Origin of the sequence: Sporocytophaga myxococcoides DSM 11118 (assembly GCF_000426725.1) — a bacterium.
In the GTDB taxonomy this organism is placed as follows: domain Bacteria; phylum Bacteroidota; class Bacteroidia; order Cytophagales; family Cytophagaceae; genus Sporocytophaga; species Sporocytophaga myxococcoides.
Genome location: NZ_KE384560.1, coordinates 1,091,344 through 1,149,014 on the forward strand (window position 1 = coordinate 1,091,344; position 57,671 = coordinate 1,149,014).

44 protein-coding genes and 1 other RNA gene (2 of these 45 only partly in view) are annotated in these 57,671 nt (G+C 35.9%); 27 read left to right on the forward strand and 18 right to left on the reverse strand.

All coding sequences use genetic code 11. The annotated features are described in order from the left end of the window. The 7 genes from K350_RS30040 to K350_RS0123000 form a co-directional block, all read right to left on the reverse strand. A protein-coding gene (locus K350_RS30040; protein WP_051313530.1) for a molybdopterin-dependent oxidoreductase crosses the window boundary here: on the reverse strand, window positions 1–896 show its beginning. Its footprint begins 2,476 nt before the window's first position; the window shows 896 of its 3,372 coding nt (coding positions 1–896); it begins with the start codon at window positions 894–896; its stop codon lies beyond the left edge, outside the window. An 87-nt stretch (window positions 897–983) separates the two neighbouring features. Continuing rightward, on the reverse strand, window positions 984–1,853 hold the full coding sequence (locus K350_RS0122975) for an ABC transporter ATP-binding protein (protein WP_037576667.1): 870 nt from the start codon (window positions 1,851–1,853) through the stop codon (window positions 984–986). Further along, window positions 1,843–2,658, reverse strand: a complete 816-nt coding sequence (gene ntrB, locus K350_RS0122980; protein WP_028981917.1) for a nitrate ABC transporter permease — start codon at window positions 2,656–2,658, stop codon at window positions 1,843–1,845. The genes K350_RS0122975 and ntrB overlap by 11 nt, the downstream gene beginning before the upstream one ends. A 35-nt stretch (window positions 2,659–2,693) precedes the next feature. Continuing rightward, window positions 2,694–3,923 carry a CmpA/NrtA family ABC transporter substrate-binding protein gene (locus K350_RS0122985; protein WP_156027160.1) on the reverse strand — a complete coding sequence of 410 codons (1,230 nt, stop codon included), beginning with the start codon at window positions 3,921–3,923 and terminating at the stop codon, window positions 2,694–2,696. A gap of 21 nt (window positions 3,924–3,944) precedes the next feature. Further along, the gene (locus tag K350_RS30045) at window positions 3,945–5,474 is read right to left on the reverse strand and encodes an alginate export family protein (RefSeq protein ID WP_051313532.1); all 1,530 of its coding nucleotides are present in this window, start codon (window positions 5,472–5,474) and stop codon (window positions 3,945–3,947) included. A 542-nt stretch (window positions 5,475–6,016) separates the two neighbouring features. Then, the gene (locus K350_RS0122995) at window positions 6,017–6,667 is read right to left on the reverse strand and encodes a response regulator (protein WP_028981919.1); all 651 of its coding nucleotides are present in this window, start codon (window positions 6,665–6,667) and stop codon (window positions 6,017–6,019) included. Between the two features lie 4 nt (window positions 6,668–6,671). Further along, the gene (locus K350_RS0123000) at window positions 6,672–8,456 is read right to left on the reverse strand and encodes a sensor histidine kinase (protein WP_051313534.1); all 1,785 of its coding nucleotides are present in this window, start codon (window positions 8,454–8,456) and stop codon (window positions 6,672–6,674) included. Window positions 8,457–8,816: 360 nt separating this feature from the next. Between K350_RS0123000 and nirB the strand changes: the two genes are divergently transcribed. The 5 genes from nirB (at window position 8,817) to K350_RS0123025 (ending at window position 15,083) form a co-directional block, all read left to right on the forward strand. After that, window positions 8,817–11,321: a nitrite reductase large subunit NirB gene (gene nirB / locus K350_RS0123005; protein ID WP_028981921.1), complete on the forward strand. Its 2,505-nt coding sequence runs from the start codon at window positions 8,817–8,819 to the stop codon at window positions 11,319–11,321. A 155-nt stretch (window positions 11,322–11,476) separates the two neighbouring features. Further along, window positions 11,477–11,830, forward strand: a complete 354-nt coding sequence (gene nirD / locus K350_RS0123010; RefSeq protein ID WP_037576669.1) for a nitrite reductase small subunit NirD — start codon at window positions 11,477–11,479, stop codon at window positions 11,828–11,830. A gap of 21 nt (window positions 11,831–11,851) precedes the next feature. Further along, complete coding sequence (gene moaCB, locus K350_RS0123015; RefSeq protein WP_028981923.1) at window positions 11,852–12,805, forward strand: bifunctional molybdenum cofactor biosynthesis protein MoaC/MoaB; 954 nt, start codon at window positions 11,852–11,854, stop codon at window positions 12,803–12,805. Beyond that, window positions 12,771–14,006 carry a molybdopterin molybdotransferase MoeA gene (locus K350_RS0123020; protein WP_081671113.1) on the forward strand — a complete coding sequence of 412 codons (1,236 nt, stop codon included), beginning with the start codon at window positions 12,771–12,773 and terminating at the stop codon, window positions 14,004–14,006. The genes moaCB and K350_RS0123020 overlap by 35 nt, the downstream gene beginning before the upstream one ends. 309 nt (window positions 14,007–14,315) lie before the next feature. Continuing rightward, entirely contained in the window at window positions 14,316–15,083 is a 768-nt protein-coding gene (locus K350_RS0123025) for a porin family protein (RefSeq protein ID WP_028981925.1), read from the forward strand. 100 nt (window positions 15,084–15,183) lie between these two features. Here the strand turns inward: K350_RS0123025 and K350_RS30050 are convergent, their stop codons facing one another. Then, window positions 15,184–16,092 carry a YihY/virulence factor BrkB family protein gene (locus K350_RS30050; protein ID WP_037576675.1) on the reverse strand — a complete coding sequence of 303 codons (909 nt, stop codon included), beginning with the start codon at window positions 16,090–16,092 and terminating at the stop codon, window positions 15,184–15,186. A gap of 171 nt (window positions 16,093–16,263) precedes the next feature. On the opposite strand from K350_RS30050, the gene K350_RS0123035 reads away from it, so the two are divergent. From K350_RS0123035 to K350_RS30055, 3 genes are read left to right on the forward strand one after another with little or no spacing between them, the layout of a single operon-like run. Continuing rightward, on the forward strand, window positions 16,264–18,378 hold the full coding sequence (locus K350_RS0123035) for a T9SS C-terminal target domain-containing protein (protein WP_028981926.1): 2,115 nt from the start codon (window positions 16,264–16,266) through the stop codon (window positions 18,376–18,378). 3 nt (window positions 18,379–18,381) lie between these two features. Then, the gene (locus tag K350_RS0123040) at window positions 18,382–19,326 is read left to right on the forward strand and encodes a PorP/SprF family type IX secretion system membrane protein (protein WP_028981927.1); all 945 of its coding nucleotides are present in this window, start codon (window positions 18,382–18,384) and stop codon (window positions 19,324–19,326) included. 11 nt (window positions 19,327–19,337) lie between these two features. Next, entirely contained in the window at window positions 19,338–21,530 is a 2,193-nt protein-coding gene (locus K350_RS30055) for an OmpA family protein (protein ID WP_162144204.1), read from the forward strand. A 44-nt stretch (window positions 21,531–21,574) separates the two neighbouring features. Here K350_RS30055 and K350_RS31615 read toward each other — a convergent pair whose 3' ends face one another. Together K350_RS31615 and K350_RS0123055 are read right to left on the reverse strand one after the other, a co-directional pair. Next, entirely contained in the window at window positions 21,575–24,376 is a 2,802-nt protein-coding gene (locus K350_RS31615) for a PAS domain-containing sensor histidine kinase (RefSeq protein WP_028981928.1), read from the reverse strand. Window positions 24,377–24,477: 101 nt separating this feature from the next. Continuing rightward, on the reverse strand, window positions 24,478–25,725 hold the full coding sequence (locus tag K350_RS0123055; protein WP_028981929.1) for a DEAD/DEAH box helicase: 1,248 nt from the start codon (window positions 25,723–25,725) through the stop codon (window positions 24,478–24,480). 249 nt (window positions 25,726–25,974) lie between these two features. Between K350_RS0123055 and K350_RS0123060 the strand changes: the two genes are divergently transcribed. The 10 genes from K350_RS0123060 (at window position 25,975) to K350_RS0123105 (ending at window position 38,929) form a co-directional block, all read left to right on the forward strand. After that, complete coding sequence (locus tag K350_RS0123060) at window positions 25,975–31,068, forward strand: AAA family ATPase (protein WP_028981930.1); 5,094 nt, start codon at window positions 25,975–25,977, stop codon at window positions 31,066–31,068. An 11-nt stretch (window positions 31,069–31,079) separates the two neighbouring features. Beyond that, window positions 31,080–31,730: a response regulator gene (locus K350_RS0123065; RefSeq protein WP_081671114.1), complete on the forward strand. Its 651-nt coding sequence runs from the start codon at window positions 31,080–31,082 to the stop codon at window positions 31,728–31,730. 555 nt (window positions 31,731–32,285) lie between these two features. Continuing rightward, on the forward strand, window positions 32,286–32,897 hold the full coding sequence (locus K350_RS0123070; protein ID WP_028981932.1) for a hypothetical protein: 612 nt from the start codon (window positions 32,286–32,288) through the stop codon (window positions 32,895–32,897). Beyond that, window positions 32,894–33,202, forward strand: coding sequence for a winged helix-turn-helix domain-containing protein (locus K350_RS0123075; RefSeq protein ID WP_028981933.1), 309 nt, complete (start codon window positions 32,894–32,896; stop codon window positions 33,200–33,202). Before K350_RS0123070 ends, K350_RS0123075 begins: the two co-directional genes overlap by 4 nt. Before the next feature lie 47 nt (window positions 33,203–33,249). After that, window positions 33,250–34,674 carry a B12-binding domain-containing radical SAM protein gene (locus K350_RS30065; protein WP_051313540.1) on the forward strand — a complete coding sequence of 475 codons (1,425 nt, stop codon included), beginning with the start codon at window positions 33,250–33,252 and terminating at the stop codon, window positions 34,672–34,674. A 14-nt stretch (window positions 34,675–34,688) separates the two neighbouring features. Further along, window positions 34,689–36,137, forward strand: a complete 1,449-nt coding sequence (locus tag K350_RS0123085) for a DUF4153 domain-containing protein (RefSeq protein WP_028981934.1) — start codon at window positions 34,689–34,691, stop codon at window positions 36,135–36,137. An 87-nt stretch (window positions 36,138–36,224) separates the two neighbouring features. Next, entirely contained in the window at window positions 36,225–36,740 is a 516-nt protein-coding gene (locus tag K350_RS0123090; RefSeq protein ID WP_028981935.1) for a hypothetical protein, read from the forward strand. 2 nt (window positions 36,741–36,742) lie between these two features. Then, window positions 36,743–37,390: a DUF1361 domain-containing protein gene (locus tag K350_RS30070; RefSeq protein WP_037576680.1), complete on the forward strand. Its 648-nt coding sequence runs from the start codon at window positions 36,743–36,745 to the stop codon at window positions 37,388–37,390. A 198-nt stretch (window positions 37,391–37,588) separates the two neighbouring features. Further along, the gene (locus tag K350_RS0123100; protein ID WP_037577071.1) at window positions 37,589–38,431 is read left to right on the forward strand and encodes a sigma-70 family RNA polymerase sigma factor; all 843 of its coding nucleotides are present in this window, start codon (window positions 37,589–37,591) and stop codon (window positions 38,429–38,431) included. Window positions 38,432–38,485: 54 nt separating this feature from the next. Then, window positions 38,486–38,929: a carboxymuconolactone decarboxylase family protein gene (locus K350_RS0123105; protein WP_028981937.1), complete on the forward strand. Its 444-nt coding sequence runs from the start codon at window positions 38,486–38,488 to the stop codon at window positions 38,927–38,929. Window positions 38,930–38,981: 52 nt separating this feature from the next. Here the strand turns inward: K350_RS0123105 and K350_RS0123110 are convergent, their stop codons facing one another. After that, window positions 38,982–39,335 (reverse strand): hypothetical protein, encoded by a 354-nt coding sequence (locus tag K350_RS0123110; RefSeq protein ID WP_245598689.1) that lies wholly within the window; start codon window positions 39,333–39,335, stop codon window positions 38,982–38,984. Between the two features lie 150 nt (window positions 39,336–39,485). On the opposite strand from K350_RS0123110, the gene K350_RS0123115 reads away from it, so the two are divergent. From K350_RS0123115 to K350_RS30075, 4 genes are all read left to right on the forward strand, one after another. Continuing rightward, a complete protein-coding gene (locus K350_RS0123115) occupies window positions 39,486–40,118 on the forward strand; it encodes a DUF4241 domain-containing protein (RefSeq protein WP_051313547.1) in 633 nt (210 codons plus the stop codon). A gap of 215 nt (window positions 40,119–40,333) precedes the next feature. Further along, window positions 40,334–43,810 carry a response regulator gene (locus K350_RS0123120; protein ID WP_037576684.1) on the forward strand — a complete coding sequence of 1,159 codons (3,477 nt, stop codon included), beginning with the start codon at window positions 40,334–40,336 and terminating at the stop codon, window positions 43,808–43,810. A 7-nt stretch (window positions 43,811–43,817) separates the two neighbouring features. Continuing rightward, complete coding sequence (locus tag K350_RS0123125; RefSeq protein ID WP_037577074.1) at window positions 43,818–44,642, forward strand: CheR family methyltransferase; 825 nt, start codon at window positions 43,818–43,820, stop codon at window positions 44,640–44,642. Window positions 44,643–44,783: 141 nt separating this feature from the next. After that, window positions 44,784–46,043: a hybrid sensor histidine kinase/response regulator gene (locus tag K350_RS30075; protein WP_037576685.1), complete on the forward strand. Its 1,260-nt coding sequence runs from the start codon at window positions 44,784–44,786 to the stop codon at window positions 46,041–46,043. An 81-nt stretch (window positions 46,044–46,124) separates the two neighbouring features. Here K350_RS30075 and K350_RS30080 read toward each other — a convergent pair whose 3' ends face one another. Both K350_RS30080 and K350_RS0123140 read right to left on the reverse strand, forming a co-directional pair. Then, a complete protein-coding gene (locus K350_RS30080; RefSeq protein WP_051313548.1) occupies window positions 46,125–47,228 on the reverse strand; it encodes a monodechloroaminopyrrolnitrin synthase PrnB family protein in 1,104 nt (367 codons plus the stop codon). A 7-nt stretch (window positions 47,229–47,235) separates the two neighbouring features. After that, window positions 47,236–47,631, reverse strand: coding sequence for a hypothetical protein (locus tag K350_RS0123140; protein ID WP_028981942.1), 396 nt, complete (start codon window positions 47,629–47,631; stop codon window positions 47,236–47,238). Between the two features lie 416 nt (window positions 47,632–48,047). Here K350_RS0123140 and efp point away from each other — a divergent pair, with 416 nt between their 5' ends. Continuing rightward, complete coding sequence (gene efp / locus K350_RS0123145) at window positions 48,048–48,611, forward strand: elongation factor P (protein ID WP_028981943.1); 564 nt, start codon at window positions 48,048–48,050, stop codon at window positions 48,609–48,611. Between the two features lie 70 nt (window positions 48,612–48,681). Here efp and K350_RS0123150 read toward each other — a convergent pair whose 3' ends face one another. The 4 genes from K350_RS0123150 to ssrA all read right to left on the reverse strand — a co-directional run bounded on the left by K350_RS0123150 (window position 48,682) and on the right by ssrA (window position 51,620). Beyond that, window positions 48,682–49,392, reverse strand: a complete 711-nt coding sequence (locus K350_RS0123150; protein ID WP_028981944.1) for a hypothetical protein — start codon at window positions 49,390–49,392, stop codon at window positions 48,682–48,684. Between the two features lie 148 nt (window positions 49,393–49,540). Next, window positions 49,541–49,891: a hypothetical protein gene (locus K350_RS0123155; RefSeq protein ID WP_028981945.1), complete on the reverse strand. Its 351-nt coding sequence runs from the start codon at window positions 49,889–49,891 to the stop codon at window positions 49,541–49,543. A 14-nt stretch (window positions 49,892–49,905) separates the two neighbouring features. After that, window positions 49,906–50,832: a putative phage abortive infection protein gene (locus tag K350_RS0123160; protein ID WP_028981946.1), complete on the reverse strand. Its 927-nt coding sequence runs from the start codon at window positions 50,830–50,832 to the stop codon at window positions 49,906–49,908. 391 nt (window positions 50,833–51,223) lie between these two features. Then, window positions 51,224–51,620: a transfer-messenger RNA gene (ssrA, locus tag K350_RS32135) on the reverse strand. 96 nt (window positions 51,621–51,716) lie between these two features. Between ssrA and K350_RS0123165 the strand changes: the two genes are divergently transcribed. The 3 genes from K350_RS0123165 to K350_RS32470 all read left to right on the forward strand — a co-directional run bounded on the left by K350_RS0123165 (window position 51,717) and on the right by K350_RS32470 (window position 53,270). Beyond that, window positions 51,717–52,520 (forward strand): DUF481 domain-containing protein, encoded by an 804-nt coding sequence (locus tag K350_RS0123165; RefSeq protein WP_028981947.1) that lies wholly within the window; start codon window positions 51,717–51,719, stop codon window positions 52,518–52,520. Between the two features lie 143 nt (window positions 52,521–52,663). Then, window positions 52,664–53,071, forward strand: a complete 408-nt coding sequence (locus K350_RS0123170; protein WP_028981948.1) for a response regulator — start codon at window positions 52,664–52,666, stop codon at window positions 53,069–53,071. A 40-nt stretch (window positions 53,072–53,111) separates the two neighbouring features. Beyond that, window positions 53,112–53,270 carry a hypothetical protein gene (locus tag K350_RS32470; protein ID WP_156027161.1) on the forward strand — a complete coding sequence of 53 codons (159 nt, stop codon included), beginning with the start codon at window positions 53,112–53,114 and terminating at the stop codon, window positions 53,268–53,270. A 75-nt stretch (window positions 53,271–53,345) separates the two neighbouring features. On the opposite strand, the gene K350_RS0123180 is transcribed toward K350_RS32470, so the two are convergent. Beyond that, complete coding sequence (locus K350_RS0123180) at window positions 53,346–56,498, reverse strand: T9SS type A sorting domain-containing protein (protein WP_028981949.1); 3,153 nt, start codon at window positions 56,496–56,498, stop codon at window positions 53,346–53,348. Window positions 56,499–56,802: 304 nt separating this feature from the next. Here K350_RS0123180 and K350_RS0123185 point away from each other — a divergent pair, with 304 nt between their 5' ends. Beyond that, window positions 56,803–57,671 carry the 5' portion of a C45 family peptidase gene (locus K350_RS0123185; protein WP_037577078.1) on the forward strand. The gene runs 796 nt beyond the window's last position, so 869 of the gene's 1,665 nt are visible here — the first part of the coding sequence; the start codon lies at window positions 56,803–56,805; its stop codon lies beyond the right edge, outside the window.

The following is a 57,671-nucleotide window of genomic DNA, read 5'->3' on the forward strand; positions in this document are numbered from 1 at the left end:
GACCACATAGGTATAAAGCCCTTAGCTTTGCCTATATATTCGGCTGCAAGTATTAGATCATGAACAGGAATGTCACATATGGAAGAAGCTTCTTCGAGTGACTTCTCCATCGCTTTGTTTTTATATTCATTAAACCCTTCAGTATGTTGTTCTATGAAATCTTTATCTGTCAGGTTATTTTCTATAAGAAACCTTCCTATGGCCCTGTAAAGAATAATTTCAGTGCCAGGTTTCAGCTGAAGGTGTATATCTGCTATATTACAGGACTCTGTTCTTCTTGAATCTGCAATAATTATTTTAACCTCAGGATTGTTGGCTTTATATGCCTCTAGTCGTTTGAAGACAATTGGATTGGAACGGAAAGGATTGGCATCGGTAATAAAAAAACAGTCTGCAAGTTCAAGATCTTCAATGGATCCGGGAATGGCATCCATTCCAAAAACAAGTTTGTTTGCAGTAAATTCGGATCCTGCACAAATGAGCGTATTGGTGTCGATATTGTTCGTTCCAATAAACCCTTTGACAAGTTTGTCAATTAAATAATATTCTTCAGTAAGGCATTGTCCTGAAATATAAAAGCCCACCGAGTCGGGACCGTATTTGGAAATGAAAGTTTTGAATACAGCAGAGGCTCTATCAAGAGCTGTATCCCAACTTACCCTCTGTCTGGGCATATTTCTGTTCCACCGCATTTCAGGGTATAATATCCTGTCGCTGTGGTCAGAAACTTTACTATGGAGGGTAACTCCTTTAGAACATAGTATTCCTTTATTTACCGGATGGTCCTGGTCACCTGACACTGTGATTCTTCCGGAGGTATCTTTTCCAATGATAACACCACACCCTAAGCCACAATAGTTACAGGTAGTTTTTGATATATTTTTTTTTGCGGGCATCCGGCATTTATATTAACAAATAAGGCTGCAGGCATAAATGCCCACAGCTTATTTGCACTAACCTTTACACTAACCTTGAACAAGGTTCTATTCTTCAAATTTAACTCCCTCGTCCTCAATCGAAAATTTCTCAACCAACAAGTTAAGGAGTCGTTCTCTTATGGATTTATACTCAGGTAAATTTACGATATCTTTTTTGTTTCTAGGTCTTGGCAAACCAACTATTTCAATTTCTTTTATAGTTGCTGCAGGACCATTATTTAAAACAACGATTCTATCTGATAAGAAGATAGCCTCTTCGATATCGTGAGTAACCATTATAATAGTTTTATTTCTGTTGTCCAGATTCCAGAGTTTCAAGAGCTCTACGTGCATACTTCCTTTGGTTAATGCATCCAGAGCGCCGAAAGGCTCATCCAGAAGCAAGACACTTGGATTGATGGCAAACGCTCTTGCTATAGCTACTCTTTGTTTCATTCCTCCTGAAAGTTGCTTGGGTAGTTTATCCTGGTGAGGAGTAAGGTTTACCATTGCAAGATTTTTTTCAACGATTGCGTGTTTTGCATCTGCTGAAATACCCTTCATACATGAATCAACGGCTTCATAGATATTTTCGTATACTGTAAGCCAGGGCAATAGAGAATAGTTTTGGAAAACAATTCCTCTGTCAGGGCCAGCACCTGCTACTTTTTTACCGTTAACGATAACTTCTCCTTTGCTAGGTTTTACCATACCACTTATAGTGCTCATGAGTGTAGATTTTCCACAACCAGAGTGTCCAATAAGTGAGATGATTTCACCTTTTCTTATTTCAAGGTCTATGTTCTTTACTGCAACATATTCGCCTTTAGGAGTTGGGAAACTTACAGTTACATCTTTTACTTCAATGCACACCGGACGAAGGAGGATGTTTTCTTTTACTTTATCTTCCGAAAGTATATTTGTATTAGCTATCATAGGAGTATCTGGTTTGGAGTGATTTAAAAGTTTTGTCAAGAACAAAGCCCACGAGGCCTATTATTAAAATTGCAGAAAATACTTTTTCAAGACTTAAAGCATTCCAGCTGTCCCAAACAAAGAATCCGATACCAACTCCACCGGAAAGCATTTCTGCAGCAACAATAACCATCCATGCGATACCTACACTTAGCCTTAATCCTGTTATGATGTGCGGCAAAGTAAAAGGAAGTAATACTTTGGTTATATACTTGAAAGTGGAAAATCCGAATGCTTTGGCTACATTTTTATGATCCTGTGGAATTGTAGAGACTCCAAATGCTGTATTAATCAAAGTTGGCCAAAGTGATGTAATGATGATTACAAACACTGTTGATGTCTGTGCAGACTGAAATGCGACAAGTCCAATCGGGAACCAGGCCAGAGGAGATACAGGTCTTAACACCTGTACCATTGGATTCAGAAGGTTCATCCCTAATGTACTTGAACCCATAATAAGTCCAAGAGGGATTGCTATAACAGAGCCTATTATGAATCCTTTAGTAACTCTCTCCAATGAACTCAGTAATTGATTGCCTATTCCTTTGTCATTCGGTCCGTTGTCGTAAAAAGGATGACTTACAAGGTCATAGAATACAGAAAACGTTTGTATAGGGCCAGGAAGCTCTCCGTCTGTAGAAAGGCTGGCGATATGCCATATGATCAACATGAATGACATTCCCAGAAGGAAATATAAAAACCTTCCTGTTCTGTAGGTGACGACTTTTAAAGCCGCTGTTCCTAATTGTTGATTGGACTTGTCCATTTTTATGCTATTTAGTAAAGGTTAATGTTGTTGTTTTATTTCTTACATACTTTCAAATACGCTTCCGGATTAGAAGGGTCAAACACAGTCTTATCAAAGGTTAAAGAAAATGGTTTCATGTCATCTGCAGGGATTGGGATCTTCATCTCTGCAGCTACTTCTTTATACAGGTCCTGAAGTATAAGTTTGTCTGCTATCGCTTTATAATCAGGTGCGGCATCAAGCAAGCCAAATCTTACATATTGTGCCATAAACCAGATGCCATGAGCTTTTCTTGGATAGTTTACAGACCCATTTTTGTGGAAAAACATATAGTCTTTATATACTTCCTGACCCTGATCGCAGCCAAGGTCGTATATACCGGCTAGTCTGTTATCAATTACATCAGATGGAGCATTCACATAACTAACCTTTCCTATAATAGAAGCAGATTGTTTTCTGTTTCCAGCTTTGTCAAGGAGTTTGCATGCTTCAATGATTGCCATCATTACTTTTTTCAGATCTTCACGACGTTCCTCAGAGAATTTTTTATTTACTACAAGTGCTTTTTCAGGATGGTCTTTCCACATATCCTGAGTTGCAATCTGTGTGAAACCGACACCTTGTTTTACAGCAACTCCGTTCCATGGCTCACCTACGCAGAAGGCATCCATATTACCAACTTTCATATTGGCAACCATCTGAGGGGGAGGGATAGTAATTTGTTTAACAGAATTTTGGTTAACTCCTGCCACTGCAAGCCAGTTTCTCATCCATATATCGTGTGTACCTCCAGGAAAAGTGGCTGCCACTATTACTTCTTTAGACTTGGTTTTTTCGGATATCGCAGGGCTTACTTTGTTAATTTGTTTAAAACCGACTTTGCCGCAGAAATCTTTTGATAAGGTGATAGCCTGTCCGTTAACGTTTAGGATCATAGCTATTTTCATTTCAGAACCTGCTTTGCCACCTATGCCGGTGTATACAGAGAAAGGCATTCCGAACAGACAATGTGCGCCATCAAGCTCTCCTGTTAATATTTTATCTCTCACATTGGCCCATGAAGCTTCTTTAGAAACTTCTACTTCTACACCGTATTTTTTAAATAGTCCATATTCTTTTGCCATCACAATAGGAGAGCAGTCTGTAAGGGGAATAAAGCCCAGTTTTATTACAGAATGTTTTTCTTTTGGCTCTGATGCCGGGGCGTTTGTTACTGAAGGAAGTGTGAACAGTACAATTGCAAGAAGAAATGTTACGCCAATTTTATTTAGTAAATTTTTCATAAAGGTCTTCATTTAGTGAGGTTATTTAGGTTGGTTCAACGTGTCTACATCTTTTCTAAGTCCATCTACTGATTTTACAAGTGATGCTAATTTGTCGTTGATCTGACCTAATAAGTCTGGTCTTATGGTGATCATCAGATAAGCCCAGTTGCCATTATTTCTTTTGTTGATATATGGTACGTTAGCTGTTGCTGCTATTGCCCCTTGATTTCCACCTCTCTTTAATCTATCCAGGGTATTGGTGCCTAGCATAAGACTATAGCCTGCTTCTATCCCGATTTGTTTTGTGAAATTGTAGTTCAGTACAAAGTCAAATTCAGTACCTAATCTGCTGTCAAGCGTTTTTCCCGGAGCAGTTTCGTCAGCTACTTTATTTCCAGCATAGAATTCGTGGACATCAAGACTTAGAAGCAGATTGTCTTTTAGTTTGTATCTGCTTTTAAGAAAAAGATCTATTAAGCCTGGATTTCTGCTTACATTGCCTTGCACTCCATATGCATCAGCCACGTAGAAGTAGTCCATGTATCCCCAGAATTTATGAGGTGTACCGTAGAGTGGATCAAATCTGTGATTAACTTCTCCGCTTTTGGTAGTATTATTACCTGAAAGGTAGTCACCTCCAAGTCCTAAACTTAATTTTCTGTCAATGGCAAACATGGTTGATAGTGATGCCATATAAGCATCCATTTTATTTCCCAGTTTGTCTTTATTTCCCTGATAAAAGAATGAGGCATCTATTTTGTGTTTTCTCATCAGAGTACCGAAGATGTTCCCTCCAACAGTGACACGGCTGTTAGTTCCTTTCGTAAATTTTCCGCCTGCAATAGGTTTTTGAAAGTCATCTTTAAATAGCAGGAATGTTGCTTTTGAAAAGCCTATTTCTTTCGAAATATATAAGAACTGCATGCTTTTGTACATGGTTCCTATGAAGTTGGTTCCTGCAGGTGCAGCTACGTTTGCGCTGTCAGTGGCAATCTGCGTTCCTGGAACGCCATAGTATAAGTTACCTGTATTTTTTAGTTCCCTTTGTTGATTGAATGCAGCTCCAAGATCTGCCGTCCATGTGCCTTTGGCAAACTTTAATACTGCAGCATCATGTCTTCTACCTTGCTGAAGCCAGTTTAAGCCTCCTAACAGACGTTCATCATCATATACAAGCTCTTGTCTACCCAGCTTAAGTGATACGTTTTTAAACGTTTTGAAATAAGTTGTATCATTAAATACGATTTCCCCCCAGGCTTCATGCAGGAAAAGTTTATTCCCATCAATATTTGATATTGTAGAAGCGTCCTGACCCCACACTCTTATGTCCTGAATGGATGTGAAGAGCCTTAACTTTTCCATTCCATAACCTATGTTCAGGCGAGTTCTCTGCGATGTGAAAACTGAGGGAGTTTGATGTGGAAGTGGTAAAGTGCCTTGTCCGTCGCGAAATTCTGTACGGGTTCTAAGTTGGGCATTTATAAGTAACTGAGAAAATCCTTCCTTCTCGAGTGCGAACAAGCATAAGGTGAGTATTATAAGCACTTTATGTAAAAATCTTTTTTTCATATTCCAGGGATTTAAAGGGATTTAAGATTGTTTAATTGCTTGTTAGGTTTTCTTTCTTCAGGTTAGTTTTCGGGGTTAAAGACTAATGTTTTTTGAGGGCCTCCTTCCAGTTTGTTGAAGTATGAATCAAATGTATGTAATAAAAACTAGACTGATAAGTAAAAATACGTAAATTTTACGTAAAACGTGAAAGTTCTTTTTTTAATAAAATGGCAAATAAAAAAAGTTATATTTAATTTCGTTATTTGTTAAAAATGAGTTTAAATTTTCATCATATTTTACTTAAAAAATGATAAATTTTTAAAAAGTGGTTAAGAAAATAACTTATAGTTTGTATAAATGTATTTAAAGTTAAAAAATAGGTTTAAAATTTATGTTTAGTTGATTTGCTAAAATAATTGTATTTAACCAAGGGATATGTAAGTAAGTTGGTGGAAAACGGAAGGATTAAAAAGCTGATCTGTTTTCTGTCTATTAAGGGGAATAAAATAAAAATGCCCCTTGATTTAAGGGGCATTTTTATTTTATGATAAGGATATTAATCAAACAATCTTATTTTCTAAAGCAAGTTTTACAAGTTCTGCAGCATTTTTTACTTTTAGTTTTTTCATGATATTGAACCTGTGAGTTTCAATTGTTCTAATGCTTATTGTAAAACTATCTGCAATTTCTCTGTTGCTGTTTCCGTTGATGATCATTTTTAAAATACCTTTTTCGCGTTTTGTAAGGCCAAAATCATCAGAGTCATCATCAGGAGTGGTTCCTTTTTTGATTTTTTGTAAGTAACCATCTGCTATAATACTTGAAACAGGAGTGCTAAAATATTTATCCCCTTTGGAAATAGTTGTTATAGCTTTTATAAATTCTTCTTTTCCAGTGTCTTTTAAGAGGTATCCTGCGGCTCCGGATTCTATGGATTTTAATATATAGTCCTCATTGTCGTGCATGGAAAGCACAAGAGTTCTGGTGTTGGGATAACGATCAGATATGATTGATGTAGCTTCAATGCCATTCATTTCCGGCATTGAAATATCCATTACGACAACATCGGGTGCTAGTTTTTTAACCTGTTCGATAGCTTCAATTCCATTTGAAGCTTCTCCGACTATTTTTATGTTTTTTTCACTGCTTAGAGTGGCTTTAATTCCATCTCTTACAATGCCATGATCGTCAACCAATAAAACTTTTATCATATTCCTAAGCGTTTACTATAGGTACTTTTATCATTATTTTAGTGCCTTTACCAATTCCTGTTTCAATTCTGAATTCTCCATTAATTAGGCTGGTCCTTTCCTGGATGTTTACTATTCCATTTCCTGAGCTTACAGATCTTATTTTAGAGTCAAGATAGGAGGTGTTAAAGCCTTTTCCGTTATCGGATATGCAAATGTTGAGGCATGTTTCAGAATTTGATACGAAAATTGTCACTTCATCGGCTTCTGCATATTTTATTGCATTGTTTAATGCTTCCTGTATAATTCTATAAATATTGATTTCTACTGTTTTATTTAACCTTTGGATATTAGATTCATTTTCAAAAACCACATCTATATTGGAGCTTTTAGAAACCTGATCGCTTAGGTTCTTGAGGGCAGGGATAATGCCAAAGTCACTCAAAACACTTGGCATTAGATTAAAAGATATTCTTCTGACTTCAACTATTGTTTCATAAAGCATATTCTTTATCTCGGTTAGTCTGGATTTTTCAGTTTTGGAAGCTGCACCTTTTAAACCTTCTATATTGAACTTTAATGCTGTTAATTTCTGACCCAGACCGTCGTGTAATTCTCGGGCTATTTTTTTTCGCTCTTTTTCTTGCCCTTCGATTATCGACGATGTTCTAATTTTCTGTTCATTAATGCTTTGTCTGAATTTTTGGGTAATGTCTGTATAAATTGCGATATAACTTCCCGGACTTCCATCGTTGCTTAAAACAGGTACAATTGTAGTATCCAGCCAGAAAAAGCTTCCGTCTTTAGCCTTGTTTTTGATTTCGTCATTCCAAAGTTTGCCGCTGGATATGGTTTCCCACATTCTGTCAAAAAACTGTTTTGAATGATAATGGCCACTGATCATATGAAATCGATTTCCTAAAAGTTCTTCTCTTTTGTATTTGGAAATTTCGCAAAATTTATCATTTACATAAGTAATGATACCGTATTTGTCTGTTTTTGCTACAATTGATGCGTGGTCCAGTGCAAAATGAATGTCTTTCAGATCTCTTATGGACCTTTCAAGTGATTTATTCGCTATTGTCAGTTTTTTTGCAAGGTCTGATGCTTTTTCTTCTGAGAGAATCAATTCTCTTATTGTTAACTTGATCTGTAAAACTGCAGGCCTGAATATGAACAAGCCTTCAAATATGAGTATAATTAGAGTTATAATAAGTAAGAAATGTTCAATTTTTCTCAATAGTGCCATTTTTTTCTGCGCTTCAACATCATATTGATGTACAATTTCGTCCATTCCATTTAAAAATGTTCTTTCATTGCTTAGGATCCTCCGAATGGCAGCGTCCATTTTAGTTTGAGTTGCTTCGGCTGGATTTTCTTTAAGACTAATAATGGTTAGGGCTCCATTTAATACGTTGTAAAAGTTTTGGTCTATAGCATCATACATTTCTTCAATTTTGGTGCTGTTTTTTCCTGGAAGATTGAGGTCCTTATTGCCATATCGCAGGCCTAAATGGTTTTTTTCCCAGTATTCTGTAAGGCTTTTCAGTTCCTTTGTCTTGTCTTTATATTCTATATGATCAAGGTTAGCATATAATATAAGGCATAGTTTGACAATTTCCTGACTTTTAAAACGCTGCTTTCCTGCAAGGTTTACAACATGGGAGTCTGAAATCTGACTACTTATTGATGATTGGATTAAAAACTGGCCTGTAAGGGTTAATAATGCAACCGCTGTAAGGGCGAAAATGTACATTCGGGTGAAATTATTCCCCGTTTTTTCATCCAGAACTTCTTTCTTAGGTTTCACGCGATTACTTAAAGTATAAATTTAATAAGACACTCAGTCAATTCAAAGTAAATAAGATATAGTACGTAGTTAGATACTTATTAATGTATAAGTAGTTTATTTTTTAAAAGTACTTTAATTTCAAACCTGTTTTTGTTAAAAATCTAGTTTTTGTTTATAAACATGCTTAAATTTTAAGTGTTCTTTGATAAAAATACTAAAAAATATTCACAAATAGTATTTAATTAAGTGTGTATGTTATTTAAAGAAGAACTTTACGTATGTGTTGATAAAATTATACGTAAAATTACTTAGTAGTATTTTTTTTCTATATATTTGATTTAAGTGAATTACTTCTGGCAACCTTATTAATTAAATTTTATGAAGAAGCTAAACAATCTTGTTATCGTCGGAAATGGAATGGTTGGATATAAAATGTGCGAAAAGCTCATTGAAAAGAAGGTGCAGGATGAATATAATATAATTGTATTCGGAGGAGAGGCAAGACCAGCTTATGACAGGGTACACCTGTCGGAATATTTTTCTGGCAAATCTGCTGAGGATCTTTTAATGGCGCCTGCAGACTGGTATAAAGAAAATGGTATTACTCTATACTTAAATGACCCTATTGTAAAAATTGACAGAGATAAAAAAGCTGTAATTTCTTCCCAAGGTCAGTCTGTTTCTTATTCCAAACTTGTACTTGCTACAGGTTCTAGTTGCTTTATCCCATCTATACCTGGTATTGAGAAAGAGGGGGTTATTGCTTACAGAACTATTGAAGATCTTGACGATATAAAATCTTATGCATCTAAGTCCAAAAAAGGAGTAGTCATAGGAGGGGGGCTTCTAGGGCTAGAGGCCGCAAAAGCATTGATGGATCTTGGTCTTGAAACACATGTAGTTGAGTTTGCTCCAAGACTTATGCCAAGGCAGTTAGATGAAAAAGGTGCTATAATGCTTAAAGAGAAAATCGAATCTCTTAACATATCTATACACCTTAATAAGAATACTAAATCTATCGATGGGGAGGGAAAAGTTGCAAAGATGGTTTTTGCAGACGGAAGTGAGTTGGAGACTGATATGATTGTAGTTTCTGCTGGCATTAAGCCACGTGATGAGCTAGCTAGAGAGGCAGGTCTGGAAGTAGGGCCACGTGGGGGTATCGTAGTAAATGATTTGCTCCAGACTTCAGATCCTGAGATATATTCAATCGGTGAATCTGCTCTATATAAAGGTATGATTTATGGCTTGGTTGCTCCGGGTTATGAAATGGCAGATGTAGTGGCGAATTCACTTGCTGGCGGATCAAAAACCTTTGCTCCGTATGATATGTCTACTAAGCTTAAGCTAATCGGTGTAGATGTAGCCAGCTTCGGAGATCCTTTCTGCACAGAGCAAGATCATCAGCACATTGTATTTGAAGATAAAACAAAGGGTGTATACAAAAGGGTGAACATTTCAGCTTGTGGTAATTATCTGCTTGGTGGTGTTCTTGTTGGGGATGCGAAGGATTACAACATGTTATTGCAGACTTATAAGAATGCAATCATTCTGCCTCCTACACCTGAGGATCTTATTCTGGGACCAAGAGGTGGAGCGGAGTCGGCAGGCAGCGGAGTTTTAAGTCTTCCTGATGCAGCTTTAATCTGTTCCTGTGAAAATGTTACTAAAGGAGATATCTGTTCCGCTGTAACCTATAACAATCTTGAAGATGTTGCAGGTATAAAAAAATGTACTAAAGCAGGAACTGGTTGTGGTGGTTGCGTTCCTATGCTGAATGACCTTCTGACTGCGACACTGAAGGCTTCAGGTAAAGAAGTGAATAAAGTTCTGTGTGAGCATTTCAGCTACTCAAGACAGGAGGTATTAGCAATTATCAAATCAACAGGGATTAAAACTTATGATGAGTTGCTTGCGAAATATGGAAGCGGTGATGGTTGCGAAATCTGTAAACCTGCTGTAGCCTCTATGCTGGCAAGTACCTGGAATGAGATGATTCTAAGCCAGGATACAATTCAGGATACTAATGATAGGTACCTTGCAAACATTCAGAAGGGTGGGACTTACTCTGTAGTACCAAGAATACCTGGTGGTGAGATCACTGCTGAAAAATTGATAGCGATTGGAGTAATTGCAAAGAAATATGATCTGTACTGTAAAATCACAGGTGGACAAAGAATTGACCTTTTTGGAGCTCGAGTAGATGAATTACCTCTTATTTGGGAAGAATTGATAGAAGCAGGTTTCGAGAGTGGTCATGCATATGGAAAATCTTTAAGAACCGTTAAAAGCTGTGTAGGCTCTACATGGTGTAGATTTGGTCTACATGACTCAGTAACGTTTGCTATAGAAATAGAAGAACGTTATAAAGGTCTCAGAGCTCCTCATAAACTTAAGAGTGCTGTATCTGGATGTGTTCGCGAGTGTGCAGAAGCTCAGGGTAAAGACTTTGGGATCATTGCTACAGATAAGGGATGGAATCTATACATATGCGGTAATGGTGGTGCAAAACCTCAACACGCTAAATTACTGGCTTCTGATATTGATAAAGAAACATGTATCAAATACATCGACAGATTCCTTATGTTCTACATACGCACTGCAGAGCCGCTTAATAGAACGTCAACTTGGCTTAATAAACTGGAAGGTGGTATTGAATATCTGAAAGACGTGATCGTGAATGATTCTCTTGGTATTGCGAATCAGTTGGAAATGGAAATGCAATACATGGTGGATACTTACAAGTGTGAATGGAAAGATGTTGTGGAAGATCCTTCAAAAAGAAAGAGGTTTACGCACTTTGTTAACTCTACAATAGCAGATCCTACTATCAAATTCCAGGCTATGAGAGATCAGAAGAAGCCAGTAGAATGGGGAGCGTAATGGAAGTTATAAGTTATAAGTCTTAAGTTTTAAAGAGGTATTGCTTACTACAAACAAAAAATATGCATTCAATAAGTCCTTCTCCTTCAGGAGAAGGATTTAGGATGAGGTTTTCTTTTAAATTCTAACAGCTCAAATATCTAAATACTATTATTATGCAAGTAACTTCAGTAGAAACAACAAAATGGGTCCTGGTGGCGAAAGAAGAGGATGTTCCGGCAAATGGTGGATCATGCGTGATGTATAAAAATGAGCAGATTGCGATATTCAACTTTAAAAAAAGAAATGAATGGTATGCGACGCAGAATATGTGTCCACATAAAAAACAAATGATTCTTTCAAGAGGAATGATCGGAGATAAGGAATGTGAGCCTAAAGTTGCATGTCCTTACCATAAGAAAAACTTCTCACTAAAGACAGGTGAAAACCTTAATGGAGAAGAATACAGCATTAAAACTTATCCTATTAAAGTTGAAGCAGGAAATGTGTATATTGGAGGTTTGGAATAACAAACCTCTGCTATAACATTTATGAGAGATATTACAGGAAAGCAAATTTCCCTTAGAACAGCTAAAGGTATGGGGGCTGTTCTTTGTGCCAAGGAGATTGTTGAACTGATTAAAAATGACAAACTTCCGAAAGGAAATCTTTTTGATGTCGCAAGAGCAGCCGCTTTTCTTGCTGCAAAAAATACCCAAAACCTAATCCCGCATTGTCACCCGGTTTCTATTGACGGGTTGAATATATCCTACAAATTTATTGATGAACTTACCGAAGAGGATGATCCTGAAGGAAAGCTTAAGGATCAGTCAGGAGTAGTAATTTTTGCCGAAGGTAAATCGATCGGAAGAACAGGAATTGAAATGGAGGTGCTTACTGCCATATCTGTTGCTGCACTTACAATTTATGATTTGTTAAAGCCTTTGGGAAATAAAGAGATAGAGATATCTTCGATCAGGCTCCTTGATAAAACCGGTGGGAAGTCAGACAGAGCTAAATTTTCAAAAAGACAACATCAGGCTGCAATACTGGTATGTTCAGATTCCACAGCTGCAGGTACGAGAAAGGACAATTCTGGGTTAAAGATTAAAGAAATGCTGGAACTTCATAATACAGAAGTGGTGGATTACCAGATTATTCCTGATGAAGAGGAGATGATTCAGAACCAGATTAAAGATTGGGTAAATCAGGATATCGCATTTATTTTTACAACTGGTGGGACTGGGCTTGGGCCAAGAGATCATACAGTGGATGCTGTGCAAAAAATCCTTGATAGAGATGCACCTGGTATAGCTGAAGCAATGCGGGTTTATGGAGGAATGAGAACTCCATTGGCTATGATGTCCAGATCCATTGCAGGTTCAATAGGCGGTACCTTGATTGTTACTTTGCCTGGAAGTACTAACGGAGTGAAGGAGTCTCTGGAAGCTATATTACCTGCAGTATTTCATGCCAAAAGTATGCTTAGAGGAGGCGCACACTAATCTGATGCTTACAGTTACCGAAGCTAGAAATCTGATATTGCAACAGGCAAGATCATTTGGCATTGAAACTATTTTGCTTTCTGAAGCATATGAAAGAGTTTTGGCTGAAGATATCTATACAGACCGTGACTATCCTCCTTTTAACCGTTCTGCAATGGATGGTTATGCGCTTAAATTTAAAGACTTAAGTAATCATAAAGAATTCAGACTTGTTGACGATATGCTTGCCGGAGAGCGGATCAAGTCGTTGACAGAGGAGGGGACTTGCATTAAGATAATGACAGGAGCCCCTGTTCCGGAAGGTGCAGATCTTGTCATTCGTGTGGAAGATTCTGAAATAAATGATGGTATGGTGAAATTTAAATCACTTCCCTTCAGGAACTGGCTGAACATAGCGATGCAGGGAGAGGATTCAAGGATCGGAGAAATGGTATTGAAAAAGTCAACCATTATTCATGCAAGCACTTCCGGTCTTCTGGCCTCACTGGGAAGAAGTAACGTTAAAGTTTATTCTTTGCCAAAGGTATCTATCATCTCTACAGGAAATGAAATAAAAGCGGTCGGAGATTTTGTATTGCCTCATCAGATAAGAGATAGTAATTCTTATACCATCGCTTCATTTTTTCAACATTATAATATTGAAATAGTATCAAGAAAACTGGTATCAGATCGTAAGGAAGAGATAAAGCACGCTATTGAAAGCTTAAAGGATATGGATATTCTGATTCTTTCAGGAGGTGTTTCAATGGGGGATGCTGATTTTGTTCCGGAAGTGCTGAATGCTTGCGGTGTTAAGACAATATTTCACAAAGTTCAGATCAAACCAGGAAAGCCTCTTTGGTTTGGCATCCTGGATAATAAAACAGTTGTATTTGCATTACCTGGCAATCCTGTATCTTGTCAGGTTGCATTTAAGGTATTCATAGAACCCTTTCTTAGGGCTTGTTTTGGACTTACTGCTTGTCAGACAATAAAGCTGCCTTTAACAAGTGCAAGGAAAAAAAAGAGTTCCTTTGAAGAATATTTCCCTTGCATTCTACTTCCATATGGACCTCACTCAGGTCTTCAACAAATTAGAAATAATGGTAGTGGTGATTTTACTTCTATTACACGTTCTGCTGGCCTGTCAGTGCATCCGGCAGAAATTGAGGAGCTTAAAGAGGGAGATGTAGTTGAATTTATTCCCTGGAGAGGGATATAAATAATAATGCTTACCCTATTTTGGGTGGTAACCGAAGTTGCAATTGCAGGTCAAAAAATTCTCTAATTAAAAATGAACTTGGAAGGTGAGGTGTTTATTTTCGAACACTATATCCAAATTTTTAACCTTCTCATAGATTGGAAAAGATTGTTACAGAAGGTGATATAGTCGCAAAGTCACTACTTTGTATCTTTTTGAAAAGACGTATTCGGTAAAGGCTCAAATGCCAGCTTGCCCCCTTAATTGCCTATAGATATTTTCATTTAAAGTCTATACTTTTGAATTGATTTATGTTTTACAATTAAGAGTATGAAAAAAGTTTATTTGATTGCCCTTTTATTTTTAATTCTTGGAGGTACTAGTGCTTTTTCACAATCCAAGGGTAATATACACTGGTCATTTAGATTTGCACCAGGACTGAATGTAGCAACAGTGAAAGATCCTGATCCTACTCCATCTGGATTTCATTATGTGGCAGATGGAGCGACTACAAAGGAGGGAAATGTCGGAGGTATTAGTCTGGGCGCCAATCTTGAATATTTTGTGAATGATAATTTTGCATTTACACCAGGCCTTTGGTTTACTACAAAAAATATACTTATCAGAAATACAGATGGTAATTATTCGGGAGTCTCCAAATACAACCTTTTTTATATACAAGTCCCATTGATTGGCAAATACTATACAAAAGAAATTATAGATAATTTAAAGCTTGTGTTTGCATTCGGACCTACATTAGATTTTAAACTTTCTGAAAATATAAATGGCGGAGATGGAGCACATTACTGGAACCTGGCTAAAAATGAGTTCTGGGATGATCCTTCTCGTGGAAGAAACGGGGATAACAGACCTCAAAGTTTGTTTAATCCTTTTGATATGGGACTTATCTTTAGTGCAGGAGCAGATTATGCTCTGAACGACAAGATCAGCCTATATGCAGGGTTGAGCTTAAACAAAGGACTTGTAAATATGATTCACCCGAATTTAAAATTTAATGATCCTTATAGAACAAAAGTCAATTCAAGTGTTAAGATAAAAAGCAATATAATTGCTTTAGACTTTGGTGTTAAATTCTAAAAAGATAATGATATGGTATTAAGTTAAAAGTCTAAAGTTAAAAGTTAAGTCCTTAAACAGCTTTCAATTTTAGACTTTCAACTTTCAACTCTAACTTTTATTACTCTTCCTGCATTTTGGGCAATGAATAAGCCATGCTGGAGGGGACGATTTTATGATGATATCTTTTTACATAAACCTGTGTAAACTCTGCACCAAAAAGGAGAAGCAAACAGGAATAATAGATCCACAAGAGAATAAGAATTATTGATCCAGCTGCACCAAATACCGACTCAGGTGATACTTTATTAAAGTACATGTTGAGACATATTTTTCCCAGGTAAAATAATATAGTAGTAAGAAATGCGCCAACCCACAATGCATTAAATTTAATCTTTATGTCCGGCAGATATTTAAATATAAGCGCAAAGAGGATTGTCTGTATTGAAAACGAAATAATAAAATCAAACAAATAAAATATATAAATCGAGAATCCCGGAATGATAAGAGTAAGAAAGGAGCTGATGGATGATATAACTGAAGACAAAATGATGGAGATAAAGAGAAGCAAACCAACTATAAGTATAAGGCTAAACGATTCAACTCTGTCTCGTAATAGCTTGATCCAGCCTGCTTCTTTTTTAACTTTGACCTGCCATACCTGATTGAGTGAGGTTTGCAGTTGAATAAATACTCCTGTAGCACTTACCATGAGCACACATACTCCCACTATTACCAATATGTCTGAGCGCGGCTGTTGAGATGCATTTACTATTATCTGCTGAATTTGTTTGGCAGTATCTTTACCCATTAGCATATTAATTTTTTCCGCAATATCCCCCTCAATGACTTTCTTTCCCAGAAAGATTCCCATGGTATTAATGATTATAATCAATATCCCTGGTAGTGATATTAAAGCATAAAATGAAACAGCAGCTGCATGTGTAAATGCATCATCATTGTTCCATTTAATAATGGTTTCCTTAAAAAGGCTTCCTATATCTCTGATTCTGAAACCATGCTTCTCCATAATATGCCTTTACCAGGTAACATATTATTACGTGAGCTTTGTTCTCTCAGCGCAGTTTTATAGATATAAGGGAGTTTTAATAACACTTTTTTTTGTAAAAACAAATTGAAAAGTGCTTAGTTAAGATTGAAGTTTTAAAATTACTAGAGGTCTTACTGAATTTATAGAATCATGAAAAATCTCCTTTTTATCCTTGCCGGTTTATTTATTACTGTAAACGTAATGGGACAATGTTTGCAGGTAAATGTCGGAGTTGTGATAGAGCAAGAAGCGGATCCGTGCAAAGGACCAGTCATTCTTGATGCAAATGTTCCCGGCGCAACATACCTCTGGAATACCGGAGAAACTACTAAGCAGATAACTGTTACCAAAACAGATACTTTTACAGTAATCGTCGATAAGGCAGGATGTATAGGTGTAGATACAGTACCGGTTATTTTTCTTGAAAGTCCAATCGTTTATTTAGGGTCAGATCCATTACCACGTTGTGGTGGCTGCGTTACTCTGGATGTTGGGGATCAGGGCGGAGCAAAAGTAATCTGGAGTACAGGAGATTCTTCTCAGGTAGTAAAATACTGCGATATTGGAGTGAATAAAGTATGGGCAACAGTTACGAATGATCTTGGCTGTACTGTTTCTGATACTATCGAGGTAGCTGTGAAGCCTGGTTATGGTATTGATCTAGGTGCTTCTGACACAACTGTATGTGCAGACAGTATAATTATTTCCCCCCACAGTTCCTTTGGTGGCAAATATAAATGGAATACCGGTCAGTCAGATACTTCTATTGTAGTGAAACAATCCGGAATTTATTATATAAGTATTTTTGATATCGCCGGTTGTAGCCCTGCTGATACAGTAAGCGATACAATCAGAGTAAAATTAAGCGATTCTCCAATTGTCGATCTGGGACCTGATCCTGATGTAAAATGCGGTGGATGTGTTTTGCTTGATGCCAGTCCTCTTAGCGATGCAAAATACTGGTGGAACACAGGAGATACGACTTCCTCCATTCAGTATTGCAAAACAGGATTTACAAGTGTATGCGTTAAGGTTACAACTTCAGAAGGTTGCTTTGATGCAGATACAATAAAGATAAATATTAAAGAAGGTTATGATCCTTCATTAGGTGAAGATGTAACATTATGCGGAGATAGTCTTATTATCCGGTCTGCAGATGTTGGAAGAAATATAATCTGGAATACTGGGGAAACTTCAGATTCAATCATCGTGAAAAGTTCCGGAGTGTATTATGTCTCTATTACAGATATCCCCGGATGCAATCCTGCAGATACAACTTCAGACACAATCACTGTGACGCTTAATAAATTACCAATTGTCAATCTCGGACCTGACCCAGATAAAAAATGTACAGGATGTTTTACTCTCGATGCAGGAGCAGCAACAGGAGGGACATATCAATGGAGTACTGGTGAAACATCTCAGCAAATTTCTTATTGCAAAACCGGGGAGAATAATGTCTGGGCCAAAGTAACAGATAGTAATTTTTGCAGTGCATCCGATACAATCATCCTGTTTATCAGGGATGACTTAGAAGCCATACTTGGTAAAGATACTACATTATGCGGGCAGGAAGTAACGTTAAAGAGTCCCTTGCTTCAAGGTGATTATATCTGGAGCACAGGTGAAACTACTTCTGAAATAACAGTTCATGAGTCTGGTTTTTATGCTCTTAAAGTTTTCAATGTGAATGGCTGCTTACCTGAAGATACATTGACAGATACTCTGGAAGTAAGTTTTGTGGAAGTGCTTGCAAACCCTACTTCAATTCTGGATTTAAGCTCTGCATGCGGAAAGCTTGAATTCATGGTAAATCCAGTACCTGGAGCAAGCTCATATGAATGGAAAGTTCCAGATGGATGGAAAATTCTTAGTGGTCAGGGTACAAACCTTGTAGAATTGGAATCCAATGAAATGAAGCAAGGTACAATTACTGTAAAGGCCAACAATAGTATGGCAAACTGTGCCAGTGGTGAAGCTTCCATTGAATCTAATGAATCCATCTATTCGGTGCATGTGCCTAATACATTCTCTCCTAATAGCGATGGTATTAACGACCTTTGGATATTAAGAAACATAGAACACTTTCCTGACAATGAGCTAGTTGTTCTGAACCGCTGGGGCAATGAAGTATATAAGAAAAGGGGATATAAAAATACCTGGGATGGAAGCAATTTGAATGAAGGTACCTATTACTTCAAGCTGAAAATCAGGTTTTGTAACTCAGAAAAAACTATCGTTAATTATTTAACCATTGTAAGATAAGTGATGAGAAAATTATTTACTTCCGTAATTCTTTTGTTCTCTGTTCATTGTTATGCCCAGCAGACATTACAATTCAGTCAATATCTGTTCAATGGCGTAGTAATAAATCCTGCCTATGCGGGAAGCAGGGAAGCAATTAATATTAATGGCCTTTACAGAAAGCAATGGTCAAAGGTAAATGGAGAACCAAACTCTATAACGTTAAGTGGAGATATGCCGCTATACTGGAATAAAGCAGGTGTTGGAGCTTATTTCATTCATGATGAACTTGGTGCTCAATTTCAGAATTCATTCTTCGGATCTTTTGCTTATAGAATAAAAGTATCCTCAAAAGGAAGGCTAGCGTTGGGAGTAGCTGCAGGTATTACTAATTATGGTATAGATGGAAATAAGTTAACAACAGATCAGCCAAATGATCCAGCTGTACCTATAGGACGTGAAGCAAAAACCAGAGCAGCTTTTCAGGGAGGACTTTATTTCAATACCGACAGATTTTTTGTAGGCTTATCATTGAATAACGTGGTGGTAAACATGAGTAAAGGATCCGACATGATTCCATCCCAAAGAAAGCACTTGTTTCTGGCAGCTGGTTTCGTTTCTCAGATCGTTGAAAAAATAAAGATCAGACCAAGTATTATGATTAAGGAAGACTTAAAAGGGCCTACTAATGGCGATGCTTCAGTCTTCTTTATCTTTAACGATATCGTTTGGCTGGGAGGTTCTTATAGAAGCAGAGTCTTTAATAAAAATGATGTGGAAGATGTGGGAACAGCAAAAGATGCTGTGGTAATTATGGCAGAAGTTTTCCCTATTCCAAATCTGAGGCTGGGATACTCTTATGATATTTCATTAAATAGTTTTAAAGACTTTGCTACCCACGAAATCTCTGCGGGATACAATATTAACAGAAAAGGCGGATCAAAAATGTTAACACCAAGATACTTTTAATGTATAAAATTATGAGTCTTCTTATCAGAACCGGATCACTTATCCTATTGTATAGTCTGATCCATAGCTATACTGCGTCAGGGCAGAGTATACTTGCAAGGGCAGATAAAAACTATAATCAATTTAATTACTCTCTTGCTGTTAAGGAATATGAAGTTATAGCAGAAAAGAAAGGGCAATCTGCAGAAATAGTACAGAAGATAGCAGACTGTTACAGAAAAATGAATAAGTCAGAAGAGGCAGAAAAGTGGTATGCTGTTTTATTGACAAAATTCACCAAAGTAGAACCTTCAAATTTGTTATTCTATGCAGAAGCCTTGAGAAACAATGGAGATTATCAGGAGGCAAGAAAACAATATATTCAGTATGGTAAGCTTTTTCCATCTGAAAAAAAGATGGCAGAAGCATTTGCTAAAAACTGCGAAAAAGCAATGGAGTGGATGTCCAATCCGGTACAGGTGAAGATCGAAAATGTAAAATCTGTGAATACTGCTTATTCAGAATTTTCTCCTCAGTTAGTCGAAAACAAGCTAATCCTTGCAACAGACAGAAAATTTGATGATACAGATTATTCCAACAAGCAGATCTACGGCTGGACCGGAACACCTTTCCTAAACCTTGCTTTTGCAGAGATCGATACAAACTTCAAAATTGAGTTTAAAAACAAACTTAAAGGAGTTAACGGTATGTACCATAATGGGCCGGCAACTTTCTCAAAGAAAGGGGATACTATCTACTTCACCAGAACAAACAAAGTTAGTAACAGAGGTAAAATAAATGGACAAAAGAAAGGTCCTGATTTTGTTAACAGACTTGAAATATTTTATTCGATAAAGAAAAATGGCTCATGGTCTGCGATATTACCTTTTGAATATAATAACGTTTTGAACTATTCGGTAGGCCATCCGGCTCTTTCACCAGATGGTAAAACTATATATTTTGTGTCTGACATGCCGGGTTCCCTTGGTCAGACAGATATTTACTTCTGCACTATGGAGGCTAATGGGAAATGGAGTTTTCCTAAAAATGCAGGTAAATATGTTAATACACCTGCAAAGGAAGTATTCCCTTATGTTGCCCCTGACGGAAAGTTTTATTTTTCATCCAATGGTCATACTGGTCTGGGAGGACTTGATATGTTTGTGACAAACGGGAAACATGATAAATGGGACAGACCTGAAAATCTTATGTTTCCAATGAATTCACCAAAAGATGACTTTGGTATCACACTGGATACTACATTAAATGGAGGGTTCTTTTCTAGCAACAGAGAGGGAGGATTGGGAGAAGACGATATTTATAAGTTTTCCAACCCGACATGTGTACTTGCAGGGCTTACATTACATTTGGTTGATAAGTCAGAAAAGCCACTTGAGAATGTATTGGTGAAACTTTATAAAATGGGGGATACTTCTAATGTTATTGCCTATGAAAGAACTTATGGCCAGCCTGCAAAGAAGATTTGTCTGAGATCTTATGAACCGTGTGCAGTAGTAAAAAATCCTGAGGGGAAATTCTTCTTTAAATTGCAGCCTGGAGAAAAGTATGAGTTGAAGCTGGCTAAAAATAATTTCTTCTCTCATTCTACGACTATAGAGGCAAAGTGCAATACAGAAGACACAATGAATATTGCTATTCAATTAAAAGAAATAGAAATAGACAAGCCTATTGTTCTTAAAGATGTATTTTTTAATGAACAGGATAAGCTTTTCGTAATCCGCAATATTTATTATGATCTCGATAAGTCTGAGATTCGGTATGATGCAGCACTTGAACTTGATAAGCTGGTTGAAGTATTAAAAGAAAATCCGAATATTAAAATGGAACTTTCTGCTCATACCGATAGCAGGCATTCTGATGAATACAATATGAAACTTTCTCAAAAGAGGGCAGAAGCTGCAGTTCAATACATCGTATCTAAAGGTATCCCCGCAGGTGTTATAGTAGCTAAAGGCTATGGTGAAAGTAAAGTTATGAATCACTGCAAAGACGGAGTTAATTGTAATGAAGAAGAGCATCAATATAACAGGAGAACTGAAATTAAAGTAACAGAAATTATAGAGCCTGAAGTACATAGAGTGGGGCCTTATGATACGCTTGAGGCTATTTCGAAAGTATATGGGGTATCTGTAGAAGATTTGAAAAGGATTAATAATCTTGAAGAGGATTCTATTACAGCAGGAATGATAATAAAATTGAAATAATTTTCTCTAGGTAATAAGTTTATTGGTAACCTGTGAAAGCAATTTCACAGGTTATTTTTTTGATTAGAAAATGTTAGTCTGAAGGTACTTCCCTTATCAATTTCACTTTCCACATGTATTGAACCATTGTTATTATCCATTATTCTTTTTAGAATGTACAAACCAACGCCAGTTCCTTCTACATCCAATTTTTGGTTGTGCACTCTTCTGAAGATCTGGAACATTCCCTCTTGGTTTTGGGGGGCAATACCAATACCATTATCTTTTACTTCAAGTATGATATTGCCTCCTTGATAGTATGTTTTAACCATTATCTTACACGCTCTCTCTCTGGCTCTGTATTTAATAGAATTACTAAGCAGGTTGTATAAGATGCTTCTGAGATCCTTCATGGAGAACTCAATTTCTGGCGCATCCAATTGATGAGTAATGACACATCTGGAATTATTGAGGTCATTCATTAAAGTGATTTTAGCTTCTTCCAGCGCATCATAAATATTGATGACAGTTAAATCCTCAGATTTTCCATTGCCTTGTGCTTTTGTAACATCTGTAAGGTCTTCAATAGTTTTTCTGAATTTGGCAATACTTTGGTAAATCAGATCTATTAGGTTGTCAACTTCTTCTTTTCGGTCGGTTTTAGAATATAGCTCCTTGAGAAGTTGGTCCAGATATGTTACAAGTCCTTCGATATTTGACACAGGTGCTTTCAAATCATGAGAGGCAGTATAAATAAAGTTGTCAAGGTCTACATTGGCTTTCTTTAATTCTTTGTAGGCATCTTCAAGATTTTGGATAGCAATTTTTAAGTCATGAATATCTATGCAGGTACCGAACCACTTAATGATATTTCCTTTAGAATCTTTTAATGGCGTTGCCTTGGAAAGAAACCATTTGTATTTTCCTTCCTTATTCATTAACCTCAATTCTTTTTCATATTCCAAGCCTTGATATACTGCATCATACCATTCTTTTTCAGTCGATATGGCATCTTCAGGATATAAAGCTGATACCCATCCATTATTAAGAGATTCTTTGTCGGATAACCCGGTGAATTCTCTCCATTTTTTGTTAAAAAAATTAACGGTACCATTCGCATCTGCACTCCAGAAAATCTGAGGAACAGTGTTTGCAAGGAATCGGTATTGTTCTTCACTTTGTTTTAATGCCTCTTCTGCTTTTTTCCTTGCATCTATATTTTGAGTAATTCCAATGAAATATTGAATCTCATTCTTTTCATTCCTGACTGAACTTAAATTCAAATCGACCCAAAATACCTCTTTGTTCTTGTTAATGTATCTCTTCTCAATCTGATAATCATTGATTTCTCCTTTAAATATTTTTTCAACTAACTCTCTTTCCATCTTTGCATCATCATGATAAGTAAAGTCTTCAAAATGCCTTCCGAGAAGTTCATACTTTTTAAATCCAAGCATCTTATAAAATGCTTCATTACTTTCAATTAAGAAACCTCTGTCATCCGCCCACGCAAAGCCAATAGTTGGGTTATCAGCGAGAATTTTATATTTTATTTCATTTTGCTTTAATGAATACTCAGCCTTTTTTCTTTGGTCTATGTTTTCAATAATTACAATGACATATTCTATTTTTCCATAAAGATTTTTGAATGGTGCAGCATTCACTTCAACCCAGACAATTTTTCCTGATTTCGTTATTAAGCGCTTTTCAATTTTATAGGTAGATATTTCACCTGAAATCAACTGTTCTATTAATAATCTTTCCTTATCTAGATCTTCGTGAAATGTGAGGACATCTAGTGTTAGATTTTTAAGTTCGCTCTGCGAATATCCTGAAAGCTGGCAAAACGTTTTATTAGCAGAAATATATTTCCCATAAGGAGATCTTCTTACAATACCGACAAGTTTATTTTCCTCCAGTGCTTTAAATTTTTCATATCCCTCATTCAGTTTATTAATATATTTTATGAGACCGGAAATGTCCATTCCAAGAGCAAGGGTACCTATCAGTTCTCCTCCAAAATGTACTTCGTTGATTTGCCAGTGAATAATCTTTTCTTCTCCGGTTTTTGTGATAATCGAACTTTCAAAGGTTTTAAAATTAGACTTGGTTTTGTCATCATAATATTTGTAAACATCTTTAGGCGTTACATATTCAAACCATTTTTTACCGATTATTTCTTTTCTCGAAAATCCCGAAGTAACTTCAGCGGCTCTGTTAAATATTTGTATGATTCCGTTTTCGCTTATACCTACTATGATCAGATTGGTAGAATCAATGATGTTGTCAAGTATGTAGCTTGAGATAAGATTGCTGCCTGGGGCTGCTCCTGACTTTTTTGAACCATTTTGATTCTTATCTTCACGATTAATTTTGTTGATTTTTGAAATACATAGTTTAAAACGCCTGATCTTGTATTTGCTCTCTTCAATCTGAGTGTAAGATGACGGTGTAAAATTTATTTTTCCGTCTTCTATCTCAATAACTGATATTTTATTTTGGAAAAAGATATCCGGATAAGTTACTATCTGTAATGTTGTTTCAGTAATTTCAATCTGATTTTCCGACGGAACAAGATATACCTTTTCGTCTTTTAATGAAGACTGGTTAATCAGTTTATGTAAAGAGTGATCATAGCTGTAGAGGAACTTTTTCAGGTTTCTTATTTTCTTTGCCTTAAAGTTATCATCAATCAGGATAATGACAGAAGTGGGACTGTATATATTAAAAATAGTGGTGAGTATTGTTTTTACAATGGAGAAACTAGAAGCCTCCGCTTTTATTCTAAGGACAATCCTTTGAGGAAAGGTAGGTCTACCTTTCTCACTCTTTACTCTTGTATCTAAGGTTTTCTTTCTTTTGTCCATGCTGGTTGACGTTTTACTAGTAAGAAACCTGTAGTTGAATGTTGATTAACTATAAGTTATTATAATATATAACATTGTTTTTGATAAATTAAGTTGTCAAATTATTTTTTCTTTTTTGATTGCTTTCTTTTCTGATGATTTTTATCAAAATCCAGATCTTCGGCATCCTTCATTAATGATTTCCAGTCTGTGTTATTTTCTTCTGTAGATTCAAGAGTCTCAATGTAGTCCTGCTTGCTGATTTCCATCACAGTAATTTCCTTTCCTATGTATTCTTCAATAGTTTCAAGCAATGGGAGTTCTTCCTTGCTGCAGAATGAAATTGCTCTTCCTCGGTCATTTCCACGACCTGTTCTTCCAATTCGATGAACATAATTTTCAGGTTGTTCAGGAAGATCGTAGTTTACTACAATCTCTATATTAGATATGTCAATACCTCTAGCACTGACATCTGTTGCGATAAGTATCTTTGATTTCCCCTGCTTAAATAAGTTCAATACTTTCAGTCTGTCTTCTTGCTCTTTGTCACCATGAAGGGTGAGGGCAGAGATGCCTGCTCTTTCCATTGCGGCTGACAATCGTTCTGCACGTACTTTGGTTCTTACAAAAGTCAGTATCTTTTTCTGAGAATTATCTTTCACAATCCTTTCAAGAAAAAACCTCTTATCATCCATTTCAACAAAAGCTACAAAATGATCTATCTTTTTTGACACAGGATCTTTGGGAGAGATTTGTATTCTTATGGCGTTTCTGACAAGGGAATAAGCAATTTCTTTAATTTTCTTATCAATCGTAGCGGAAAAGAAAAGTGTTTGATGCTTTTTGGATAGCATTTGTTTAACATCTTTTATATCCTTGATAAAACCAAGATCAAGCATGTGATCAGCTTCGTCGAGTACCAGTATTTCTATATTCTCTAGACTTAGATGTCCCTGATGGGCAAGGTCAAACATTCTACCAGGTGTGGCAATAAGCACATCTATTCTGCCTTCTAATTCTCTGATTTGAGTCTCCTGTTCTACGCCTCCATAAAGGGCAAAGGATTTTATTTTGGTGTATTTCCCAATCTTCTCAAATACCTCGTTGATCTGCACAGCCAGCTCTCTGGTGGGCACCATTACAAGGCATTTGATGTTATTGTTTTTATGTTTGGATTCATGTAGTAAGGTGAGAATAGGGATTACAAATGCTGCCGTTTTACCAGTTCCCGTTTGGGCAATAGCCAGCACATCTTCTTTGTTCAGTATAGGCTGAATACATTTGAACTGAATGTCGGTTGGTCTTTTTAGTCCTGCTTCTTCCAGACTTTTTTTTATTTCTTGTGGAATTGAATATTCTTCGAATTTCATGTTTAATATTTTTAGAGGTTCCCCCGCTGAACGTTATTTATGAGATAACTGACCGGTTATGAGGAAGGAATTGTAGATTTTTACTATGCTTTTAGTAAATTTCCGATTTTTTATGTTAAAAATAGGACTTTTCTGGAATTAATTTATGCCTGCATAAAGCTTATTTATCTCATTTTTTATAAATTTAACATCTCTTTAGGCAAGTCTTATCACTTTATCTTCAGGTATTAAACTAAATATTCATTCGAAATGGAATTTCCATCCTATGGTATAGTAGAAGAAATTCAATCTGATTACAGCACTGTGCTTTATCGGGTTGCGGTCAATTCTGAAACTTTTCTTCTCAAAGCATTAAAATCTCCAAGTGATCAGAATAGTCTTGCAAGACTAAGACATGAGTTTGCCATTGCAAATGAAATTTCATTTTCGGGGGTACCCAGACATATACATTTGGAAAGCACATCTGCTCTTGCTGGTATCTTTATTGAAGATATCGAAGGAATAAGGCTTTCTGAATTTATAAAAAAGGTGCCGATAGATTTAAATACATTTTTTAAGGTCAGTATAAATATCTGTGGTCTTCTGGATGAACTTCATCAAAGAAGAATTGTCCACCATGCCATTAACCCTTATAACCTTTTTATTTCTCCTGACACCTTTGATATTAAAATATTAAATTTTAGCAGTTCAACTCATTCAAAGTCTAAAATTGCCAACCTTAACTTTTTAACTGGTGAAACCAGACTTGAATATATTTCTCCCGAGCAAAGTGGAAGGGTGCAGTGGAAGACCGATAGTCGCAGTGATATATATTCTCTTGGAGTTATATTTTATGAAATGCTTGCGGGATTAAATCCCTTTTATTCGGAGGATTCAATGGAAATAATACATTTCCATATAGCGAAAAGTCCGAGACCTCTCACTAAGCTGAAAGTAGAGGTGCCGGATATTTTATCTTCCATGATAAGTAAAATGATCAGTAAAAATCCTGAAGATCGTTATCAGTCTGCTAGTGGGATTAAAGATGATCTGGAAAATTGCTATGAACAGTTACTTAACAATGGCGCAATAGAGGTGTTTCCTTTGTGCAGCACAGACTATTCCTCCAATTTTCAGATCTCAAAGAAAATTTATGGTAGGGATGCGGAAATCCAACAACTTGAAGAAGCTTTTGATGAGGTATGTGCAGGACAATCAGGACTCATAAAGGTTACAGGATATTCCGGTGTTGGAAAATCTTTAATGGTAAGGCAAATATGTGCAAAGGTTATTGATAAAAGAGGATGTTTTATAGAAGGAAAATTTAACCAGATCCAGCAAAATATACCTTACTATGCTTTTATTATTGCCTTTAGAGAATTTGTAGATTTTATTTTAAAGGAGAAGCACGAGCGGCTTACCCAATGGAAAAACATCATTAGCGCTGCAGTTGGGGCCAATGGAAAAGTACTTACAGAGGTTGTCCCGAACCTTGAACTACTCATAGGTGTCCAACCAGAAGTACCCTCTCTTACACCGGCAGAAACACTCAACAGGTTCAATTTCGTTACCAGAAACTTCATTAAATCCATTGCCACTGAAGATAGTCCACTTGTAATATTTATTGATGATCTTCAATGGGCAGACAATGCATCTCTTGAATTGCTTAAATTACTTTTATCCGGCAAAGAAACAAATAACCTACTGATAATAGGGGCGCTGCGAGATAATGAGGTGGGAGAGTATCATCCTTTAAACAAAGTAGTAGAGGATATAAAAACATCAATACCTGTAAGAGCTATTCATATTCAAAATCTTAAGTATGATGATGTTAACTGTATGATCAATGAATCATTCGGCATTGCTGAATTACAAAGGAATCATCTTGTTGATCTTGTATATAATAAAACCAAGGGTAATGCTTTCTTTGTACATCAATTCCTTAAATCCTTATATGAGGAAAAACTTCTGAATTTTGATTTTATAAAACGTCAATGGGAACTTGATATCAAAGGTACGGAAGAACTCAATATCACTGATAATGTTGTCGATCTTGTCGCTGCCCGGATACAAAAGCTTCCTGAAGAAACTCAGAAGGTATTTAAGCTTGCTGCATGTCTTGGCAACCGCTTTGACCTTCTCTTACTTTCTATCATTTGCGGTAAACCTGAGCATGATCTGGCACAGGATATTCAAATCGGATTAATAGAAGATCTAGTAATTCCGGTAGAAAGAAGTTATAAATTCTCACATGATAAAGTGCAGCAGGCTGTATATACGCTGATCAATGAAGATGAAAGAGATAAGCTTCATCTTCAGCTAGGAAAAGTCTTGCTTGCTCACTTTTCAAGAGATCAGATTGAAGAATACATATTTGATATCGCCAATCAGTTTATCTCAGGAATCAATGCACTGGAATCGGATCCAGAGAGAAAACAAGCAGCTGAACTCTTTGTGCTTTCTGGTAAAAAGGCTAAGAGAGCTTCTGCATACTCATCAAGTTTGGATTATCTGACTCGAGGGATAGATTTGCTTTCGGTGAACTCTTGGAAAGAAAGTTATGATTTAAGTTTGGCTTTATATAGTGAAGCTGCTGAAAGTGCTTATCTCTGCGGAAATTATGATAAAATGGAACATTGGATTGAACATGTTCTGGATAATACGGAGATAACACTTGATCAGGTAAAAGTATATGAGATCAGGATAAGAGCCTATACTGCTCTTTCCAGAGTTGAAGAAGCAGTTGTTACTGCGCTGAAGGTCCTGAAAATACTTGGAGTTAAATTTCCTGATAAGCCAAACAAGTTACATGTACTGATGGATGTGCTTAAAGTTAAGGCAGCTTTAGGTACAAATTCGCTTGATAGCCTTTGGAAGAATAAGAAAATGAATAATCCAAAGGTATTTGCTGCCATAAGAATTATTGCAAGTGTAGCTTCTGCTTCCTATTTTTCATTTCCTGATTTGTTTCCATTGTTTGCCACAAAGCCATTTCTTCTGATGGTGAAACATGGCAATTGTGAAATGTCTTCATATATTTCTGTTAGCTATGCACTGATCATATCAGGAGGATTTGAAGATTATGCAACCAGTAAAAGACTGGTAAGACTTGCAAGTGAACAGGAAAAATATTTTCCACCTGAGCAGCACAAAGCGAGGGTTGGAATGGTTTCCAACACATTCCTTGCGCATGTTGGGGATCACCTGAAAAATACAATAAACCCTCTGGAAGAAGCCTATAAAGCAGGGGTTCAGGCCGGAGATTTTGAGTATGCTGCATATTCAGTGCTTATACAATCCATCAATGAATTCATATCAGGAAATCAGTTGAGAGATAGTATAAATTCTATGAGGGAGAGGACCAGAAGAATTATTCAATTACAGCAGAGTACTCCTTTATGCAGTCATAGTTTATTTGCTCAGGCAGCTCAAAATCTTCATGAAAATCCTAAAGATCCTTTATGGCTCGTTGGGGAATTTTTTGATGAGTCAAAAGTCAATCCATATGAGGAAGGTTCTATCACCAAGTCTTCGACCTTTGATTATTTTATTTGTAAGCTCATACTTTCCTATTTCCTGTGTAAATATGAAGAGGCTTATAAATATGCTATGGAAGCAGAAAAATATGTGGCTAATTCCGTTGGAAATCCATTGGTTCCTTCATTCTATCTTTACCAATCCATCGCTTATCTCGCAGTGATAAACGGAAAGAGTCCAAGGGAAAAGAAAGTTATGTTTGACCGTATTCTGAATAATCAGAAGAAGCTTGCTAAGCTTTCCAAAAGCGCTCCAATGAACTATCTGCATAAGTATTATATCATAGAGGCAGAGTTAAATAGAGTTAAGGGTAAAAATGAAAAGGCTCATGCTAATTACATAAAAGCTATTTCATCTGCTCGTCAATATGAATATCTGCATGAAGAAGCGCTGGCATTGGAGATGATGGGTAAATTTCATCTGTTTCGTAAAGAGCCTGTTCAGGGGGAATTTTACATTCAAAAGGCGAGAGAAAATTATTATCACTGGGGAGCTACTGCGAAAGTTGAAGAGCTGGAAAACAAATACCCTTCCTTTCTGAAGTTCGGTAAAACAACTGGTGGACTTCATTCAACATTGAATGAACAGGAGCAGGCGTCTGGTGATGCAATAGGTTTTGACCTCAAAAGTATCATGAAAGCATCAACTGCAATATCCGGAGAAATAAACCTGGAAAGACTTCTGGAAAAGATGATCAGGATAGTGCTTGAAAACGCAGGAGCGGAAAAGGGATTATTGGTTCTTAAAAATGAAGATGATGAATTTTATATAGAAGCTGAAGGAGCGCTGAGCGACCCAATTGTTACTGTGCTTAAGAGTATTGATTTTAAAGAATCAGGACTTATCCCAAATTCTATTTTTCAATTTGTATTGCATACACGTGATAGCCTTGTAATAGATAATGCTGCAGAAGATCCTAAATTTTCTTCAGATGAACTGATTCAGGAAAAGAAACTTAAATCAGTCCTATGTTTGCCGATTCTAAAATCCGGTACCATTATGGGAGTTCTTTATTTGGAGAATAACCTTATATCCAATGCATTTACTCCTGAAAGAATTCAATTCCTTCAGCTGCTGTCGGGCCAAATGGCAGTATCAATTGAAAATGCATTGAATGAAGAAAAGAAAATAGCAGCTTTCAGAGAACGGGAAAACCTGCTTAAGAAAATCAATATTCAGCAAACAATTCTTTCAAAAGAAGTTATCAAAACCCAGGAATATGAACGGAAGAGAATTGCTGAAGAGCTGCATGACGGAATGGGTTACTTGCTATCTACGCTAAAATTGAATCTGACAGCCTTCAAAGAGAGCGGTGTAGATGACCGTGAAAGCTATCTTGAAAGCTCATTAAATCTTCTGGAAGATGCCTTTAAAGAGTTGAAGTCAATCTCAAATAATCTTATGCCTGATGTCCTGCTGCAGTATGGCCTAGTGCTGGCGGTGGATTTTGTTTGCAAGAGGATTACAAGTACTGGCAAAGTAACCATTAACTTTAAGTCATTTAATATAAATAAAAAATTCCGTACTGATTTTGAGATTGAAGTCTTCAGGGTGGTTCAGGAACTTATCAATAACGCATTAAAACACTCCGGAGCAAAAAATATGGATATTCAGTTCGTAAATCAGAATGATTATCTGGTGGTAACTGTGGAAGATGACGGAAAAGGGTTTAACTTTGAGGCGACTATTAAATCCCGGAAAAAGGGCAGAGGCTTAAACAATATTATTGCCAGAGTAAACTTCCTCAGGGGAACGGTTAATTTCGATTCTTCTGAAAGAGGTACCTCTGTGATTTTAAGTATACCATTAAAAGTAAAAATAGATTAATCCCTATATCTATGATAAAGATCTTAATTGCCGATGATCATCAGTTATTTATTGACGGGTTATCAAGTTTAATGAAAAACGAACCTGAGATAGAAATCTCCGGCCAGGCACTAAACGGGGCAGAGGTACTTTCTATACTTGCCAGCAAAAGTATTGATATCATTCTCCTGGATATCAATATGCCTGATACTGATATCGTCGCGCTTACAAAAGAAATCCGTGAAAAATATCCCAACCTGAAAGTCATTATTCTGACAATGTACCACGGGACGCGTTATTATACCAAACTTCTTAAATATGGTATTCATGGCTATCTTTATAAAAGTGAAGGCAAAGAAGTATTTCTTACAGCCATTAAAATGGCTTCTCAGGGCGAAATGTATATTAGTAAAGAACTTTTTTCAAGCGGAGCCAAAAATACCAAAGATCTTATGCCAGCCTTTAGTTTAAAGTCTTCCAGCATTGATAATGTATTAACAAAAAGAGAATTGGAGATTTTAAAATTAATCGTTCAGGAATGTTCAAATAATACAATAGCTGAGAAATTATTTATCAGTACTGGTACTGTTGATACACATAGAAAGAATATCATTTTAAAATTGGGTGTGAAAAATACCGTCGGACTAATCAAATATTGTATTCAGAATAATCTTATTGATTGATTCCTTTCCTCTAGTGAAATATCCTTGCCGCTCACTCTTTGAGCTGATTCTAAATTCTTGCCTATTTATCACCTGTTTTATTGGAAAAGTCATATTTTTTAAAGGATAGTGAAAAATGTTATCCCGTAAACCGGTAGAGAAAAAAAATACCAGTTTACGGGATGGCCTAACTTTTACTTCTTTATCATATTTGTGACAGAGTAACAGATAATTATTTTTTGGTATAAATTATACTCTGATAGTCATTTAATTAATAGTCATTAGAATTTTATTTTTAAAATATAATCTCTTGAGGGGACTGACAAACTTGTAAATGGGAAATTTTTAGAGGATCCGGTTATTAATAGGGAGATTAAACGGATACTTATTCCTTAGAAAGTATGTAAAATCTTCGGAGATTTTCCAGTAATGTAAATTTTTTACTTGGGGACAAGGGTGATCATAAAAGATCACCCTTTGTTGTTTTCGCCCCTTTTGTTAGTCAGGTTAAAAAAAATCTCAAAAACATTTTCTTTTTCTATTTCGTTTTTTAACTTTGAATAACAAAGTACTTTTATGTCTGAAACATTAGATCATTTAAACGACCTGAAGGAAATACGCTCTTTAATGGAGCGGTCTTCGAGATTTATTTCTCTTAGCGGCCTTTCCGGAGTATTTGCCGGTATATTTGCATTGCTGGGAGCAGGATTTGCATATATCTTAATAGAAGGACTAAAGAGTGGGAGAGTATGGATGTCTGTAGAGGAGATTTATATCTTTCTTTTTATAGATGCATTTCTTGTGGTTCTGCTGGCAATTGGTTCAGGATTGTTTTTTACTATTAGACAAACCAGGAAGAAAGGCCTGCGCATTTGGGACTCAACCAGTAAAAGGCTAATCATCAATATGGCAGTGCCCTTAGCAACCGGAGGCTTCTTCTGTCTTGCATTATTATACTATGGTGTAGTTGGTCTCATAGCTCCAGGTACTTTAATCTTCTATGGTTTGGCTCTGCTTAACGGAAGTAATTTTACCTTGAATGATATTCGTAATCTTGGCTATTGTGAAATTATATTAGGTATTTTAGCCACAGTATTTATCGGTTATGGTATACTTTTTTGGGCAGTGGGCTTTGGCGTGTTGCACATAGTATACGGAGTGGTTATGTATTTCAAGTACGAGAAGTGAAAGGACTAATAACAAATTTGAATAAAGCATTTGAAAACAGAATCCGCCTGGGAATAATGTCTGTTCTGATGGTCAATGACTGGGTGGATTTTAATGCTTTAAAAGAAACCCTTGATGTGACTGACGGAAATCTCGCAAGTCACCTTAATGCACTTGAAAAAATAAAATATATTGAAGTGAGAAAATCATTTATTGGTAAAAAGCCTAATACATCTTATGGTGCTTCTAAAGAAGGAAAAAATGCATTTAAAGAACATCTGGATGCTTTAGAAGCCCTTATTAATGCAAAAGAAAAACTGAAGTAGTTTTTTTTTATCCTGTTACTTTGAAATGCAAAGTACTTTTAAATAATATGAAAGTTAAATTTATATTACCGGCACTTACTGAAGCTAAAAGTCCTTACTGGAGGCCTGTTAAATATTCTTTATTTCCCCCTCTTGGACTGGCAACACTGGCATCCTGGCTTTCTGATAATGACCAAGCCACTATTCAGGATGAACATGTAGAAGAGATTGATCTCAACGATGAACCGGATCTTGTAGTGATTCAGGTATATATTACCAATGCCTATAGAGCTTATAAAATAGCAGACCACTATAGAAAAAGGAATAGTTATGTAATACTTGGCGGTCTTCATGTTACATCTTTACCCGAAGAAGCAATGCCACATGCAGACAGCATTTTCATTGGGCCCGGTGAGGATACCTTTCCTGCATTTTTAAAAGATTTTAAAAATAAATCTCCTAAGAAAAAGTATGTGTCTGTTCAAAGGTCTATTGAAGGAATTCCTCCAGTGAGAAGGGACTTAATTAAAAGACATTTATACCTCGTACCAAACTCAATAGTAGTGAGCAGAGGATGTCCCCATCATTGTGACTTCTGTTATAAAGATGCCTTTTTTAATTCTAAAAAATCATTCTATACACAACTAGTAGATGAAGCTTTGGCTGAAATAGAGAGGCTTCCCGGAAAGCATCTTTATTTTCTGGATGATCATCTACTGGGCAATCAGAAATTTGCTTCAGAGCTTTTTGATGGTATGAAAGGAATGGGAAGGGTGTTTCAGGGAGCAAGCACAATAGATGCTATTTTAAGAAGCAATCTCATAGAGAAGGCTGCTGATGCAGGATTGAGAAGTTTGTTTATAGGGTTTGAAACATTAAGTGAAAACAATCTCAAGTCAAGTAATAAAAAGCAAAACCTGGGAAGAGACTATCATCAGGCTATCCGGCGTGCTCAGGAACTAGGTATTATGATCAATGGCAGCTTCGTGTTTGGTCTTGATGAAGATGATAAAGACGTGTTTAAAAGAACAGTTGACTGGGGTGTCAAAATGGGTATTACCACTTCTACTTACCATGTGTTGACTCCCTATCCTGGTACAAAACTTTTTGAAAATTATGAGAAAGAAGGAAGAATCCTGACCAGGAACTGGGATCTCTATGATACTCGAAATGTAGTTTTTAAAACAAAGAATCTTTCACCTCAGGAATTGAAGGATGGTTATGATTATGCTTATAAAGAGTTCTATTCCTGGAACAATATCTGGAAGGCAGGCACAGCCCATGATTCAATAAAATACAAACTCAAGCATCTCGCTTATGCTGGTGGCTGGAAGAAGTTTGAGCCACTTTGGAACTTTATCATTAAAACAAAACAATTAAATAATATGCTTCCACTTCTGGAGGCCATATTGTCAAAGGTAAGTCCTGAGAAGGAATCTCAAAATGTACCTAAGATAGAAGCAAATTTATCCATGTCAATTGTAAAAAAATAAACCCTAAAATATATATGAAAAAGAACGATATAATAATTGTAGTAGCGACGGTGATCTACAGTTACCTGTTTTATGATCAAACACCAGGTATCAACATACTCTTATTTTCAGTTGTGATAACCTTCTTGATGGCATTGAAAGATAAGAATTTGTTTTCCAATGGACTTTGGCTTATATCCTCTACAGGAGCATTGGTCAGCGGCGCTATGGCCTTGTTGCACGGCACTGCACTTCCTGTGGTTGCTAATATCATTTCACTAAGTATGGCAGCTAGTTTTTCCATGCGAAAGGATTCTTCCTTGATATTTGCACTGCTATATTCTGCGTATAGTTACTTTTTCTCACTGATTAATATCTTCACAAGGCTATTCGAACGTAGTGAAAGGAAAGAAGAGCGAACACCTCAATCATACAGTTTGCTATTCGTTACAGTGATCCCCGTTATTATTACTTTGATATTTTTCTTCATATACAGAAGCGCCAATCCCTATTTTGATGAATTAGTAGCCAATATAAGGTTTGATTTTCTGTCTTGGGGACTTATAGGCTTTACACTTACGGGTTTTGTACTGCTATTTGGTTATTTCAACCAGATGGATATCCTGTCTCTTGTATATAAAGATCTAACTTCTCCAGACCGCCTAATCAATGATGAATCTACATTCTCAAAACCACTTCTCAACATCAATAATGAAAATATTTCAGGTATTGTATTATTTGTGATGCTGAATGTATTGCTACTCGTTGTAAATATTGTTGATGTTTATTCACTGTCAGTAATTACAGAATTTCCGGAAGGCTTTCACTACTCTCAGGTTGTTCATCAAGGAATAAATTCATTGATAATTTCTATAGTTATTGCAATTGCAATTATCCTTTTTTACTTCAGAGGTTCTTTGAATTTTTATGAAAGCAACACTGCGATAAAAATACTTGCTGTGCTATGGATTATTCAGAATGCCATACTTGTGGTTACCTGCGGTATTAAGAATTTTCACTATATCGACGAACATGGATTGACATACAAAAGGATTGGTGTGTATATCTATCTGATTATGACTTTAGCAGGACTATTGACGACATTTATAAAAATAGTGTCAGCAAAAAGTAACTGGTTTTTATTCAGAAAAAATGCTTGGGTAGGCTACGGAGTATTACTGTTATCATGTCTGTGGAACTGGGATATGCTTATCGTAAAATACAATCTTTCCGGAGTATCTGCTAAAACTGACCTTATCTACAATGAATCACTCTCTGACGTTGTCTTGTCTGATTTGATTTCTTATTGTAATGAGAATGTACATGATATGAAGGATAACAAAAGCCTTCTCATCGCTCTTGATATAAGGAAAAAAGCTTTTATAAAAGAATATGAAAGTCGTGATTGGCAGTCATGGAATATGGATGATGATGATATTTACCACGAATTAAAATCGATGGAAAATTTACCTGGGATTTTTTAGTCCAATTTTTTTAAGCCCTTCTCTTAGTTATGAGAAGGGCTTAGGACAAAAGAGTTATTGAAGTAGAAAAACTAAAATAGAATGACAATGAAAACTGAATCTTTAAAATTAAGAACAAGGGTAAGAGTTTTGATAAGCTTCTTTATAGCTGGCTTAGTCTTAAGTGGCCTTACTGCATTTCCTTTGGAGACGGAACTGTTTTTTTTAAGAGATCTGGCACAGCAAATATTGAAACCGGATAATCCACTATATATATGGGTAGATAAGGTTTATACAGGTTTAAATGATATGAATAATCATCATCCATTTCTTGCTTATGGGACAGATTGGCTTGCGTTTGCTCATATCGTCATTGCCATTGTATTTATCGGACCATTAAGGGATCCAGTTAAAAATATATGGGTGATTCATTTTGGTATGATAGCATGTTTGGCGATCTTTCCTTTGGCCTTTATAGCAGGAGAGATCAGAGATATACCTTTTTATTGGAGAGTGATAGACTGCATGTTTGGGGCAATTGGAATCATTCCTTTATTGTATTGTGATAAATATATCAGAAGGATCGTAAAAGTGGAAGATTTTCAAACTTATCAAACAGTATAATTATGAATAACAGTAAGAAAGAGATAGCAGCCGGAATAGTTTTGCTCTCAGTATTTTGTTTCATGTTACTTACACTTAGGATTCATATTTCGGGAAGTTATAACTTTTTATTCCTGACCTGGAACTGGCTTCTTGCTGTAATTCCATTGATATTGGCTTTTATAATCAGTAGTCTGAATAATAAAAAATTAATTAATATTCTTTCTTTTATGGTCCTTGGTAGTATATGGCTTTTATTTCTTCCTAACGCACCTTATCTGATTACAGATATAGTTCACTTGAAAGAAAGAACAACTATTCCTATTTGGTTAGATGCATTGATGTTATTTTCTTTCGCATTTACAGGACTTGTAAGCGGTTTGGTTAGTCTGTATTATGTACATCAGCATTTTATGAAATATTCGGGTGACAAGCTTTCCTGGTTATTTATTTGCATTGTGTCTACCTTATGTTCATATGGAATATATCTTGGAAGATTCTTAAGATGGAATAGCTGGGATATTTTAACAGAGACAAGCACGTTATTTAATGATATAATTGTCAATCTTTTCAGAGTTAAAGCAATATTGGTTATTGGAGTTTTTACTTCTTTCCTGATAGCTTCCTATTACATTGTGTATATTCTTTTAACAAAAAAGGAAAATATTTAAATTTAAAATAATCATTAGCTGATGAAAAATCCTGTTAATCATTATAATCAATTACTTTAATATAGATTCTAATGAATTGATTAATAATGATATTTTTTTAAACGATTATTCCCGGTTAAATTTAAGAACTGAAGACTTGTTTCATATTTCGGTAACTCAATGTTACTGAAATATGAAATAAAACAGTTCTTAGAAATTATGACCCAATTAGATTTTATCGAATACCAAAAATATTTATTTGTAATTGCCTATAACATTCTGGGAGATATACAAACAGCAGAAGATCTTGTACAAGATACATATGAAAAGTGGCTGGGGCTGGATCATGACAAGATCAGAGATGTAAGATCGTATCTAAGCAAGATCACAGTCAATAAAGCAATAGATACTTTAAAAAAAATAAAGCAGGAAAGAGAAGCTTATAAGGGTATATGGTTGCCTGAACCAATATTAACAGAAGTTGATCATGTTGATGAGCAAACAATAGATTATGCATTTTTAGTAATTCTGGAAAAGTTGAATCCATATGAACGCGCTGTGATTGTGCTCAGAGAGCTGATCGGTTATTCTTATCCACAAATAGCAGATTTGCTTGAGATAAGTCAGGAGAATAGCAGGCAGTTATTTCATAGGGCCAGCAAGAAACTTAAAAAAAGTACATTTGAACAATATAAGATTAAGGAAGAGCAGAAGGAGTTGTTTAAAGCTTTTATTGAGGCGATTGATAGTAAAGATTATAACAAACTAACAATGCTTCTGAAGAATGATGCAATCCTTTATTCGGACGGCGGCGGTAAAGTGGCAGCAGCAATTAATCCTATTTATGGAGTTGTCAATATTCTTAAGTTTTTTCAGGGAGTATTTAAAAGTGAGAGAGGAGAATTCAAGTTTCATAAAATAAACCTTAATGGAAAGGCGGGTATAAAGATTGAACTAAATGGAAATCTTCATTCTGTTTTATATCCTGAAATTGTGAATGATAGGATTGATGATATATTTATGATCAGAAATCCGGAAAAAATAGTTTTTAATAAAAATTGAATTTTTTGTCACAAAATCAGATTGGTGCTGTCTATTGGGAAAATGAATGTTCTTATGGAAAGCAGAATCAAAATCAAAGACCTGGAGCCAAACGCCTATCAGGCAATGTATGGAGTTGAAAAATATCTTTCTTCTACAAGTATTTCAAAGACATATAAAAGTCTAATTAAAATCAGGGCTTCACAGATAAACAGATGCGCTTTTTGTATTCAAATGCACACAAGAGATGCACGACTGGAAGGTGAAACAGAGCAGCGCATTTATGCTTTGTCTGCCTGGAGAGAAACACCTTTTTTTACTCCTGAAGAAAGAGTGGTACTTGCACTCACTGAAGAAGTGACACTAATAGCAAACAATGGTGTATCTGACGAGGTTTATAAAGAAGCAGAAAAATATTTTGATGGAAATTATATTGCACAGCTGATTATGACTATTGTTTCTATTAATGGATGGAACAGAATAGCAGTTTCTACTCGACTGGCTCCTGAAGTGATATGAATCTGAATGAAACAAAGCAGCTTTAAAACAAGGCTGCTTTGTTTCATTTGAATCATTCAGAAATTATGATGGTTACTTTATTCTGTCTGTTTTCCACCAGTTTTTCGGTTTTTTCACCAGCTCCAAAATTATTTTTATCACCCTTTTCAGCTCCTACATAATACGCTAATGATTCAAGGTCTTCGAATACAGCATTTCCTTTTTCATCTGTAACTTGGGTATCTACCGGATTTACACTTTTTTCATAATCTTCCTTTGTCTTATAAAGACTCACAGAGGCTTCGCTTTCCAGATTGCCCAGATCATTTCGAACTGTTACTTTCAGACTGGTTTTCAACACATGCATTGTAAAAGAGCTTAATACTGCAAGGGTAATAAGGCTAAACAGGACTGTTCTTATTTTCATAGGTTTATCTTTTAATGAAATTTTAATATTAATCTCTGAAAATGCAAATATTTACGCTATTGTATTCATGTTGTTTTCAACATAGCAAAATTTATATGGGATAATGTCTCCTTTAATAGTACTTTTGCTATTCTAATTTTTGAATGCAATATGATAAAATATCCATCCTTCCTTGAAGACAGTTTTAATAAGGGCTATTCTATTATTGAAGAAGGTGTTACCTATTCATTTCAATGTCAGAATATGGGGAGTATCAATATCCGTACAGGAAAGATTCTTACATGTGACCCTTTAAATACCGAAGAGGTGGATGCATTTGTCAACTTGTTTCCTTTAGGCAGTTTTCCTGTGGAACTGGCAATAGCAGATATTGAAACAGATGAACGAATAGCATTTGCTAGAATAAAATTCTCAGAAGAGAAGCCTGTTCGTTGGGAATTTGCTCTTCTTGAAGGCCAACGTATGGAAGATTTGCAGGAAGGAGAAATATTCGGGTACGCCGTAGATTCAGGTCTTGGTTGTTTTATGGATCTTTCTGCATTGGAAGCATATGAATATTATGCTAAAAAAAATAACGAATACCACGAAGAGATTTTTGATCAGATGGATGAGGTTTACAAGGACACCAGAACCTGGTACATGTGGAAATCAAAAGAAGAGACCATTGCCATATTTACAACTGGATATGGGGATGATGTATATCAATCTTATGTCGGGTTTGATAATGATGGAAGAATTTGCAGAATCGTTACGGACTTCAATTTATTAGATTGGAATAGATAATTTTTTGTGGAATATTTCCACAGAAGTTTTTTATATTTTTGATAGTTAGATGGTTGACCTGTTGATAGCATATGGCCTGAAGAAATAGAATAAAATATATATTCATATCTTTAAACATATACATTTTTTAATTGTTGTATTCAGTTTTACTTTTAGAGTTGTAATAGTAGAATCTATTGCTATTACAGGCTTGTATTAATTAAAATTTATTGAATATGTTGCCTTTTGAAAAATTTGGTCTTAATAAAAAGATAAGACTGGGTTTAGGATTCTCTATTATCCTACTGATATTATCTTCATCCCTCTCGTTTTATACAATATTAAAACTGATAGAGCAATCATCATGGGTCGACCATACAAATGAAATACTGATCAATATTGAATCAACCATTTCTCAACTGAGAGGGGCAGAGACGGGACAGAGAGGTTATTTGCTCACAGGAGATGAACAATTTCTGGAACCATATCGAAATGCGGAAAGCAAAGTAAAGGTAAATTTAGCTAAGTTGAAGGAACTTACAGCAGATAATAAATACCAGAGGCAATCCATAGATACTTTGGAAAGACTGATTAGCCTGCGCTTTGATAGAATGAATGATGTTTTGGAGAAATTCAGGAGAGATAAGACACAAATCAGTTACCGTGATATGGTTGTTGGTAAGAAGATGATGGATGAGATTCGGTCCATGTATACAAATATGCGGAGTGAAGAGCAGGGGCTTCTTAAAAGCAGGATTGCAGCTGTCAATAAATATTACAGATCATCCCCAATCATTATAATAATTTCATCTCTTATTGCGATTGTTTTAGCGGGAGTATCATTTTATTTTATAAACAGGGACATTAGAAACAAAGAAATTGTTCAGCAAGAATTAAAAGCTCTTAATAGTCGTCTTGAGGAATCCAATGAGGAATTGATTAAAAACAGAAATGAAGTCACCAATCAAAATTACTTGCTACAGGCAAATAGCAGGATAAACGATTTGCTAAGAGGAGAAAGAGACTTAGGTTTATTGAGTAATAAGGTATTGTCATTTCTGACTGAATTTATGAAGGCTCAGGCAGGGGTAATTTATATAGCACAAGATGATGGTAGCTTTGAGATTACAGATACCTATGCCATTGAGACAAATGCAAATTTACCTAAAAAATTTTATTCTGGAGAGGGATTGTTGGGGCAGTGTGCATTACAAAAAAAGGTTCAGTTAATTAATGATGTGTCTGTCAAAAATATAAAGATCAATTCAGGCCTTGCCGCTTTTGACGTTGCTGAAATTTTAATAGTGCCATTTCATCATTCGGAAAATACCGTAGCATTAGTGGAGCTTTTGAGCAGAGAAAAATTCAATGAACTTGATCTCCAGTTTATTTACAGTGTTGGAAGCACTATATCCATTTTTATAAATGGTATAAAATCGGAAATGAGGACATTCGAGTTGTTGTCAGAAACCCAGAACCAGTCGGAAGAGCTGGAAACACAGCAGGAAGAACTTCGGATTATGAATGATGAATTGAGGGAGCAAAGAGATAAGTTGCAGGCTTCGGATGAAGAATTACGCGCCAGTGAAGAAGAACTTCAGGAAAAGAATGCGGAGCTTGAGTTGCAATATGAAGCAATTAATTCAAAGAATAAAGCGCTTGAAGATGCAAGACAGGCGTTGCAGTTAAAGATGAATCAGGTAGAGGTAATCAGTCAATATAAGTCAGATTTCCTTGCCAATATGTCTCATGAGCTAAGAACACCATTGAATAGTATCTTAATACTATCAGGCCTTTTAAAAGACAACAAAAACAAAACATTAAGCAAGAAAGAGATTGAACAAGCGGGTATAATTGAACGTTCCGGAAATGATTTACTTAAGCTTATTAATCAGATTCTGGATTTGGCAAAAGTAGAGTCCGGGAAAGTAAGGCTTGAACTTGGTGATTTCAGACCTAATGAATTTAAGATGGATGAACAGTTCAGAGATCTTGCCAGAGAGAGAAATGTAAATTTTAGATCTTCAATAGAAAATGGCGTCCCTGATTTTATTTATACTGACAAGTTCAGGGTGGAACAGGTGCTCAAGAATCTATTATCTAATGCCTTTAAGTTCACTCCGGATAGCGGAACCGTTGAATACATCATTAGACCGGTAACTGAACCCAATAAGAAATTTCTAAATCCTGATTTGAATAACAAAAAAGTAGTTGCCTTTGTTGTAAAAGATACTGGTATAGGAATTCCTCCTGATAAGCTGGATCTGATATTTGAGGCCTTTCAACAAGCTGATCCTTCTACTACAAGAAAATATGGAGGCTCTGGCCTTGGCCTTACTATCAGCAGAGATATAGCAATATTGCTTGGTGGAGAAATTCAAGTGGAAAGTATTGTTGGAAAAGGAAGTAAATTTACTTTGTACCTCCCGGAGAGAGCTGATGAAAAGAATTTGGAAGAAGCCATCCTGGTGCCCGAGAAATATGCTCCAGTACCTCCAGTATCTCAAATACCGCCAGTTACTAGAAGTATTCCGAATGTTCACTCATCAAGGAGTATACTTATTGTAGAAGATGATGTTTACTTCTCAAGAATTCTTGAAGACTATGCTAAAAGCAAAGGTTATGAGGTGACAGTTATTCATAAAGGAAATGAAGTGATTGACATTGCAAAAGATAATAATTTTGCTGCCATTCTGCTTGATGTGCAATTACCCGATACTAATGGATGGGAAGTGCTTAAAGGACTTAAACATAATCCTTTGTTAAAAGATATTCCCGTACATATGATGTCTGCATATGATAAGGAGGCCTATCACAACAATATGGGCCAGGAAAACTTTATTCCAAAGCCGGTAGCTCTTGAATCACTTGATAAAGCGTTCAACAAAATCAGTGTTGGTATCGACAGGGATATAATAAAGGTTTTGATAGTGGAAGACAATGAAAATGAGAGTCTGGCAGTAAAAGATCTTTTAAAATCCCAGGGCATTGAATCCCATAATGCTTTTAATGGGGCAGAAGCTCTTGAGCTTTTGAAGAAGGAAAGATACGATGGTATTATATTAGATATAAAACTTCCTGATTATAATGGGTATGACTTGCTAGAGTTTATAAAAAAAGATAATGGTCTGAAAGGAATGCCTGTTATTATTTATTCTGGGAAAGACCTTTCTGTAGATGAGGAAGCCAAATTCAAGAGGTATGCAGATACAATAATTATTAAGACGGAGTATTCATATACAAGACTTCTGGAAGAAGTTAAACTCTTCATGCATAACATGGGAGCAAGCATAGAAAAGTCATCAAGGTCTTCTATAGTACAGAGAGATATGTTGCTGAAAGATAAGAAGGTACTTATTGCTGATGATGATATGCGCAATATTTATTCTCTGACCAATGTGCTGGAAGATCAGGGGATGCATGTAGTAGTAGCTTATGATGGCAGGCAGGCAATAGATGAACTAGATGCTAATCCAGACATTGATATCGTATTAATGGATATTATGATGCCTGAAATGGATGGAATCGATGCTACTAAATCTATCAGATCTAAACCTGAATATCATAACCTTCCTATTATTGCAATTACAGCAAAAGCGATGACTGGTGATAAGGAAAAATGTATCGCAGCTGGCGTTTCTGATTATATTTCAAAACCTATCGAGTTACCTAAATTATTATCTCTGATGCGTGTATGGTTATATAAAAGTTAATTATCGAATGGGATATATAGAAATAGATGATGAAGCGTATCAGGACCTGCTCATGGCTATTATGGGACGTTATAGCTATGATTTTTCGGGATACTCCAGAGCTTCAATGAACAGACGCATTAGCAGATTTATGATTAATAAAAATCTGGAAACTGTGAGTGAATTGAAATTCAGAATACTTGCAGATACTGGATATTTTGAATCTTTTTTGGAAGAGGTTACAGTGAATGTAACAGAGATGTTCAGAGATCCTTCGTTTTATCTTTCTCTTAGAAAAAATGTGGTACCTTATCTAAAGACATATCCTTATGTTAGAGTGTGGGACGCAGGTTGCTCAACAGGTGAAGAGACATATTCGCTTGCAATGCTTTTAAAAGAAGAATCTGTCTTGACTAAATCAAGAATCTATGCTACAGATATTAATGGTAAAGTATTGCAGACTGCTAAGGAGGGAATTTATCCTATATCCTGTATGAAAGAATATTCAAGAAATTATCTTGAGGCAGGGGGCTTATTTTCACTGTCAGACTACTATCACGCGCGATATAATAGAGCCATCATGGATTCAGAACTCAGTAAAAATTTTCTGTTTTCAATTCATAATCTAGTACACGACGGATCATTTAACGAATTTAATCTGATTTTATGCCGCAATGTGCTGATATATTTTCAAAAAGAATTACAGGAAAAGGTATTGGAATTATTCATGGACAGCCTGCCAGTTTTCGGATTCCTCGCTCTGGGTAACAAGGAATCTCTTAGGTTCAGCAAGATTGAAAAATATTTCCAGGTAATAGATCAGAAAGAGAAAATATATAGAAGAATTAATTAACCATAAGTTGAACTGCATTTAGAACAATATTGTAATGACATAGTTGTGATTAAGTTTTTTCCAGAATCTTAATTCAGTTTTAGAAATAGAATAATTTCAAAAGGTTCCTAATTGATCATTTAATTTTTACTGCATCCTAAGATGAGTCTAGATAATAATGAAATACCTGTTAATATACTTATTGTAGATGACCGAGATGAAAACATCTACAGCCTTGAAAATCTGCTTATTCAGGAGGGGGTAAGTATTAATTTCCTGAGAGCAACTTCGGGAAATGAAGCCTTGAAAATTGCCTACAAAACAGACCTGGCTCTTATAATGATGGATGTGCAGATGCCCGGTATGGATGGTTATGAAGTGGCTACTATTTTAAAACAGAAGAAAACAACCCAGAGCATACCTATCATTTTTGTCACAGCACTTACTCATGAAAGCAAATATGTTGCAGAAGGCTATAGTAAAGGAGCGGTAGACTATTTATTTAAACCACTAGACCCTTTTATTACAAAGTCTAAAGTAAATTCTTTTATTTCTATTTACCTTCAGCAGAAAATGTTAGAGAGGGATTACAAAAACCTGGAGGAAATAGTTCAGCTAAGAACAGTTGATTTAAGACAAAGTAACGAAGAATTAAAGGTTGAAATCAATAAAAGGATGCTTGCTGAAGAACAATTGAAAAAGTACAATGAAAAGTTGCTTGCGGTGAATAAAGACCTTGATCAGTTTGTTTACATAGCCTCTCATGACCTTAAGCTGCCTGTTGCCAATCTTGAAGGACTGGTTACTGCCTTAAGAGAAGAAATGGATATCGATGGTCTTAGTTGTTTCAATATTATAGATATGATTGACTTGTCGACAGGTCAAATGCGTGATACAATAGATGGTTTGATAAGTATTATCCGAAGTCAGCAGTTAGACAATGGATCCATTGAACCTGTCAATTGTTGCGAAGTGCTGGAGGAAGTGAAGATTAGTATTTCTGAATTAATCAAAGCCCATAATGCTACAATCAGTTCGGATATTGATAACACAATGGATTTTAATTTTAACAGAACTTGTTTTAAGAGCATTCTCTTTAACCTTATTTCAAATTCAATCAAGTATAAGCATCCGGATAGGCTACCTTCAATTAAAATCAATTTTCTGATTACAGAAAATTATAAAATTTTGACTGTAAGAGATAACGGGGTGGGCATGACTGAAGAAGAGCAATCCAAATTGTTCAAAGTTTTCAGCAGACTTCATAATGATGAAGAAGCAGAAGGTACAGGTCTCGGACTTTATAATCTTAAAAAAATGCTTGAAAGATATGATGCTTGTATAGAAGTGAAAAGTGAAAAGGGAAAGGGAAGTGAGTTTAAAATTCTGTTTCCTCTGGAATATGAAAATCTTGTAAAGTAAAAAAATAAACCACCCGAAGAACAAAGAGTCCGGGTGGTTTTTTCATACGCTGGTTGTGAAATATATAATATTTATTTTTTATTATCTTCCATATCGGGTGATCGCCTGTTCAATATTAGCAATGGTTTTCAGGTTCAGTGATATGATGTGACTTAGGATATCAGTAGAATATCCGCCGCTTCCATGACTTCTGTCTTTTTGCTGTGCATAAGATTCCTCCGCTAGTTTTTTATGAGGCATCCTAAAGCTTTTTAATCTATTGCACAGAGAAAGTAAAGCTCTTGCAGATTTTGAAGTTTGAGAGCAATATGAAGGATTTTGCTTCAGTGCTTCAATGGCTTTTGACGCCAGAGAAGGCTGGTTATCGTAGTTATAATAAATATCTCTGATATCCGGTTGATTAAATGGAAGGTATGTCACTTTGAACTTAACATATTCTTCATCATCAGTTTCAGAACTCCAAAGGAGATGGTCAAATACGAAGAGCGGCATTTCAACAGCTCCCGGACCTATAAATTCTCTTCTATATAAAGAAATCGGATCAAAATAAAATCTTAACTCATTAGCAAAAACAGCAGGAGAAACATTACGCTTTGCATAAACAATCCCATTGATCATTCCTGAAAGGTTTTCTTCTGCTATATTGCAAAGCTCTTCAAACACCGGGCTGTTCAAAGGTGTTTGATGTAATTCTATTAAATTATAGATAGCATCTATCAATGGAAACATTGACATCTTAACACTTTCTATAAGATGTATCTCATCGCTAAGACCTGTATACGTCCTGATCCGCAGACCAGAGGGGTTCCATATTGTATAATGAAAAAGCGTGTCTCTTGGAGGCAAATTGGTTTTGTCACTTAAAACATCCAATACATAGTCCAGTTCAGGTATTATTTCAACTGGTTCTGTACCATGTTTTTTTAATGACCCTAGAAATATTCCAATGTCCCTCATGCAGGCAATCGATTCATTGTAAGTGAATCTTTCAAGCCTTTCCGGGTAAGGTAAATGTTTGTATAAAATTTCGGCCAGAGCCTGTACATTCTTTTCTCTGTTGAGCTTATGAATGAAAGGAACCAAACGATCAATTTGTATCGGATCAAGTTTGTCAATTTCCTGACTAATCTTTTTCCACTTATTTCCTTCGGATAGTAAGGGATATTTTAATGTTTCCAGGGTCATTGTTTTATCAGCTTAAAAGCCATTTAATACATTCATCTTCACTTTCAAAAGTTCTGATTACAAGATTTCCGACATGGGCATCTTTGTTTACCTTATCAACAGTTGCTTTTGCAAACAAATCAGGGGCTACCAGTGCCGCGATTTTTTTCATGCCGATCTTTTCTACTTCAGGAAACCACTCTTTTGCAAGATATTCCTGAACCTCTTTTGAAAGAACTTTTAGATTCCTGTGGTCACTCAAGTGAACTGTAATCTTATTGTTTTTAGCATGTTCTGTAATTTTTGCACAGCCATTTTTAACTTGTTCCGGCTTTAAGAATCCATTCCATCTCGCATAGATAATGCCATTTGAACCCTCTAAAACTTCACAGTAAGCTTCCTGAAATACTTTTGTTGTAACCATTTTTTGATACTCTTTGAGTTGAAAATATAAATTATCTTTATTTGAAAAGTACAATTATTGATGTTTTGTATTCAAATTGAATAATTTTACGGTTCCAAGATAATGTAAGTTTCGTCTAATTGAAACTTATTTTTATCTATTGAAGTATAGTTTTAGGCTTTTTTATTTCTTTATACCATTTATTGAAAAAATACTTTTTATGAAATTTTTTGACAATCAGGCAATTGTGTGTTTGAACATAAGTGTTTTAAAATATTGGAAAATTAAAATTTAACGTGTTTTTAACATCAAACCGTGCTTTAAAGTCCTTTTGCAGGGGAATTTGTAAAGGCAAAGACAACATAGTTTAAAAGATTTTTTGTTGATTGGATCTATGGTCGTAGCTTTGAATTTGCTTTAACTAAAAATAAAAAAATATGGCTACTACTTCGGATATTTCCAAAGGCGCATTTTTGAGATATAATGGTGAGTTGGTGATGGTTACAGATTATACTCACATTACACCCGGAAAAGGTAATGCGATCTATACTGTGAAAAGTCGCAATGTCAAAACCGGTAAACAAAGTGAAATCAGATTCCGCTCAGGAGAAAAAATTGAGCTGGTAAGAGTGGAAACCCGCGAATTGCAATATCTGTATCAGGAAGGTGATTCCCTTATCTGCATGCATCCTGAGACATTTGAACAACTACCAGTTCCAATGGTACTGTTTGGTGAATCTCTTAAGTTTTTAAAAGAGAATACCATTGTTCTTGTAAAGTTTGATGACAATGATATTCCTGTTTATGCTGAGCCTCCAACACACGTTGAACTGGAAGTGACTTATACAGAACCAGGATTAAAAGGAGATACGTCAACAAGAGCTTTAAAACCTGCCACTGTTGAAACTGGGGCTACCGTTCAGGTTCCTCTGTTTGTGGAGGCTGGAGAAAGAATAAAAGTTAATGCAGAGACAGGGGAGTACGTTGAAAGAGTAAAGTAACTACTTAATATGGCATTTTAAAAAAGCCACTCAGAGTCTTATGAGTGGCTTTTTCTTTTTATTGCTTCTTTTAATTCCAGTTAGTCTTTATCGTTTTACCGCTTTTGTATCTAAAGATATAAATATAGCCTTCTTTAAGATCGGCCATCTCCAGCTTTTTACCATCCAGAGAATAAACGGAATGTATTTCGCCAGATTTTTCCAGTTTAGTATTTGCAATTCCCGCTACAACAGATTCTGAAGATGAAATTAAAATGTTATCAAGCTCGAGAATAGAAAGATCGGGAGTTTCGACGAAGCTTATCTGATAGCGATATACTCCTTTTGAAGGATAAACCACCGCATAAAATTTTGAAGTAGAACTACTTACTTTACCCTTTTTTAAAATGTTTGATTTCGTGCTATCGTTCAGGTTATAATGATTTCCAAAGCTTCCATCTTTATTTTCTTCTGAAATAAAATACGTCAGATTGTTATTGCCAAGAATATCAAAAGTAATTATCAGGCTATCATAGGCAACAGTGTTAATAGGCTCTGATACTATAAAGTACCAGTTTCTGTCAAACTGATTCATAAATTTTAGATGCTTGGAGCCATTAAAATTTTCGTTTGTTACATAATTCCAGGTGCCACCTTTTGACCAAATGGTCATGTTGGAAGGGGAGTTGAAGGCTTCCAGCGCCAGGTCATCAAAATTCTGTTCCAGTATATTTACTTGACCTTTAGTTGTTAGATTTAATGCACTAACTAGCAATAACAGAATAAAAATACTTTTTCTCATCTTACTTTTTGTTCTATCATCTAAATTAAAATTTTTAGATGCCTCGTTCAAAATTAATTAAGATTTTTTTAATAGTAAATAAGTATTGAAAATACAGTCAGGTGTATTATCTATAATATAATTGGAATGAATTATATCAAAAAAAGGATTATGCTACCTTCTCTTTGTCTTCTGCTGTCGAATGTAATACCTCTAAAAGTTTATAGTATATATCCGCGAGTCTCGTCTTCATAGATTTGAGTATGGATTGCTTCATCTTTAAAAGATCACAGATGCCTATTAATGATTCACGAACTGTAAGAGTCACTTCAGTTCTTATATTAGACTCAGACGTATATTCGATTAGTTTTTCTGCATCTATTAAAGATAGATTTGATTCGATTTTCAATCCGAATTCATCAGAGACTTCTTCAATGACTTCATTATTTGCTTCATTTATATTTTGATTTATTCTATTTTGAATTCTTCTGAGAGATAGTGTAGGGAAAGTTAAGCCCAATCTTTTATTATATGTTATTGCGCGTTTATCAGTTCTGGTTTATCAAAGCTACGTCTAGCAGACTTTTGATCAAAAGCATGAATTAAATACTCCTTCCAGATTGTTTCATTATGCAGTAAATTTTTAGGCAGGTTTTTTAATAAAGAATAATGTTCAATCAAAGGCTTAAATTTTGTGTTCCCATTATGAGATAAACAATTATAAAACAACCATAGCAATTCATAATCGGATAATTGGGATCTGATAATAGATGTGTAGCTATATCTTACCTTGTAATTTTCTTCCTCGTATTTGGCCTTACTAAATCCTTTTGGTAAATCGTTTGCTGAGATAAATTCAGTTTCATGTACCAGTTTTATGATTCTATATAAATTTCTAAAATAATGACTAAAATCAGTTTGAACTTCTTTATAGTATCTATTATAGCTGATTTCTAGATCATGCAAAGTATCAATGTCATTAAAGTTTTTTACTAAAATTTCATAATGATATTTTATCGAAGCTCTACCTTTAAGAGTGGGAGGATTTCCGATTCCGTTGCCCATTCCATAACCTATGGTTTCAAAACCTTCAATAATGCGGTGATGAAGACTTAATAAACTAAAGAAAGTATTTTCAAAACGTTGTACAGTTAACGTTTTGTTTTGCTCTTTAGATTCTAAGACTTGTAATCTCAATGCCTCTTCAGTCTTTTGTAATTCTTCCTTCTGAGCTTTATAAGCTAAGTAAACGAGGATAAATGTAGCGCCACCAAACAAACTTCCTGCAACACCTCCAACATAACTTCCAATGCTAGAGAAAACAGTATGATCAAACGTTGTGTTTGATTTGAATAGGTTGTTACTAAATGCAAGTAACAGTATAAGTAAGCCTAGACCCAAGCCAATAAAACACAGAATAAATGCGGCATTTTCCCAGCTATTTCTTTTTATGTTCTCCATAGTAATAGTAAAAAGATAAAATGTTAATGAAAAAGTCTAATCCCTCTCAATGTAAGGAAGTTTATTTGTACATCAAAAATAGATCTCTACACAAGCTATTTGCATTTGATAGAAAATAAAGAAGTGAAAATTTAGTGGACCTGCTGATATCAGCTCAAAGGAATATTATGTTTTTAGATCCTTAAAAGGATAAGCTTATGACAGTTTGGCTAATTATAAATTGAGGTAGAATTACAGAATTAAGAGACCTAGGTTTTATCTCCAGGTTGATTCTTTGTTGAGGTAAAGCTAATTATTCTATAATATTATTCGAGCAATCAAAATCTGACAAATAAGTGCAATAGGTAAAAAAAATGATGATAATTTATTTTTACTAAATTATCATCATAAAGAGTGGAGCCGCAGGGAGTCGAACCCTGGTCCAGAGAAGCTAATAATCGAGCCTTCTACATGCTTAGCTGACTTTAATTGTCGGGTAAAACCAGGCAGGCAGCAGCCAAATTTTACCTTAGTTGTTTAGATTTCGCCAAAGCTTAACAACATCACTCTGACTAGTTCCACTGTTCGACACTCCGTATTCAGTTCCCGCGGAACGAAAGAACTGAGGAGTGATGGCTTCCTGATAATCTAATATCGGGATGAGCTAATCTAACATTCAGTCAGATTAAGCAGCCATGGCGTAAGATTCTTCGCCAGATATTGTTCGGAACTATCTTTCAAGGCTCTCATCCCATGAGCCTGCATGCTTATACACGTTATTACTCAACCTGTCAAATCCGGTCGGCCCCATAAGTCAATGAACTTTTATCAAGAACAATTAACAAAAACCTTTGTTTTTGCCCCTGCAAATATAAAAATTGCAAATTATTTATCTTAACCTTTTAATGAAATACTCTTACTTATTTCTTCCATTGTTAGTAACAATTTCAGTCGCATGTTTTGTTCCCTCATCTTTTGGACAAATTCTGAACATCGAAAGGTTTCGTATTGAGAAAGATACGGCAAATTACTGGACAGGAAACGTCGGTATCGGCTTTTCTACAAAAAAACAACAAAATCAGGTTACTTCAGTCAATTTAAACTCTAGTCTTGTTTACTTATCGGAGAAACACGGCTATCTCAATATCAATTATGGAAAACTTATCAAGACTACTCAACAAAGGGTTATAAGTGAGGGGTATACACATTGGAGAGTGAACTTGTTCAGGACTCATAGATTATCTTATGAACCTTTTCTTCAATTGCAATACGACCTTGGTAGAGGATTACAAATAAGGGAATTATATGGCGCAAGCCTCAGGTTCAGAATAAAATCCACACCTAAATTTTCATTTAGCATAAATTCAGGAGGCATGTATGAGCATGAAATCTGGAGGGGAAATGTTTTGAGGTTTGAATCTGGAACCGATAGTACAAAGGCTGAAACTTACTTTTTTAAAAATACTACCAACATTTCTTTTCGAGGTGATGTATCTAAAAACATAAATGTATTCATGGTAACTTATTATCAGGCTAGATTTACTAATTTTTTTAAACCAAGGGTAATAACTGATTTTCAGGTGATGATAAACATCAATAAGTACTTTTCATTAAACAACCAGTTTGTTGGAACTTATGATGCTCTACCTCTTATTACAGGTAATAAATTTGTTTATTCTTATAATATGTCCATTGTAGTAAAATTTTAAATGGATGATGGGTAAAACAACTTGGAGTTTATTAGAGTATCTTAAAAGTTCCCTTAATTTTTAGGTTTTTCCCCTTCCTAAAGCTGAACCCAGTCTTTAAATATCATGTTCGGATATTAGACATTTAAAGGCATTGGTAACATATGAAAATGAATTGTGTTTTATTAGTAGATGATGATCGGGTAAGTAATTTTATTACTGAAAAGGTCCTGAACGGAATGGGAGTTACTTCAATGGTAACTACTGCATATGATGGGAAAAAAGGTCTTGATTATATTAAGTACCAATGTACCGACGACTTAGGGGCATGTCCCGATCTGATTTTGCTTGATATTAACATGCCATTAATAGACGGACGGGAATTTGTTGAGAGGTATCATAAAATACCAAGGCAAAAGGAGAGTGTTATTGTCGTATTAAGTGCGACAGAGCTTCCTGATGCTGAAAAGGTTGAACTTCGAGATGCAGGTGTTTCCGAATTTCTTGTAAAACCATTAAATGCCGATAAAATTAATGATATAGTACAAAAGTATTTCGTACTGGAAGAGTGATAGACAGAGAGAAGAGGCTTAACATTATTCATATAATAAAATGGGAGTAGATAAAAACGAGGAGAAAAGAAAATTAATTAATGAGATAGTAACTCCGGAGCCGCCTCAGAGGATGTATCCACTTGAGGAGCCTTTTGAGGAGCAGACTGTGCCAAATAAAAAACATGGGATGCCCAATAAGGAAAAGGCGAAGGAGTGATAAGTTTTATTTCATGCAAAAAAAAGATGCTGCCCGTTTGAGCAGCATCTTTTTTTTATTTAATCATTAAAGGTTTTACTCTTTAATGATTTGTTTTACAGTACTGGATTCTCCTGTTATAACTCTCACATAGTAAACTCCTGAAGCTAGATTCTGAATATTTACATTCTGAGTGAAATTAATATTTTCAGATTTTCCTGATGTTGAATAAATAGGATGTCCAAGAGCATCTAATACAGAGATTTCGTAAGCTTCTTTTGGTGCGCCCTGAACAACTACATTAAATGAACCATTGTTAGGGTTTGGTATAACCTGAACCTGATAAACAGTTTTTTCAGTACCCATCGAAATGATTTTGCTGTACTCCGATTGACCATTAAAATCAACTTGTTTCAGTCTGTAGTATGCATTACCGGACAAAGGACGAACATCTACGAATGAATATTCAACCACATTGGTGCTATTACCCGAAGCTGACACAGAGCCGATTTTTTCAAAATTCACACCATCAATAGATCTTTCTATTTCAAAGTGAGAAGCATCTTTCTCGTTTGCAGTAGACCAGTTAAGTTCAACGATGTCGTTATCTTTTTTGCCAGTAAAATATAGGTATTGTACAGGTAATACACAAACCCCAGTGGCACATACCCAGATTCTATCGCAATCGTAGCCAGTACCTACGTCAAATTTGATGTTAAATACATTACCTGCTCCATTTGCATTGTTATTATCTAATGCAAATATGGCTTTCATTCCTGGTTTGGTTACGGAATTTTCAATTGCAGACCAGATAGGCACTGCACCTGAAGAGTTTACAGCCTTGGTACAGTTAAATTGCGTTGCAGGCCCACCTGAAAGTCTTATCCAGTAGATGCCAGGATTTAGCGTCACGTTCATTGATACTGTTCTAAGTATTTCACCTCCTGCAACAGAATATGTATATGGACCGGCTGTTCCTGATCCTAGTACCGTTGCGCCAGGTTCTCCAGATTTGGTATTCGAAGGAGTGCATCCACCGCAATTCCATCCCCCTGTTGCATTATTATTCAGGATCTCTATTGTATAGGTGTGAGCATTTGTCCCATCTTCAGCCTGATAGAAGCTAATTTCATTAACAATTAATTTTTTAGTAACTTCTATTTTTAGAGGATATGCAGCTGCATTATATTGTTTGGTTCCTGTGCAAGGTTTAGCTTGTCTCAGAGCGGCAGGATAAGAAGTTGTATCTACCGCCCAAAGTCCTCTTGCACATCCATTGATTTTAGAAAGAGTATCTGTCTGATTAAATTTTACTCCTATACTTAAAGTATCATCTGGTCCTGCATTTGGAAGAGGTGATCCTCCTGTTGGTTTGGAATACCAAACAAACTTTGAAGTAGTAGGAGTTGTCATAGTGAAGCCTGCCAATTGATGTGTAGCGTCAACACAGCCTGTTCCTACATATGGGTTAGGTGTTTCATCTATAATTAAGCTATCACTTACAGCAGGACACTGCGCACAAAGAAACGATACAAATGATCTTGAATCTTTAACAGTTACTTTATATTCTGTATTGATTTTATTCACCGTAAGAGTATCCTTGTTTGCGCCAAGAATTTGAGTCCATGCTCCTCCTGTTTTTGGTCTGGAATACCAGGTATAAGTCCATGTTGATACAACAGGTTTTACTTGAGAATTCAGTTTCTCTGAGAAATTTGGACAAGATTTATAACTGGCTCTTAAATCCGGTTGTCCAGGACAAGGATCTGCAAAAGAACAGTTGTTGGGAAGGTTAAAAGGTGTTGCATAAGTGCGATCACTATTGTCACCTTTTCCTAATTCGCCATTTCTGTTAAATCCCCAAGTATAAGCGTTTCCCTTTGAATCGGTTGCATAAAACCAAGCATCTCCGTCTGATACAGTTGAGATACCCTTCAATTTAACTCCTGGGCCGGTCAAAACATAATCAGGGACTACTGTTCCTTGTGGTGAATTGGTCGCATCATTACGGGTAAAGACAGCACAAGCGGCATTGGCAGGCCTACCGTTTCCTAAAGTTCCAGACTGTGAAGTGTAAATATCGTTATCAGAAGCGTTTGGATCAGGACAATTAAATAAACCATTAGCTCCAAATGTAACAACTGTGCTGTCTGACATTACTACAGCAGAAGAAGCCTGACCAGCAGCAATATAAATTGCCCCAGTAATATATGGCCCTGTTTTGTATGCATCTACTACAACGGGTCCTGGTTCAACTACCTGATAGGCAAATGGTTGGTATTGATATCCTCCACCTGCTCCCCTTTGACCTGGTCCCCAGTCTCCTCCAAAAGCATATACAGTTCCACCTGCACCCAAAGCTAAGCCGTGAGTATCTCCACCTGAAATCTGTTTTACTCCTGTCAAATAACTAATTGGAGTATCCCTAGTGCCATCAAAATTTAGATCTAACTCTACTCGTCCTGCATAAGGGTCGTCAGCTCCACTTGTAAATCGACCAAGTTCGCCTCCACTATTTTCTCCCCATGACCACACGTTTCCAGCTTTGTCCAGAGCGTAAGTACAATTATCCCCCCCTTCAATTTGAATAATGTCAGTAAGGGGAACACCAGCTGATTTTAAAACATATTTAGGAGTAGAACTTCCGACACCTGCAGCACCGTGACCAAGCTGTCCTGCATCATTTTCCCCCCATGATAATACTTTTCCAGTTCCTTCTTCAATTGCAAATGAGGTATTGTTTCCGCCAGATACATAAATAATTTTAGAAAGGTAAGTAGGATCTCCTCCTGCGACAGATTGAGCCCCTTTTACAACTTTCATAGGCTTTGGTCCAGCCGCACTTAACGTGGCACAGGTAGCTGAAGGATTTGCCAGAGCGGCATTGCTTCCGAGCTGGCCGCAGTTATTATTTCCCCATGTCCAAACAAATTTATCACAATCCAATCCGATAACGTGTGCTCCGGATCCTGCATCAATTTGTCGAATTGCTGTGAAGTCAGAACTTGTTGTTTTGGTAACTTCGTCGTACCAAACCGGAACTGGTACATTCGATGAACCTGAATATGGATTTCCGTCTTTGTCAACACCTAACTGCCCTGCAGTATTAGCTCCCCATGTATAAACCACTTGGTTATCACAAACCGCAGCAGAAAAGTTATTTCCGCCCGATATCTGCAGGTTTTGAGCCTTCGATATCTGGGGAAGGCCTAACGAGAGAAAAATTAATGCTCGTATAAAATGTTTCATATTATTGTGTTTTCAGATTGATAGAATTTACTTTTAGATGTATTTTAATAGTCCGTATTAATATGAAAAAGTTGAATTATGTAACCTTTTCTGTAAATATACATTTATGATTTTTATGAAAAAAGCCCGTCAGGGGGTAATTTTTCTATGAATTCTTGAAATAATACTAAATTGGTAGTGTGTATAATTAAATTTTAAATTTAACGTTTTGTTTTCAGCACTTTAAAATTAGTCCTGTCATTTTATTTTGCAGTGAATTTTATTCCTGCCAAATTTGTAATCAAGGGTGAAATTTGAAAAATTCATGAGCATCAAAAAAAGATATGTTTTTACCGGTATTATTGCAATTTTTTTATTTCTGATAATCTGGTTTATCTCTGTTGCACTTGCTTATCCTCCGGTACCTCCAAATACAAATGCACAATCTCTCCCAAGAGAAGAGGTCTCCAAGGGCTTTTATAGAATTGGCAATAACTGGTTTAAGAAGAATGAGTTTGGTATCTATGAAATGTATGTTGAGGGTGCCCCATACGACAGAGGCATTATCAATGGTAAATTAAGTAGTGAACTTGTTAAAAGACAGGAAGATATTTTTGTTGGCCAAATAACAGAACTGGTTCCCAATAAAACCTATCGCGGCTTTTTAAAATACCTCATTGGTTGGTTCAATAGAAATCTGGATGAAAATATTCCTCTTGAATATAAACAGGAAATTTCCGGCGTCTCATTTTCTGCCTCTGGGAACTATGGTGCCATTGGTACTCCATATCAGCGATTACTAAATTACCATGCGGCTCACGATATCGGGCATGCTTTGCAGGATAAAAACCTTGTAGGATGTACCTCATTTGCTGCCTGGGATGCTAAAAGCGAAGATGGAGGTCTTGTGGTGGGAAGAAATTTCGACTTTTACGTAGGAGATGAATTTGCTCAGGATAAAATTGTAGCCTTTATCGCTCCAGACAGCGGGTTTAAATTTATGATGGTTACCTGGGGAGGTATGACTGGGGTTCTATCCGGAATGAATGAAAAAGGTCTTACTGTGACTATTAACGCAGCTAAGTCCGATCCTCCGCTTGGATCTGCAACGCCTATATCCTTGGTGGCAAGAGAAATATTGCAATATGCTTCTACTATTGATGAAGCAAATAAGATTGCCTCACAAAGAAAAAC

Excerpts from the sequence above, each read along its gene's own strand:
- K350_RS0123035 (WP_028981926.1), top strand. The coding sequence starts at position 16,264 with ATGAAAAATCTCCTTTTTATCCTTGCCGGTTTATTTATTACTGTAAAC.
- K350_RS0123065 (WP_081671114.1), top strand. The coding sequence starts at position 31,080 with ATGATAAAGATCTTAATTGCCGATGATCATCAGTTATTTATTGACGGG.
- nirB (WP_028981921.1), top strand. The coding sequence starts at position 8,817 with ATGAAGAAGCTAAACAATCTTGTTATCGTCGGAAATGGAATGGTTGGA.
- K350_RS30055 (WP_162144204.1), top strand. The coding sequence starts at position 19,338 with ATGAGTCTTCTTATCAGAACCGGATCACTTATCCTATTGTATAGTCTG.
- K350_RS0123020 (WP_081671113.1), top strand. The coding sequence starts at position 12,771 with ATGCCAAAAGTATGCTTAGAGGAGGCGCACACTAATCTGATGCTTACA.
- efp (WP_028981943.1), top strand. The coding sequence starts at position 48,048 with ATGGCTACTACTTCGGATATTTCCAAAGGCGCATTTTTGAGATATAAT.
- K350_RS30050 (WP_037576675.1), bottom strand. The coding sequence starts at position 16,092 with ATGGAGAAGCATGGTTTCAGAATCAGAGATATAGGAAGCCTTTTTAAG.
- K350_RS0122995 (WP_028981919.1), bottom strand. The coding sequence starts at position 6,667 with ATGATAAAAGTTTTATTGGTTGACGATCATGGCATTGTAAGAGATGGA.
- K350_RS0123060 (WP_028981930.1), top strand. The coding sequence starts at position 25,975 with ATGGAATTTCCATCCTATGGTATAGTAGAAGAAATTCAATCTGATTAC.
- K350_RS31615 (WP_028981928.1), bottom strand. The coding sequence starts at position 24,376 with ATGGACAAAAGAAAGAAAACCTTAGATACAAGAGTAAAGAGTGAGAAA.
- K350_RS30070 (WP_037576680.1), top strand. The coding sequence starts at position 36,743 with ATGAATAACAGTAAGAAAGAGATAGCAGCCGGAATAGTTTTGCTCTCA.
- K350_RS0123110 (WP_245598689.1), bottom strand. The coding sequence starts at position 39,335 with ATGAAAATAAGAACAGTCCTGTTTAGCCTTATTACCCTTGCAGTATTA.
- K350_RS0123090 (WP_028981935.1), top strand. The coding sequence starts at position 36,225 with ATGAAAACTGAATCTTTAAAATTAAGAACAAGGGTAAGAGTTTTGATA.
- K350_RS0123125 (WP_037577074.1), top strand. The coding sequence starts at position 43,818 with ATGGGATATATAGAAATAGATGATGAAGCGTATCAGGACCTGCTCATG.
- K350_RS0123070 (WP_028981932.1), top strand. The coding sequence starts at position 32,286 with ATGTCTGAAACATTAGATCATTTAAACGACCTGAAGGAAATACGCTCT.
- K350_RS30075 (WP_037576685.1), top strand. The coding sequence starts at position 44,784 with ATGAGTCTAGATAATAATGAAATACCTGTTAATATACTTATTGTAGAT.
- K350_RS0123165 (WP_028981947.1), top strand. The coding sequence starts at position 51,717 with ATGAAATACTCTTACTTATTTCTTCCATTGTTAGTAACAATTTCAGTC.
- K350_RS0123085 (WP_028981934.1), top strand. The coding sequence starts at position 34,689 with ATGAAAAAGAACGATATAATAATTGTAGTAGCGACGGTGATCTACAGT.
- K350_RS0123105 (WP_028981937.1), top strand. The coding sequence starts at position 38,486 with ATGGAAAGCAGAATCAAAATCAAAGACCTGGAGCCAAACGCCTATCAG.
- ntrB (WP_028981917.1), bottom strand. The coding sequence starts at position 2,658 with ATGGACAAGTCCAATCAACAATTAGGAACAGCGGCTTTAAAAGTCGTC.
- K350_RS32470 (WP_156027161.1), top strand. The coding sequence starts at position 53,112 with ATGGGAGTAGATAAAAACGAGGAGAAAAGAAAATTAATTAATGAGATA.
- K350_RS0122975 (WP_037576667.1), bottom strand. The coding sequence starts at position 1,853 with ATGATAGCTAATACAAATATACTTTCGGAAGATAAAGTAAAAGAAAAC.
- K350_RS0123040 (WP_028981927.1), top strand. The coding sequence starts at position 18,382 with ATGAGAAAATTATTTACTTCCGTAATTCTTTTGTTCTCTGTTCATTGT.
- K350_RS0123180 (WP_028981949.1), bottom strand. The coding sequence starts at position 56,498 with ATGAAACATTTTATACGAGCATTAATTTTTCTCTCGTTAGGCCTTCCC.
- K350_RS0122985 (WP_156027160.1), bottom strand. The coding sequence starts at position 3,923 with ATGAAAAATTTACTAAATAAAATTGGCGTAACATTTCTTCTTGCAATT.
- K350_RS30045 (WP_051313532.1), bottom strand. The coding sequence starts at position 5,474 with ATGAAAAAAAGATTTTTACATAAAGTGCTTATAATACTCACCTTATGC.
- K350_RS0123120 (WP_037576684.1), top strand. The coding sequence starts at position 40,334 with ATGTTGCCTTTTGAAAAATTTGGTCTTAATAAAAAGATAAGACTGGGT.
- K350_RS0123100 (WP_037577071.1), top strand. The coding sequence starts at position 37,589 with ATGACCCAATTAGATTTTATCGAATACCAAAAATATTTATTTGTAATT.
- K350_RS30065 (WP_051313540.1), top strand. The coding sequence starts at position 33,250 with ATGAAAGTTAAATTTATATTACCGGCACTTACTGAAGCTAAAAGTCCT.
- K350_RS0123150 (WP_028981944.1), bottom strand. The coding sequence starts at position 49,392 with ATGAGAAAAAGTATTTTTATTCTGTTATTGCTAGTTAGTGCATTAAAT.
- moaCB (WP_028981923.1), top strand. The coding sequence starts at position 11,852 with ATGAGAGATATTACAGGAAAGCAAATTTCCCTTAGAACAGCTAAAGGT.
- K350_RS0123115 (WP_051313547.1), top strand. The coding sequence starts at position 39,486 with ATGATAAAATATCCATCCTTCCTTGAAGACAGTTTTAATAAGGGCTAT.
- K350_RS0123055 (WP_028981929.1), bottom strand. The coding sequence starts at position 25,725 with ATGAAATTCGAAGAATATTCAATTCCACAAGAAATAAAAAAAAGTCTG.
- nirD (WP_037576669.1), top strand. The coding sequence starts at position 11,477 with ATGCAAGTAACTTCAGTAGAAACAACAAAATGGGTCCTGGTGGCGAAA.
- K350_RS0123170 (WP_028981948.1), top strand. The coding sequence starts at position 52,664 with ATGAAAATGAATTGTGTTTTATTAGTAGATGATGATCGGGTAAGTAAT.
- K350_RS0123025 (WP_028981925.1), top strand. The coding sequence starts at position 14,316 with ATGAAAAAAGTTTATTTGATTGCCCTTTTATTTTTAATTCTTGGAGGT.
- K350_RS0123140 (WP_028981942.1), bottom strand. The coding sequence starts at position 47,631 with ATGGTTACAACAAAAGTATTTCAGGAAGCTTACTGTGAAGTTTTAGAG.
- K350_RS30080 (WP_051313548.1), bottom strand. The coding sequence starts at position 47,228 with ATGACCCTGGAAACATTAAAATATCCCTTACTATCCGAAGGAAATAAG.
- K350_RS0123160 (WP_028981946.1), bottom strand. The coding sequence starts at position 50,832 with ATGGAGAACATAAAAAGAAATAGCTGGGAAAATGCCGCATTTATTCTG.